The sequence below is a fragment of the Falsiroseomonas sp. HW251 genome, assembly GCF_050563545.1.
Taxonomy (GTDB): Bacteria; Pseudomonadota; Alphaproteobacteria; order Acetobacterales; family Acetobacteraceae; genus Falsiroseomonas.
Map to the genome: position 1 here is coordinate 1 of NZ_JBNXUM010000032.1, position 54,436 is coordinate 54,436.

The 54,436-nt window shown below is 72.0% G+C and carries 54 protein-coding genes (1 of these 54 cut by a window edge); 15 read left to right on the top strand and 39 right to left on the bottom strand.

Going from position 1 to position 54,436, the window contains the following annotated elements; all coding sequences use genetic code 11:
• Positions 1-234 precede the first annotated feature (234 nt).
• On the top strand, positions 235-1,134 hold the full coding sequence (locus tag ACLF3M_RS28250; protein WP_430660350.1) for a hypothetical protein: 900 nt from the start codon (positions 235-237) through the stop codon (positions 1,132-1,134).
• Positions 1,135-1,241: 107 nt separating this feature from the next.
• Positions 1,242-2,174, top strand: coding sequence for a ribose-phosphate pyrophosphokinase (locus ACLF3M_RS28255; protein ID WP_430660351.1), 933 nt, complete (start codon positions 1,242-1,244; stop codon positions 2,172-2,174).
• Positions 2,175-2,357: 183 nt separating this feature from the next.
• On the opposite strand, the gene ACLF3M_RS28260 is transcribed toward ACLF3M_RS28255, so the two are convergent.
• The gene (locus tag ACLF3M_RS28260) at positions 2,358-2,741 is read right to left on the bottom strand and encodes a Zn-ribbon domain-containing OB-fold protein (protein WP_430660352.1); all 384 of its coding nucleotides are present in this window, start codon (positions 2,739-2,741) and stop codon (positions 2,358-2,360) included.
• 4 nt (positions 2,742-2,745) lie between these two features.
• Positions 2,746-3,918, bottom strand: coding sequence for a thiolase domain-containing protein (locus tag ACLF3M_RS28265; RefSeq protein WP_430660353.1), 1,173 nt, complete (start codon positions 3,916-3,918; stop codon positions 2,746-2,748).
• Between the two features lie 95 nt (positions 3,919-4,013).
• Here ACLF3M_RS28265 and fahA point away from each other — a divergent pair, with 95 nt between their 5' ends.
• Positions 4,014-5,315 (top strand): fumarylacetoacetase, encoded by a 1,302-nt coding sequence (gene fahA / locus ACLF3M_RS28270; RefSeq protein ID WP_430660354.1) that lies wholly within the window; start codon positions 4,014-4,016, stop codon positions 5,313-5,315.
• Positions 5,316-5,330: 15 nt separating this feature from the next.
• On the opposite strand, the gene ACLF3M_RS28275 is transcribed toward fahA, so the two are convergent.
• The 6 genes from ACLF3M_RS28275 to def form a co-directional block, all read right to left on the bottom strand.
• On the bottom strand, positions 5,331-6,791 hold the full coding sequence (locus tag ACLF3M_RS28275; protein ID WP_430660355.1) for a DEAD/DEAH box helicase: 1,461 nt from the start codon (positions 6,789-6,791) through the stop codon (positions 5,331-5,333).
• A 252-nt stretch (positions 6,792-7,043) separates the two neighbouring features.
• Positions 7,044-7,319: an acylphosphatase gene (locus tag ACLF3M_RS28280; RefSeq protein ID WP_430660356.1), complete on the bottom strand. Its 276-nt coding sequence runs from the start codon at positions 7,317-7,319 to the stop codon at positions 7,044-7,046.
• On the bottom strand, positions 7,319-8,023 hold the full coding sequence (locus tag ACLF3M_RS28285; RefSeq protein ID WP_430660357.1) for an ATP12 family chaperone protein: 705 nt from the start codon (positions 8,021-8,023) through the stop codon (positions 7,319-7,321). The genes ACLF3M_RS28280 and ACLF3M_RS28285 overlap by 1 nt, the downstream gene beginning before the upstream one ends.
• 51 nt (positions 8,024-8,074) lie before the next feature.
• Entirely contained in the window at positions 8,075-8,605 is a 531-nt protein-coding gene (locus tag ACLF3M_RS28290; RefSeq protein WP_430660358.1) for a hypothetical protein, read from the bottom strand.
• A gap of 149 nt (positions 8,606-8,754) precedes the next feature.
• A complete protein-coding gene (locus ACLF3M_RS28295) occupies positions 8,755-9,336 on the bottom strand; it encodes a COQ9 family protein (protein WP_430660359.1) in 582 nt (193 codons plus the stop codon).
• Positions 9,333-9,866 carry a peptide deformylase gene (def, locus tag ACLF3M_RS28300; RefSeq protein WP_430660360.1) on the bottom strand — a complete coding sequence of 178 codons (534 nt, stop codon included), beginning with the start codon at positions 9,864-9,866 and terminating at the stop codon, positions 9,333-9,335. The genes ACLF3M_RS28295 and def overlap by 4 nt, the downstream gene beginning before the upstream one ends.
• A 189-nt stretch (positions 9,867-10,055) precedes the next feature.
• Here def and rpsU point away from each other — a divergent pair, with 189 nt between their 5' ends.
• On the top strand, positions 10,056-10,259 hold the full coding sequence (gene rpsU, locus ACLF3M_RS28305; RefSeq protein ID WP_007006360.1) for a 30S ribosomal protein S21: 204 nt from the start codon (positions 10,056-10,058) through the stop codon (positions 10,257-10,259).
• 273 nt (positions 10,260-10,532) lie between these two features.
• Here rpsU and ACLF3M_RS28310 read toward each other — a convergent pair whose 3' ends face one another.
• Positions 10,533-10,937 (bottom strand): winged helix-turn-helix transcriptional regulator, encoded by a 405-nt coding sequence (locus ACLF3M_RS28310; protein ID WP_430660361.1) that lies wholly within the window; start codon positions 10,935-10,937, stop codon positions 10,533-10,535.
• Positions 10,938-11,011: 74 nt separating this feature from the next.
• Between ACLF3M_RS28310 and ACLF3M_RS28315 the strand changes: the two genes are divergently transcribed.
• Both ACLF3M_RS28315 and ACLF3M_RS28320 read left to right on the top strand, forming a co-directional pair.
• Entirely contained in the window at positions 11,012-11,911 is a 900-nt protein-coding gene (locus ACLF3M_RS28315) for an NmrA family NAD(P)-binding protein (protein ID WP_430660362.1), read from the top strand.
• 78 nt (positions 11,912-11,989) lie between these two features.
• Positions 11,990-12,523 (top strand): TspO/MBR family protein, encoded by a 534-nt coding sequence (locus ACLF3M_RS28320; protein ID WP_430660363.1) that lies wholly within the window; start codon positions 11,990-11,992, stop codon positions 12,521-12,523.
• A 253-nt stretch (positions 12,524-12,776) separates the two neighbouring features.
• On the opposite strand, the gene ACLF3M_RS28325 is transcribed toward ACLF3M_RS28320, so the two are convergent.
• Genes ACLF3M_RS28325 through ACLF3M_RS28335 form a run of 3 tightly spaced genes read right to left on the bottom strand, consistent with a single transcriptional unit; the run spans position 12,777 to position 15,730 of the window.
• The gene (locus ACLF3M_RS28325) at positions 12,777-14,183 is read right to left on the bottom strand and encodes an NAD(P)(+) transhydrogenase (Re/Si-specific) subunit beta (RefSeq protein WP_430660364.1); all 1,407 of its coding nucleotides are present in this window, start codon (positions 14,181-14,183) and stop codon (positions 12,777-12,779) included.
• Between the two features lie 4 nt (positions 14,184-14,187).
• A complete protein-coding gene (locus tag ACLF3M_RS28330) occupies positions 14,188-14,586 on the bottom strand; it encodes an NAD(P) transhydrogenase subunit alpha (protein ID WP_430660365.1) in 399 nt (132 codons plus the stop codon).
• A 13-nt stretch (positions 14,587-14,599) separates the two neighbouring features.
• Positions 14,600-15,730, bottom strand: a complete 1,131-nt coding sequence (locus ACLF3M_RS28335; RefSeq protein ID WP_430660366.1) for a Re/Si-specific NAD(P)(+) transhydrogenase subunit alpha — start codon at positions 15,728-15,730, stop codon at positions 14,600-14,602.
• 147 nt (positions 15,731-15,877) lie between these two features.
• On the opposite strand from ACLF3M_RS28335, the gene ACLF3M_RS28340 reads away from it, so the two are divergent.
• On the top strand, positions 15,878-16,648 hold the full coding sequence (locus ACLF3M_RS28340; protein WP_430660367.1) for a DUF3891 family protein: 771 nt from the start codon (positions 15,878-15,880) through the stop codon (positions 16,646-16,648).
• Between the two features lie 26 nt (positions 16,649-16,674).
• Positions 16,675-18,183 (top strand): hypothetical protein, encoded by a 1,509-nt coding sequence (locus ACLF3M_RS28345; RefSeq protein ID WP_430660368.1) that lies wholly within the window; start codon positions 16,675-16,677, stop codon positions 18,181-18,183.
• A 41-nt stretch (positions 18,184-18,224) separates the two neighbouring features.
• Here ACLF3M_RS28345 and ACLF3M_RS28350 read toward each other — a convergent pair whose 3' ends face one another.
• Positions 18,225-19,595, bottom strand: a complete 1,371-nt coding sequence (locus ACLF3M_RS28350) for an ABC1 kinase family protein (RefSeq protein ID WP_430660369.1) — start codon at positions 19,593-19,595, stop codon at positions 18,225-18,227.
• A 127-nt stretch (positions 19,596-19,722) separates the two neighbouring features.
• The gene (locus ACLF3M_RS28355) at positions 19,723-21,552 is read right to left on the bottom strand and encodes a M3 family oligoendopeptidase (protein WP_430660370.1); all 1,830 of its coding nucleotides are present in this window, start codon (positions 21,550-21,552) and stop codon (positions 19,723-19,725) included.
• A gap of 143 nt (positions 21,553-21,695) precedes the next feature.
• Here ACLF3M_RS28355 and ACLF3M_RS28360 point away from each other — a divergent pair, with 143 nt between their 5' ends.
• Positions 21,696-23,366 (top strand): AMP-dependent synthetase/ligase, encoded by a 1,671-nt coding sequence (locus tag ACLF3M_RS28360; RefSeq protein WP_430660371.1) that lies wholly within the window; start codon positions 21,696-21,698, stop codon positions 23,364-23,366.
• Between the two features lie 3 nt (positions 23,367-23,369).
• Entirely contained in the window at positions 23,370-24,536 is a 1,167-nt protein-coding gene (locus ACLF3M_RS28365) for a glycosyltransferase family 87 protein (RefSeq protein ID WP_430660372.1), read from the top strand.
• Here ACLF3M_RS28365 and ACLF3M_RS28370 read toward each other — a convergent pair.
• The 4 genes from ACLF3M_RS28370 to ACLF3M_RS28385 all read right to left on the bottom strand — a co-directional run bounded on the left by ACLF3M_RS28370 (position 24,521) and on the right by ACLF3M_RS28385 (position 26,287).
• Positions 24,521-25,153, bottom strand: a complete 633-nt coding sequence (locus ACLF3M_RS28370; RefSeq protein WP_430660373.1) for a flavin reductase family protein — start codon at positions 25,151-25,153, stop codon at positions 24,521-24,523. The two genes, ACLF3M_RS28365 and ACLF3M_RS28370, sit on opposite strands and share 16 nt — an antisense overlap.
• An 8-nt stretch (positions 25,154-25,161) precedes the next feature.
• On the bottom strand, positions 25,162-25,626 hold the full coding sequence (locus ACLF3M_RS28375; protein WP_430660374.1) for a DUF427 domain-containing protein: 465 nt from the start codon (positions 25,624-25,626) through the stop codon (positions 25,162-25,164).
• Positions 25,626-25,850 carry a DUF2312 domain-containing protein gene (locus ACLF3M_RS28380; RefSeq protein WP_430660431.1) on the bottom strand — a complete coding sequence of 75 codons (225 nt, stop codon included), beginning with the start codon at positions 25,848-25,850 and terminating at the stop codon, positions 25,626-25,628. The genes ACLF3M_RS28375 and ACLF3M_RS28380 overlap by 1 nt, the downstream gene beginning before the upstream one ends.
• 125 nt (positions 25,851-25,975) lie before the next feature.
• Positions 25,976-26,287, bottom strand: a complete 312-nt coding sequence (locus ACLF3M_RS28385) for a DUF1244 domain-containing protein (RefSeq protein WP_430660375.1) — start codon at positions 26,285-26,287, stop codon at positions 25,976-25,978.
• A 153-nt stretch (positions 26,288-26,440) separates the two neighbouring features.
• Between ACLF3M_RS28385 and ACLF3M_RS28390 the strand changes: the two genes are divergently transcribed.
• Positions 26,441-26,818 (top strand): nuclear transport factor 2 family protein, encoded by a 378-nt coding sequence (locus tag ACLF3M_RS28390; RefSeq protein WP_430660376.1) that lies wholly within the window; start codon positions 26,441-26,443, stop codon positions 26,816-26,818.
• A gap of 15 nt (positions 26,819-26,833) precedes the next feature.
• Here the strand turns inward: ACLF3M_RS28390 and ACLF3M_RS28395 are convergent, their stop codons facing one another.
• Entirely contained in the window at positions 26,834-27,811 is a 978-nt protein-coding gene (locus ACLF3M_RS28395; RefSeq protein ID WP_430660377.1) for a tripartite tricarboxylate transporter substrate-binding protein, read from the bottom strand.
• A 67-nt stretch (positions 27,812-27,878) separates the two neighbouring features.
• A complete protein-coding gene (locus ACLF3M_RS28400; protein WP_430660378.1) occupies positions 27,879-28,949 on the bottom strand; it encodes a tartrate dehydrogenase in 1,071 nt (356 codons plus the stop codon).
• A 48-nt stretch (positions 28,950-28,997) separates the two neighbouring features.
• Here ACLF3M_RS28400 and ACLF3M_RS28405 point away from each other — a divergent pair, with 48 nt between their 5' ends.
• Together ACLF3M_RS28405 and ACLF3M_RS28410 are read left to right on the top strand one after the other, a co-directional pair.
• The gene (locus tag ACLF3M_RS28405) at positions 28,998-29,690 is read left to right on the top strand and encodes a GntR family transcriptional regulator (protein WP_430660379.1); all 693 of its coding nucleotides are present in this window, start codon (positions 28,998-29,000) and stop codon (positions 29,688-29,690) included.
• Between the two features lie 117 nt (positions 29,691-29,807).
• On the top strand, positions 29,808-31,088 hold the full coding sequence (locus ACLF3M_RS28410; protein ID WP_430660380.1) for a glycerate kinase type-2 family protein: 1,281 nt from the start codon (positions 29,808-29,810) through the stop codon (positions 31,086-31,088).
• Here ACLF3M_RS28410 and ACLF3M_RS28415 read toward each other — a convergent pair.
• Together ACLF3M_RS28415 and ACLF3M_RS28420 are read right to left on the bottom strand one after the other, a co-directional pair.
• Entirely contained in the window at positions 31,057-32,964 is a 1,908-nt protein-coding gene (locus ACLF3M_RS28415) for a glycosyltransferase (RefSeq protein WP_430660381.1), read from the bottom strand. The genes ACLF3M_RS28410 and ACLF3M_RS28415 overlap by 32 nt on opposite strands.
• A 153-nt stretch (positions 32,965-33,117) precedes the next feature.
• Positions 33,118-34,251: an OmpA family protein gene (locus tag ACLF3M_RS28420; protein WP_430660382.1), complete on the bottom strand. Its 1,134-nt coding sequence runs from the start codon at positions 34,249-34,251 to the stop codon at positions 33,118-33,120.
• A gap of 452 nt (positions 34,252-34,703) precedes the next feature.
• On the opposite strand from ACLF3M_RS28420, the gene pyk reads away from it, so the two are divergent.
• On the top strand, positions 34,704-36,125 hold the full coding sequence (pyk, locus tag ACLF3M_RS28425; RefSeq protein WP_430660432.1) for a pyruvate kinase: 1,422 nt from the start codon (positions 34,704-34,706) through the stop codon (positions 36,123-36,125).
• 60 nt (positions 36,126-36,185) lie between these two features.
• Positions 36,186-36,614: a hypothetical protein gene (locus ACLF3M_RS28430; RefSeq protein WP_430660383.1), complete on the top strand. Its 429-nt coding sequence runs from the start codon at positions 36,186-36,188 to the stop codon at positions 36,612-36,614.
• Here the strand turns inward: ACLF3M_RS28430 and ada are convergent.
• The 17 genes from ada to ACLF3M_RS28515 all read right to left on the bottom strand — a co-directional run.
• Positions 36,601-37,680 (bottom strand): bifunctional DNA-binding transcriptional regulator/O6-methylguanine-DNA methyltransferase Ada, encoded by a 1,080-nt coding sequence (gene ada, locus ACLF3M_RS28435; protein WP_430660384.1) that lies wholly within the window; start codon positions 37,678-37,680, stop codon positions 36,601-36,603. The two genes, ACLF3M_RS28430 and ada, sit on opposite strands and share 14 nt — an antisense overlap.
• Before the next feature lie 129 nt (positions 37,681-37,809).
• Positions 37,810-38,403, bottom strand: a complete 594-nt coding sequence (locus tag ACLF3M_RS28440; RefSeq protein WP_430660385.1) for a hypothetical protein — start codon at positions 38,401-38,403, stop codon at positions 37,810-37,812.
• 46 nt (positions 38,404-38,449) lie between these two features.
• The gene (gene glcF, locus ACLF3M_RS28445; RefSeq protein ID WP_430660386.1) at positions 38,450-39,778 is read right to left on the bottom strand and encodes a glycolate oxidase subunit GlcF; all 1,329 of its coding nucleotides are present in this window, start codon (positions 39,776-39,778) and stop codon (positions 38,450-38,452) included.
• A 212-nt stretch (positions 39,779-39,990) separates the two neighbouring features.
• On the bottom strand, positions 39,991-41,556 hold the full coding sequence (locus tag ACLF3M_RS28450; RefSeq protein ID WP_430660387.1) for an FAD-binding oxidoreductase: 1,566 nt from the start codon (positions 41,554-41,556) through the stop codon (positions 39,991-39,993).
• A gap of 180 nt (positions 41,557-41,736) precedes the next feature.
• The gene (locus ACLF3M_RS28455) at positions 41,737-42,261 is read right to left on the bottom strand and encodes a c-type cytochrome (protein WP_430660388.1); all 525 of its coding nucleotides are present in this window, start codon (positions 42,259-42,261) and stop codon (positions 41,737-41,739) included.
• A gap of 85 nt (positions 42,262-42,346) precedes the next feature.
• On the bottom strand, positions 42,347-43,537 hold the full coding sequence (gene glcE, locus ACLF3M_RS28460; RefSeq protein WP_430660389.1) for a glycolate oxidase subunit GlcE: 1,191 nt from the start codon (positions 43,535-43,537) through the stop codon (positions 42,347-42,349).
• The gene (locus tag ACLF3M_RS28465) at positions 43,534-44,964 is read right to left on the bottom strand and encodes an FAD-linked oxidase C-terminal domain-containing protein (protein WP_430660390.1); all 1,431 of its coding nucleotides are present in this window, start codon (positions 44,962-44,964) and stop codon (positions 43,534-43,536) included. Before ACLF3M_RS28465 ends, glcE begins: the two co-directional genes overlap by 4 nt.
• Before the next feature lie 98 nt (positions 44,965-45,062).
• Positions 45,063-46,055, bottom strand: coding sequence for a catalase family peroxidase (locus tag ACLF3M_RS28470; protein ID WP_430660391.1), 993 nt, complete (start codon positions 46,053-46,055; stop codon positions 45,063-45,065).
• Between the two features lie 191 nt (positions 46,056-46,246).
• Positions 46,247-46,372, bottom strand: coding sequence for a type B 50S ribosomal protein L36 (gene ykgO / locus ACLF3M_RS28475; RefSeq protein ID WP_109872693.1), 126 nt, complete (start codon positions 46,370-46,372; stop codon positions 46,247-46,249).
• Positions 46,373-46,444: 72 nt separating this feature from the next.
• Positions 46,445-47,527 carry a branched-chain amino acid aminotransferase gene (locus tag ACLF3M_RS28480; RefSeq protein ID WP_430660392.1) on the bottom strand — a complete coding sequence of 361 codons (1,083 nt, stop codon included), beginning with the start codon at positions 47,525-47,527 and terminating at the stop codon, positions 46,445-46,447.
• Positions 47,528-47,670: 143 nt separating this feature from the next.
• Entirely contained in the window at positions 47,671-48,900 is a 1,230-nt protein-coding gene (acdA, locus tag ACLF3M_RS28485; RefSeq protein ID WP_430660393.1) for a 3-sulfinopropanoyl-CoA desulfinase, read from the bottom strand.
• Positions 48,897-49,568: a DUF533 domain-containing protein gene (locus ACLF3M_RS28490; protein ID WP_430660394.1), complete on the bottom strand. Its 672-nt coding sequence runs from the start codon at positions 49,566-49,568 to the stop codon at positions 48,897-48,899. Before ACLF3M_RS28490 ends, acdA begins: the two co-directional genes overlap by 4 nt.
• A 52-nt stretch (positions 49,569-49,620) precedes the next feature.
• A complete protein-coding gene (locus tag ACLF3M_RS28495; RefSeq protein WP_430660395.1) occupies positions 49,621-52,140 on the bottom strand; it encodes an AsmA family protein in 2,520 nt (839 codons plus the stop codon).
• Between the two features lie 24 nt (positions 52,141-52,164).
• Positions 52,165-53,145: an RluA family pseudouridine synthase gene (locus tag ACLF3M_RS28500; protein WP_430660396.1), complete on the bottom strand. Its 981-nt coding sequence runs from the start codon at positions 53,143-53,145 to the stop codon at positions 52,165-52,167.
• A gap of 49 nt (positions 53,146-53,194) precedes the next feature.
• Positions 53,195-53,563, bottom strand: a complete 369-nt coding sequence (locus tag ACLF3M_RS28505) for a helix-turn-helix domain-containing protein (RefSeq protein WP_430660397.1) — start codon at positions 53,561-53,563, stop codon at positions 53,195-53,197.
• A 192-nt stretch (positions 53,564-53,755) separates the two neighbouring features.
• Positions 53,756-54,124 carry a fluoride efflux transporter FluC gene (locus ACLF3M_RS28510; RefSeq protein ID WP_430660398.1) on the bottom strand — a complete coding sequence of 123 codons (369 nt, stop codon included), beginning with the start codon at positions 54,122-54,124 and terminating at the stop codon, positions 53,756-53,758.
• Positions 54,121-54,436 carry the end of a replication-associated recombination protein A gene (locus ACLF3M_RS28515; protein ID WP_430660399.1) on the bottom strand. 1,028 nt of this gene lie beyond the right edge of the window, so only the last 316 of its 1,344 coding nucleotides appear in the window; the start codon falls outside the window, past its right edge; the stop codon is at positions 54,121-54,123. The genes ACLF3M_RS28510 and ACLF3M_RS28515 overlap by 4 nt, the downstream gene beginning before the upstream one ends.

The following is a 54,436-nucleotide window of genomic DNA, read 5'->3' on the forward strand; positions in this document are numbered from 1 at the left end:
CCCCCCCCCCCCCCCCCCCCCCCCCCCCCCCCCCCCCCCCCCCCCCCCCCCCCCCCCCCGCGCCCGGTGACGAACGCGTTCCCGACGCTGCACGCCCCCCTCACCCACCCCTCTCCCCCCTTGGGGGGGAGCGGGCTTGCCCCCCGGGCCACGCGACGCACCGCGCTCCTCGGCCTGCTCGGCCTTGCTGCCTGCGGAGACCTCCCGCAGCCCTTCCGAGGCCAGCCCGGCGGCATGGCGGCGCGGCTCGCCAGACCGCCCGCCTACCGCCTGGCGGTTCCGGCGCCCACCCAGGCGCTGCTGACCGAGAACGACGCCGAGAACTACGCGAAGTCGCTCGCCGACGCGCTCGTCGCGCAGGAGGTGCCGGCGGTCAGCGGCGAGCGCTTCCCGCTGGACTGGACCGTCGAGGTCGTTGCGCAGCGCGAGGGCCGCAACGTCACGCCGCGCTACGTCGTGCGCGACGCCGACGGCACGGCGCTCGGTGACTACACGGGGCGCCCGGTCCCCGCGCGGGACTGGGTGGATGGCGGGGCCGAGATCCATCGCACCGCCGCCACCCTGGCGGCGCCCGCCATCGCCGGCCTGGTCGCGCGCGCCGATGCGCGGCGGCGCACCGGCGACGAGAACGCGGTCGGCGCCAACCCGCCGGCCGTGCGCCTGACCGCCGTCCGCGGCGCCCCCGGCGACGGCAACCAGAGCCTGACCGCCCGCATGGCCGAGCAGCTCGCCCGCATCGGCTTCAGGGTGCAGGAAACCGCCGAGAGCTCGCAATTCGCGGTGCAGGGCAATGTCGCGGTGGTGGACATCGGCGGCGGCCAGCAGCGCGTCGAGATCATCTGGACGGTCTCGCGCCGCGACGGCTACGACCTCGGCCGCGTGCTGCAACTCAACGTGGTGCCCGTTGGGACGCTGAGCGGGCTCTGGGGCGACATCGCGCTGGTGGTGGCGCAGGAGGCCTCGGGCGGCGTGCGCGACGTCATCGCCAATGCCGGCGGGTTCGGCGAGCAGCAGGCCCGCCCGGCCCAGCCGCCCGCCGCGGCGGAGGCCGCGCCCGAGTCGCCGCCCGCGGCGCAACCCGCTTCCGCCCCTGCCTCGGGTCGCGCGCGCCAGCCACTCCGCCCGCCGGCCTGAGCGGGGATCCCGGCCGCGTCGCTCTCATGGCCACGCGATGGACACTCTCCCGTCACGTTGCTATCGGTCCGCCCGAGTTTTCCTCCCTCTCCCCCTGGGGGCGCCGCATGAAGATCATCGCCTGCAACAGCAACCGCCCGCTTGCCGAGGCGGTGGCCGCGGCGCTCGGCATCCCGCTGACCCAGGCGAGCGTGCGGCGCTTCGCCGACATGGAGGTCTTCGTCGAGATCCACGAGAACGTCCGCGGCGAGGACGTCTTCGTCGTGCAGTCCACGAGCTACCCCGCCAACGACAACCTAATGGAGCTGCTGATCATGCTGGACGCGCTGAAGCGCGGCAGCGCGCGGCGCATCACGGCGGTGATCCCCTATTTCGGCTACGCCAGGCAGGACCGCAAATCGGGCCCGCGCACGCCGATCAGCGCGAAGCTGGTGGCGAACCTGATCACGGCGGCGGGTGCGAACCGCGTCCTCACGATGGATCTGCATGCCGCGCAGATCCAGGGCTTCTTCGACATCCCCGTGGACAACCTTTTCGCCGCACCGCTCTTCGCGCGCGACATCACGGAACGCTTCGCCGGCCGCGACCTGATGGTGGTCAGCCCCGACGTCGGCGGCGTGGTCCGCGCCCGCGCGATCGCCGCGCGCATCCATTCCGACCTCGCCATCATCGACAAGCGCCGCCCGCGCGCGGGCGTCAGCGAGGTGATGAACGTCATCGGCGAGGTGGAGGGCCGGCACTGCATCCTGGTGGACGACATCGTCGACAGCGGCGGGACACTCTGCAACGCGGCGGAGGCGCTGCTGAAGCACGGCGCGAAATCCGCCAGCGTCTACGTCACGCATGGCGTCTTCTCCGGCGGCGCGGTGGCGCGTGTCGGCGCGGCGCCGATCGAGACCATGGTGGTGACCGATTCGATCCTGGCGACGGAAGCGGTGCGCGTCAGCCGCAACATCAAGCAGCTGACCATCGCGCCGCTGATCGCCGAGGCGATGAAGCGCATCAGCGAGGAGAGCAGCGTCTCGTCCTTGTTCAACTGAAGGGCGCTACAGGATTTTAGGCTTTTAACACGATTTTAGTCCTCAAACCGGGTCGCGCTTCGGACAAAGGCGCCATTCCGGGCCATCTGCGGATTCACGGACTCAAAGACCATTGCCCTGGCCCGTGAGGGCCAAGGACATCATTCCTAAGATAAGCCGGCGACACCGCCGCGTCCAGCGGAATCACGCAGGCCGGAACATCGGCACCGGCGGCCCGCCATCCGTCGGCGTCCAGGCCACCGTCACGGTCATCCCGATGCGCACCGCCTCCGGCGCCACGTCCACCAGGTTGGTGAAGACCCGCGGCCCTTCCGCCACCTCGACCATCGCCGGGATGTAGGGCTGCTTCGTGCGCATCACGGTGTAGCTGTAGACCACGCCCTGCCCGCTTGCCTCGACCAGTTCGACGTTGGGCGAGAGCGTGAAGGGCGAGACGCCGCGCGGCGGGAAGAAGTGCCGGCCGGTGTCGCGGCACAATCCGATCAGGAATCGCCCCTCGCGCGCCGCATCCCAGAAGGGCTGCGTCGTGGGGTCGGGGATCGGGGCCCGGATCGTGCGGTCCGACATGACGTCAGCTCCTTTCCAGGATCAGCGTCGCGCTGCCGTGCCGGTGGCCGAGCAGGCCCCCCGTGCCATGCGCAACCGCAAGGTCGCAGCCCTTCACCTGCACCGCGGGATGCGCTTCGCCGCGCAGCTGGCGCACCGCCTCGATCACCTTGGTCATGCCGCCGCGATTGGCGGGATGGTTGGAACAGAGGCCGCCGCCATCGGTGTTGAAGGGAAGCTTCCCGACGCCGCTGATGAGGTTGCCATCCGCCACGAACTTCCCGCCCTCGCCCTTGGCGCAGAATCCGAGGTCCTCGATCTGGATCAGCACGGTGATGGTGAAGCTGTCGTAGATGCTGGCGTATTTGATGTCGGCCGGCGTGACGCCGGCTTCCGCGAAGGCGCGGGCGCCGGAGAAGCGGGCACCGGAGAAGGTCAGGTCGTTGTAGCCACCGGCATGGTTCTTCAGCGCCTCGCCGGTGCCGCGCACGGTGACGACGGGGCGCTTCAGGCTGCGCGCGATCTCGGGCCGCGTGACGACCAGCGCGCCGCCGCCGTCGCTGATGACGCAGCAATCCAGGCGATGCAGCGGGTCGGCGACCAGCGGGCTCTCCACGACGTCCTGCACGGTCACGACCTTGGGCAGCATCGCATGCGGGTTGTGCTGCGCGTGGTGCGACGCCGCGACCTTGATCCAGGCGAGCTGCTCCGACGTCGTCCCGAATTCATGCATGTGGCGCATCGCGCACATGGCATAGGCACCCGCGACGGTGCGGCCCATCGGGATCTCGAACTGGTCGTCGGGGATGTTGGGGTCCTGCGGCCGCGAGCCCGTGCCCGTGGCCTGGCCTTCGCTGCGCGGCCGGCCGGCCAGCGTGATCAGCGCGACGTTGCAGCGGCCGGTCGCGATCGCGGCGGCGGCATGCGCGACATGGGCGACGTAGCTGCTGCCGCCGATGTCGGTGCTGTCCACGTGCCGCAGCCTGTTGAGCCCGAGATATTCCACGATCGCGAGTGGCCCCATCCCCGGCGCGTCGCCCGCGCAGAAATAGCCGTCCACGTCGTCCACCGTCAGACCCGCATCCTGCAGGGCGCCGAAGGCGACCTCGGCATGAAGTTGCGCGACCGACTTGTCCGGCGCCTTGCGGGTGGGGTGCTCATAGGCGCCGGCGATGCAGGCTTTTCCGCGCAGGCTCATGGCGTTCCTTCCTGTTGCCCTGACACTGGCGCGGGCGGGATGGTTGGGCAAGCGGCGGCCAACCGGGCTAGCATTCCCGCGCAGGAGGAAGGCCGATGCTCGACCACACCCATGACCCCAAGGCGCGCAGCTTCGTCGCCAGCGCGAACGGTCACCCGGATTTCCCGATCCAGAACCTCGCGCTCGGCCTGTTCGAGCGGAACGAGGACGAAGGCCCCGGCATGGGTATCGCCATCGGCGACATGATCCTCGATCTCGAGGCCCTGCTGGATCAGCGCCTGCTGGAGGACGAGGTGGCGGAAGCCGTGGACGCCGCGCGCTTCCTCGAAGGCTGGGCCGATTTCCTGTCGGAAGGGCCGGAGATCCGCAACGCGCTGCGCCGCGAGGTCTTCGCGCTGTTGCAGGACGGATCCTCGCACCGCGCCGAGGTCGGGGCGGCGCTCGTTCCCGCGAATGACTGCACACTCTACGTGCCGATGCGCATCGGCGACTACACCGATTTCTACGCCGGCATCCAGCACGCGACCAATGTCGGCAAGCTGATGCGGCCGGACAATCCGCTGCTGCCGAACTACAAGTATGTGCCGATCGGCTACCACGGCCGCGCGAGCTCGGTCGTCTCGTCCGGCACGCCGGTGCGGCGCCCGAAGGGCCAGCGCAAGCCGGCGACCGACCCGGCGCCGAGCTTCGGCCCGTCGCGCAACCTCGACTACGAGCTCGAGCTCGGCATCTGGATCGGCGGCGGCAACGACCTCGGCGAGCCGATCCCGATCGCCGAGGCCGATCAGCACATCGCGGGCTACTGCCTGCTGAACGACTGGTCCGCGCGCGACATCCAGGGCTGGGAATACCAGCCGCTCGGCCCGTTCCTCGCGAAGAGCTTCTGCACCACGATCAGCCCGTGGATCGTCACGCCGCAGGCGCTCGCGCCCTTCCGCGCGGCGCAGGCCGCGCGACCGGAGGGCGATCCGAAGCCGATGGAGTATCTCTGGGACCGGCACGACCAGGCTCATGGCGCGCTCGATCTCGCGCTCGAGGTGTTCCTGGTCACGCCCGGCCTGCGGGAAAAGGGCCTGCCGCCGCACCGGCTCTCGGCGGGCCATGCCGGGGCGCTCTACTGGACGCCGGCGCAGCTCGTCGCCCATCACGCCTGCGGCGGCTGCAACCTGCGCGCGGGCGACCTGCTGGGGACCGGCACGATCTCGACCGAAGCGGCGCCGGGATCGCTGCTGGAGATCACCAAGGGAGGTAGGGAGGCAATCGCGCTGGCGAGCGGCGAGACGCGGCGCTTCCTGGAGGATGGCGACGAGATCGTCATGACCGCCCGAGCGTCACGGCCCGGCCGCGCGAGCATCGGCTTCGGGGAATGCCGGGGGACGATCACGCCGTCGGCGTGACCGTCCGCCGAGGCATCAGCGGCGCCGGAGGAAGGCGGGTGCGGTGCCGCCGTCGCGGAAGTCGGCGTCGCGCCACGCGCGGTCCTTCCGCTCCGGACCCGCATGGCGCTCGGCCTGCGCGGGCTGGGACGGGCGGCGGATCGGCGCGTCTCCGCCGCGCGGCGCGGACGAGGCAACGCCACGCGGCTGCTGCGGCTTGTGCGGCGACGCCGCGCCTTGCGGGCGGTTGCCGTCGCGCCGCGGCGCATGAGGCTGCGGACGGCCCTGCTGCTGCGGGCGGCGCTGCGGCTGGCCGCGAGCCGGCTTGATCGCCTCCGGCCTTCCCGTCGTGCGGTGCATCGGCGTGCCGACATCGAGCCGCCGGTCCTCGCGCGGGATCTCCTGGCGGATCAGCTTCTCGACCTGCCAGAGCTTCTCCCGCTCATCCGGCGCGCAGAGCGCGATGGCGATGCCGCTGGCGCCGGCGCGCGCGGTGCGGCCGATGCGGTGCACATAGGCCTCGGGCGTGTCGGGCATGTCGTGCTGGATGACATGCGTGACGTTGTCCACGTCGATGCCGCGGGCGGCGATGTCGGTGGCGACGAGCACCGGCGCGCGGCCGTTGCGGAACTCCGCCAGCGCGCGCTCGCGCTGGGACTGGCCCTTGTTGCCGTGGATCGCATTGGCCTGGATGCCGTCGGCGGCGAGGTTCTTCACGACCTTGTCCGCGCCGTGCTTGGTGCGGGCGAAGACGAGCGCGCGGCCGACACCTTCGGCGCGCAGCAGTTCCGCCAGCACACCGCGCTTGCGGCCCTGCTCGACGAAGATGAGCTTCTGCTCGACCTTCTCGGCGGTGGTGGCGACCGGCGTCACCTCCACGCGCAGCGGGTCCTTCAGGATCTCGGCGGAGAGCTTGGCGACCTCTGCCGGCATGGTGGCCGAGAAGAACATCGTGTGACGCTCCTTCGGCAGAACCGGCAGGATGCGGCGGATCGCGGGCCAGAAGCCCTTGTCCAGCATCTGGTCGGCCTCATCGAGGACCAGCGCTTCGACCCGGTCGAGCCGCGCCGTGCCCTGGTCGAGGTGGTCCTGCAGCCGGCCGGGCGTGGCGACGAGGATGTCGATGCCGCGCGAGAGGGCCTGGCGCTGCGGCCCGTAGCCGACGCCGCCGAAGATCACGCTCACGGACAGGCCGAGGTGGCGGCCATAGGCCTTCAGGCTATCGGCGATCTGGCTGGCGAGCTCACGCGTCGGCGAGAGGATCAGCGCGCGGCAGCCGCCGCGGGGCGGGCGGCCGCCGGCATTCGCCAGGCGGTGGAGCAGGGGCAGGCCGAAGGCGGCGGTCTTGCCGGTGCCGGTCTGGGCGATGCCGAGAATGTCGCGCGCGGCGAGCGCGGCGGGGACGGACTGGGCCTGAATGGGGGTGGGGGTTGTGTAGCCCTCCTCGGTCAGGGCCTGGAGGATGCGGCCGTCGAGGCCGAGGGTGTCGAAGGACAAGAAACAGAATCCGCTCATGCCGCCGCGCGACGGGGTTCCCGGCGCGGTCGGTGGGTGCGGAGCGGCCCGCGTAAGGGGGCAGCACCTGGAGGTGTCGGAAGTGGCGCTTCAGCGCCGTTCTGGCGTCCGGTCCGGATCCCATCTGGACCCGCTCACGCGCCCGGGCGCGGCGGGAAGCCTCCCGCTGACCGTTTTCAAATAGGGCAGGATGGTTGACGGAACAAGAAAAATCGGCGGGCGGGCGGGATAAGGTCAGCGCGTCGACAGCCGGCGGAAGCCCGGCTCGGCGGGTTCCTCGGCCAGCGCTTCCTCGATCCGGTCCACCCGCGCCAGCACCGGACCGCGGCGGGCGGCGATGAGCAGGGCCTGGACCGCGCCCTCCTCCCCCGCCACCAGCGCCTGCACGCTGCCGTCGGCGCGGTTGCGGACCCAGCCATGCAGGCCGAGCCGCGTCGCCTCCTCCAGCATCCAGTCGCGGTAGCCCACGCCCTGCACCCGCCCCTCGATCCGGAGCAGGCGGGCGGCCATCAGGAGCGCGCCAGGGTGATCAGCCGGGCCGCCAGCGCGATGTCCGCGGCAATGCGGGCACGGCGGGCCTCGGCTTCCGGATCGAGGCCCCAGAATTCCTCCTGGAAGCGCTCGTCCACCGTGGCCAGGGCATGCGCTTCCCCGGGCCCCAGCCTCCCGGCCGCCAGCGCCAGGCCCAGCACCAGGGAGCCCAGCGCCGGGACGGCGACGCCGAGCGCCGCAAGTTCCACCGCCGGCAGCGCCTCCAGCGCGCGCGTCAGCGCCGAGAGCGCCTGTGGCGGCTGGGCCACTGGCATGACGCCCTGGGTCGTGCGCAGCGGCGCATCGAGCGTCAGCGCCGCCCAGTCCAGGATGGGGTCCCATTCCGCGGCCTGGCGCTCTGCCAGGCGGCGGTCCTCGGCGCGGTAGCAGAGCAGGTCGGTCTCGGCATAGCGCGCCAGCGCCGCGACCGTGGCCGCCGGGTCGGGCGCGATGCGTTCCCGCGCGGTGCCGACGAGGCGGGTCAGCGGGATGTCGTCGGGACGGAATTCCTGCCCCTTGCTCCCGCCCGCTGCCTGCCATTCCGCGGCGATCGCCTGGGCCAGCGCGCGGCTTTCCATCTGCACCGGCGCCCCGCCCGGCAGTCGGACCGGGCGGCCGTCGAGGGTAACGGAGAAGCGGCCCTCGGTCTCGGCGACGTCCGCCTTGTCCCAGAACCGCTTCATGCCGCTGTCGCGCTCTAGCCTCGTTCGGCCCGGCCGGTCATTCCACCGCGGTCAGCGACGCGCGGAGGAGCGCGTCGCGGCGGCGGTGCGGGTGGCCGGGGCGGCGCCCGAGCACTCATTGGCCGCAATCGGGTTCACGAGGTTCCGCTCGACCGCGAAATTCGCGAGGCCCGTCACGTCGGTCTGCGCCAGGGCCATCGTGAAGAGCGGCGTGACCAGCGGGCAGTAATGCGAGCCGGCGCGGATACCGTCCTGCGACTGCGCGTTGGCGAGCTGGGTGATGTACTGGTCGAGCTCGCGCTGGCCGGCGCCCGCGCCCATGGTCCGGCGGTAATGGCCCTGGATGCTGTTGTAGGAGCTGGCGAGCTGCGGCTGGAACTTGCGGACGAAGGCGTTGTAGTCGTCCTGCTTGCCGCAGGCGAGTGCCGCGACCATCAGCTGGCTCTGCAGCGCGCGGACGTGGAAGCCCTGCTGCTCGGCGGGCTGCAGGCAGGCCTGGGCAAAGGCCGGGCCGGCGGTCATGGCGGCAACGGCGCCGAGCATCACGCGGAAGCCGGTCTTGCGGCGGGTGGCCTGGGCCATCGTCGGAAACTCCCCTGTCTGTCGCCACCACGGCCGGCAACCCTCGCCGGCCCTGCGAATCGAGGCCCCCCGGCCCGTGGCGTCGCTGCGTCACTACCGCCTGGACCGGGCGCGGCGCCAGCGCAAGCCACATCAAATATTGCGACGCGTCAGGCCGCCTTCCTCCGCGGGCCCTGCAGCCTCGCGAGGTCCGCTAGCCGCCGGTCCAGGAAGGCCAGCGTGGCGGGGAAGCCGGGCTCGTCGTCCTGCATCCAGAAGGCCAGCGTCGCGCCGTAGATCCCGGCCAGGATCCCGCGCCGCGTGTACCACGACAGATCCGCCGAGGTGTCGCCGGCGGCCGCCCACATGGCATCGGCCGTCCGCGCCACGGTTCGCAGCGCGGAAGGCAGGTTCCAGGGCAGGGACTGCAGGGCGAGCGCCCGGCGCACCGCTTCCTTCCACGGCCCGTTCATCGCCAGGCGGATCGCGATCACCCTCCGGATGCGTTCGGGCAGGCGAAGGTCCAGCAGGTCCTCGCCGCGCGCCGCCTCCTCCATCTCGCGGTCGGCCAGGTCGCACCAGGCCTCCACCGCCTCGACCGGACCGCGCGGGAACAGCCACTCCTGCTCGAGAGGATCGAGGCCGAGGTCGCGCAGCCCCGCCGCCAGCGCCGCCTTCGTCCAGCCCAGCGCCGCCACATGCGGCCGCGCCGCGCGGATCGCCTGGTCGCGTTCCTCGCTGCGTTCGATCATGCCGCCGTCCCCTGGGCCTTCTCCTCGTTGCGCGCGGCCACCGCGGCCCTGGCGATCTCGTCGGTGAAGCCGAGCAGCGACAGGTCCGTCATGCGCATGAGATACATGACCCCGTCCAGATGGTCGTTCTCGTGCTGCAGGACGCGGGCCGAAAGCCCCGCCGCCTCGCCCTCGACAGGCCGTCCCTCGATGTCCTGGCCGCGGAAGCGGATGCGGGAGAATCGCGGCACGCAGCCCCTGAGGCCGGGGATCGACAGGCACCCTTCCCACCCGTTCTCGGTGGCGTCGCCCACGGGCTCGAGCTCGGGGTTGATCAGCGCGATCGCGTTTCCCGCCCCGCCGCGCCAGACGAAGAGCCGCAGCGGGACATGGACCTGGGGCGCGGCGAGGCCGATTCCCTGGGCGTCCTCCATGGTCTCCGCCATGTCGGCGACCAGGCGGCGGATTTCCGGCGCGGTCGGGTCCTCCACCCGCTCGGCCTTCTGCAACAGGACGGGGTGGCCCATGCGGGCGATCTTCAGGAGGGCCATGGCGGGGGTCCGGGACGCGTCCGGCCCTAACGTAATGCCTCCGGGCCCGTTCGCGAGGCCTTCCCCGCGACCGTGAAGGCATGCTAGACGCTCCGCCTCTGTATCGGGGGGGCACCGGGCGAGCCCGGAGCCGCACCCCGCTTTTTGCGTACCTCTAACCCGAACCCCAACCCAAGGAGGTTGAGCCGCGTGCAGGTCGTCGTCCGCGACAACAACATCGACCAGGCCCTGAAGGCGCTGAAGAAGAAGCTCCAGCGCGAGGGCGTGTTCCGTGAAATGAAGCTCCGCCGTCACTACGAGAAGCCGTCCGAGCGCCGCGCCCGCGAGGCCGCGGAGGCCGTGCGCCGGGCCCGCAAGGTGGAGCGCAAGCGCCTGGAGCGCGAGGGGTTCTGAACCCCGGGTCGCTGGCGGGGTAACCGGCCGGCGATAGACTTACCGGAACGATGAACGCGGACAGGGTGCGGGCCACGGGCCGGCGCCCTTTTCGCGTTTTGCAGGCGTGCGCGGCCCCCCTCCCGGCCTCGCCCGCAACAGCGGGGGAGGAGAAGAGCGGGCGGAGCGATCAGACCTGCGCTCTTCCTCCGCGCGCCGCCGGGCAGGGCCGCGAATCCGACGGCCGGCCCGATGGCCGTCTCCGCGCCGCCTGGATCGGCTTCGCGGGCTTGCTCAGCGCGGAGCCGCGGCGGCTGGACCAGGGCCGGCCTGCTGCGCGCCCCAATGCGCCATCGCCTCCAGCACCGGACGCAGGCTGCGGCCGCGCTCGGTCAAGCGGTATTCGACGCGCGGCGGCACCTCGGGGAAGACCTGGCGGTGCAGGATGCCGTCGCGTTCCAGCTCGCGCAGCGTGGCCGTGAGCATGCGCTGGGTGACGCCGGGCATCAGCCGGCGGAGCTCGTTGAAGCGCCGCATGCCGCCATGGAGGTGATAGAGCGCCAGCGGCTTCCAGCGCCCGCCAATGACATCGAGCGTCACCTGCACCGGGCAATCCTCGGGGCTCGGGCAGTCCTGCGGCAGCGGCGCGCGGCGACGGAAGGGACGCGCGGTGGTGTCGGCGAGGATACCGGGTTCCATGAAACTGCCTTCTGTCGGCGGCGGTGACGCCCGACTAGATGGGCGGCCGGACCAGCGATGAAAGGATCCGGCCCATGGACTCCACCACACCCGTCGCCGCCGTCACCGGCGTCTCCGGCGCGCAGGGCGCCGCCATCGCGCGGGCCTTCCTTGCCGCCGGCTGGCGCGTGCGCGCGCTGACCCGCGATGCAGCGCGCGGCGTGGCGCTGGCCGCGCCCGGCATCGCGCCCGTCGCGGTGCCGGAGGGCGATACGGCGGCGCTGGATGCCGCGCTCGCCGGCGCCGCGGCGCTCGTCGTCACGGCGCCCATCGATTATCGCCGCACCGTGCGGGAGGCCTGGTTCGCCTCGCTGCTGCTCGCGGCGGGTCGCGCCGGCGTCGGCCGCGTGGTGCTCAACCTGGCCTCGCGCCCGCTGCCCGGGCTGCGCAAGCCGGTGTCGGAGTCGCTGCGCGCGCTGGAAGCGATGGCTCTGGCCGGGCCGGTGCCCGCGGCGGTGCTGCGGCCGACCGTCTACATGGACAATCTGCTGCAGCCCTGGGCGATCGGCGGCGCGCGCGAGCAGGGCGTCTTCGCCTATCCGATGGCGCCGGACATCCGGATCGGCTGGATCTCGCACCGCAGCCTGGGTGAGGCGGCGGTGCAGGCGGCGACGCGCGCCGAGGCGGCCGGCCGCGGCTTCGACATCGCCGGTCCCGAGGCGCTGACCGGCCCGGAGGTCGCCGCGCTGCTCGGCAAGGCGCTCGGCAAGCCCGTGGGCTACGCGCCGCTCGATCTCGCGCTGCTCGCGGAGGGGCTGAACGCGAGCTTCGGCGCGCCGGCCGGCGACGACATCGCGGCGCTCTACCGCCACCTGGATCAGGCGCCGGACGCGCTGGCGCACGGCGCCGACAACGCGGCGCTCGGGATCGAGGCGGAGACCTTCGTCGAATGGTTCGCGCGGCACGACCTCCGCTCGGCGGCGGGGGCGGCCTGAGGCGGCGCGGTCACGCCAGGCGGCGCGCAACCGAGGCCGATCCTCGGTGTTCCGGCACGGCAATCGACGGAGAGAACGATGGGGCGTCGCGCGGATCCCCTGCTGGGGGCGGTGCTGCTGGGCGGGGCGCTCGTGGCCTCCGCCGCACTCTCGGCACGCTGGTCGCCGGCGCCGATCCATCCCCGCACCTATGGCTACTACAGGCGGCTGGAGAAGCCGTCCTTCACGCCGCCGGACGCTGCCTTCGCGGTCTGGGGCCCGCTCTGGGCGGCGCTCGCGGCCGCGGGCTGGCGGCTCTGGCGCGCGAAGCCGAGCGCCGCGCGCAGCCGGGCGCTGGCGCATTGGTTCGGCGCGCAGGCGCTGAACACGCTCTGGCTCTGGCTGGGGTTCCAGCGGCGCAACCGCGCGGCGATGGCTGTCGAGGCCGGCGCGACGGTGGTGAATGCCGCGGCGCTGGCCGATGCCGCGCGGCGGGTGGATGGGCCGGCGGCGGTGCTCGCCCTGCCCTACCTCGCCTGGATCGGCTTCGCCGGCCTGCTGAGCGAGGAAATCTGGCGGCTGAACGAGGACCGCGGCGAGGACGGACGTCGCGAAACAGCGGACGCACCCTGACGGACGCGACCACCAACTCGCGGAACGTGACGGGATCGAGCGCTCAACTCAGCGCGTAGGCGCTGGCGACGGTCAGGGCCAGGATCCAGGCGAAGGCGAGATACAGGACAGGGCGCATGGCGATCTCCACGCCCGGGGTAGTGCCAGGGTTTCGTGACGGGGGTATGTCGCGGCGGGTTTCACGTGTTTCGGTTCGCCGCGACGGGCGTCTCGCCCGGCGAGCCCCGCCTGTCCTCGCGCGGAGAGGCGGGCGCTACCGCTGCAGCGCCTGGACGATCTCCTGCGTCACCTTCTTCGCGTCGCCGAACAGCATCATCGTGTTCGGGCGGAAGAACAGCTCGTTCTCCACGCCGGCATAGCCGGACGCCATGCCGCGCTTCACGAAGAACACCGTCTTGGCCTTCTCCACGTCGAGGATCGGCATGCCGTAGATGGCCGAGGACTTGTCGGTCTTCGCAGCGGGGTTGGTCACGTCGTTCGCGCCGATCACGTAGGCGACGTCCGCTTCCGCGAATTCGGGGTTGATCTCCTCGAGCTCGTGGACCTCGTCGTAGGGGACGTTCGCCTCGGCCAGCAGGACGTTCATGTGGCCGGGCATGCGCCCCGCCACGGGGTGGATGGCGTAGGAGACCTCCGCCCCTTCCTTCTTCAGCAGGTCGGCCATCTCGCGCACCACCTGCTGGGCCTGGGCGACGGCCATGCCGTAGCCAGGCACGACGATGATCTTCTGCGCATTCTTCATGATGTAGGCCGCGTCCTCCGGGCTGCCGGCCTTCACCGGCGCGCGGTCGCCGGCGCCGGCGGCCGCCGCGGCCGTGCCGCCCTCGCTGCCGAAGCCGCCGAGAAGGACGTTGATGATCGAGCGGTTCATGCCCTTGCACATGATGTAGGACAGGATCGCGCCCGAGGCGCCGACGAGCGCGCCGGTCACGATCAGCAGCAGGTTGCCGATGGTGAAGCCGATGCCCGCCGCCGCCCAGCCGGAATAGCTGTTCAGCATGGACACCACGACCGGCATGTCCGCGCCGCCGATCGGGATGATCAGCAGGAAGCCCAGTGCGAAGGACAGGATCGCGATGAGCCAGAACAGGATCGGGCTGCCCGTCGCGACGAAGGAGATGATCAGGATCAGCAGCAGCGCGCCCAGCGCCGCGTTCAGCATGTGCTGGCCGTTGAAGATGATCGGCGCGCCGGACATGCGCCCCGCGAGCTTCAGGAAGGCGATGACCGAGCCCGAGAAGGTGATGGCGCCGATCGCCAGGCCGAGCGACATTTCCACGAGAGACTGCGTGTGGATATGGCCAGGCGTGCCGATGCCGAAGCTCTCCGGCGCGTAGAAGGCGGCGGCGGCGACGAAGACGGCGGCCATGCCGACCAGGCTGTGGAAGGCCGCGACGAGCTGCGGCAGCGCCGTCATCTGGATGCGCTGCGCGACGACCGTGCCGATGGTGCCGCCGATCGCCAGGCCCACGACCACCAGCGCGATGCCGCCGACATGCATGCCGGGCTTGAGCAGCGTCGCGGCAATGGCGATCGCCATGCCGATCATGCCGAACAGGTTGCCCTGCCGGCTGGTCTCGGGGTGGCTCAGGCCGCGCAGGGCGAGGATGAAGAGAACCGACGCGACGAGGTAGGCGAGCGTCGAGAGCGTGGTCGCCATCGGCTCAGCTCCCCTTCTTCTTGAACATGGCGAGCATTCGGCGCGTCACCATGAAGCCGCCGAAGATGTTCACCGCGGCCAGCGTGACCGCGAGGAAGCCGAAGAACTTCGCGGCGTAGCTGTCCGAAAGCCCTGTCGCCAGGATCGCGCCGACCACGATGACGGAGGAGATGGCGTTGGTCAGGCCCATCAGCGGCGAATGCAGCGCAGGCGTGACGCCCCACACCACGTAGTATCCGACGAAGCAGGCCATCAGGAAGATGGTGAGGAGGTAGAGGAAGGGCTCGGCCGCGGCGGCGACGGGTGCCGCCTGCTCCGCCAATTGGCGCGCCTGCTCGGCGAGCATCGCCGCGCGGTCGGCAAGCGACGCGGCCTCGTTGGCGATCTGCTGTGGGGTCGACATGTCGGCGTGCTCCTCAGGCGGCAGCCAGCGAGGGGTGGACCACGGCGCCCGCGCGGGTCAGCGCGACGCCCTTCACGATCTCGTCGTCTTCCTTCAGGGCGGGCTTCTTGCCCTCCTTGTCCCAGAAGGTGGTCAGGAAGGTCAGCAGGTTGCGCGCGTAAAGGGCCGAGGACGCGCCGGCGATGCGGCCGGGCCAATTGGAATGGCCGAGGATCCTCACGCCGTTCTCTGTCGTCACGGCCTCGCCCGGCTTCGTCAGCGCCACGTTGCCGCCGGCATCGGATGCGATGTCCACGATCACGCTGCCGGGCTTCATGGACTTCACCATGGCTTCCGTCACCAGGGTCGGCGCCTTGCGGCCCTGCACGAGGGCCGTGGTCACCACGATGTCCTGCTTGGCGATATGGGCGGCGACCACCTCGGCCTGCCTGGCGTAGAACTCGGCCGAGAGCTGCTTCGCGTAGCCGCCGGCGGTCTGGGCGGCCTTGCTCTCCTCATCCTCGTAGCCGACGAAGCTGGCGCCGAGGGACTTGATCTCCTCCTTCGCCGCGGGCCGGACGTCGGTGGCGCTGACCCGGCCGCCGAGACGCCGCGCGGTCGCGATGGCCTGCAGGCCGGCGACGCCCGCGCCCATGATGAAGACGTTGGCGGCGGGGATGGTGCCGGCCGCGGTCATCAGCATGGGGAAGCCGCGGTCGAAGGCGTCGGCCGCCTCGATCACCGCGCGGTAGCCCGCCAGGTTCGCCTGCGAGGACAGCACGTCCATGGACTGCGCGCGGGTGATCCGGGGCAGCATTTCCATCGCGCAGGCGTCGATCCCGGCCGCGGCGTAGGCCTTCGCGGCCTCCGCGTCGGCCTGCAGCGTGCCGATCAGCAGCGCGCCGCGAGGAATGAGGGCGAGTTCGGCGGCCTCGGGCGCGCGGACCGCCAGCACGATCCCGGCCCCGGCCAGCGCCGCGGCGGGGTCGGCGGCGATCTCGGCGCCGGCTTCGCCGTAGAGCGCGTCGGGGATGCCCGACGCCATGCCGGCCCCGGCCTCGACGGCTACCGTGCAGCCCAGGGCGATGAGCTTCTTCACCGTCTCGGGCGTTGCCGCGACCCTCGTCTCGGCCGCGCGCCGCTCGCGCAGGACAGCTACCCGCATTGCTGAAGACCCCCCGGTTGAGGCTGAGGGGCGCGATATGACCGGCCCGGGGCGGTCTGGCAAGGCGTCGCGCCGACGGTGGCCGGAACGAGGGATGACGAAGGTGCCCCCGATCCGCCATCTTCGGATGACGGAGGGAGACCCGCCATGCTGTTCCGCGACCTGCCCGATGGCTCCTGGCTGGCGGTGAGCCAGCCCATGCACGCCCTGGTCTCGGGCCAGATGATCCGGGCCTGGGGGGCGAAGGGCTTCGCCCTGCCCGACCCCTTTGAGGAGATCGCGACCGCCTGCGCCCAGCACGACATAGCCTGGATGGGGTGGGAGGCCGCGCCGACGCTCGATGCGGCGACCGGGCGTCCGACGCAGTTCCGCCAGGTCGGCGCCGCGTCGCATGCGCCGATGTGGGCCGAGGGGGTGCGACGCGCGATCGCGAGTTGGGGCCCCTGGGTCGGGCTGCTGGTCAGCCGGCACGGCACGCGGATCTACGGCGCCTACCAGGACCGGCATCGCGTCAGCGCGGCGGATGCCGATGCGGCGGAGGCCTACCAGACGGAACAGGCTGCGCTGCGGGCGCAGCTGATGGCGGCGCTGGGAATTACCGAGGCGCAGATGGAGACAGCCGCGGCGCTGGTTGCGGTGACGGACGCGTTGAGCCTGGCGGCCTGCGGCGGCATCGCGACGCTGGGCTGGTCGGGCATGGCGCCGCTTGCGGGTGGCGGGGAGGTGCCGCTGAAGCTGGAGGAGGGCGACGGGATCATGACCGTCTCGCCCTGGCCGTTCGCGACGGCGGAGGTGCGCCTGTCATGGACCGCGCGCCGCTTCCGGCCCGAGGCGCGCTGGACGGATGTGGAGGCGATGCGGCGGGACTACGCGGCGGCGCCGGTGGAGCGGATCGCGGCGCAGCTGGTGGCGGGTTGAGCGGGACGTTGCTCCACCGCGGCCTCATGCCGAGCACGCGCTTCTGGCTCGCTGCCGGCGGATTGGTCGTTCTCGCGTTCCTGCTGCGATGGGGCCTCGCCGTTCTGTTGCCGACGACGGCACGCCCCGACGAAATCTTCCAGACCCTGGAGCCGGCCTTTCGATTCTGGTTTGGGGAGGGAATCACGACCTGGGAATGGCGCGAAGGCGTGCGCCCTGCGATCTTCCCGGGCTTCCTTGCCGGGCTGCTGGCTGTTTCGGAGTGGCTCGGCCTGGGGCCCGGCGCATACTTGGCGCTCATTGCAGCGACCCTTTCGCTGCTCTCCGTCGGCGCCGTCATCGTAGCGATGTGGTTCGGCTGGCAACGGGAACGCGCGGCCGGGGCGATCCTCTGCGGGTCCATCGTGGCCTTCTGGCCAGACTTGGTCTGGCTCGGGCCGAAGACGCTGACCGAGGTGCAGTCGGGGAACCTTCTGACGGTGGCCTTGGGCTTCGCCGCCGCTTGGGCGCGACCAGTCGAGCCCGGAGCGGCACCGCGTCCCTGGCGTTTCGCGCTTATCGGGCTATTGCTGGGCTTGGTCGTTACCGTTCGTTTTCAGGCAACGCCCGGCGCGGCTGTCGTCGCTGCGTGGGCGTGCCGGGCCGAGTGGCGGGAGCGCTGGCTGCCAGCGGTCGCCGGCGGGCTTTTGCCGGTCGTCGCGCTCGGCGCGACCGATGCGCTCCGCGGAGGCATCGTCTTCCAGTCCGTCCTGCTTCACTACCGCACATTCGTCGACGGCAGATTCGACGAGTTCGGCGTCCTTCCGCCGTACTGGTACGTGGCGAAGCTCCTTCTCGACTGGGGGGCGAGCTTCGTAATCGTGCTGCTGCTTTTCCTGCGCGGCGCAGCGCTGGCGCCGCTGCCGGCCTTGACCGCGACGGTCGTGCTGCTGTCGCACTCACTACTAGCTGCCAAGGAGGCCACGTACATTTATCCGGCTTTGCCGCCAATGCTGATCGTGGCCGGTCTCGGCACACTGCGTCTCGCGCGTTGGCTAGGCGAGAGTCTTCGGCCTGGCCGCCTCGGTACCACCGAATTGGTCAGGCATGCGACCGCGCTCTGGATCTTAGTCTGCGGTGCAACCGCCGCCAGCGCTGGCGCTCGGCCACACTGGACGCAGAATACGAATTTCCTGCTCGCCACTGCCGAGTTGCGCCGGCATAGCGACCTTTGCGGACTCGTGTTGTACGGCGATCGCACGCCATGGTTCCTGACCGGCGGCAATTCATGGATTGGGCGCGGCGTGCCGTTCTACTGGGCACGAAGCCAGCGGGCGCTGGGCGAGGTCGGAACCGCAGCCAACTTTGCATTGGCCGGTCCGGAAGCGCTTGCGGATCTGCCGGGCTTCCGACCTCTCGCCTGCTTCGCCGGACGCGAATCGGCGGGGGAAGTCTGTGTTGCCCGCACCGACGCGTCAGTCTGCACTGGGCCTGGCGTTCACGAGCTCGGCACAATTCCCGGCCTTGGCCGTCCAGGGATCGCGCCCCCCAAGTAGGGATCCACGCCATAATGCAGCGATGGACGGCAGTTTGCCGATCAAGGCGCGGTCGGCACCCCCGCCGCCTCCAGCGCCGCGTTCTGCCGCGCCGCGACGTCGGCCTCGGCGAAGTCGTGCACCAACTCCATGAACATGCGGTGCCAGTTGGCCTCGGCGCGCAGGCGATAGAACACAGAACCCAGCCCGATCGCGGCGCGATCCATCAGCGGGAATTCGCGCGGAATCTTCACCCCGCCCGTCCGCTTCAGCCCCTCATGCACCTGCATCGCGATGCGCCGGCCGTATTGCGGATCGTCGAGCGGCGTGATGGTGCGGACCTTGTCCTCGACCAGCGGCTCGTAGAGGAACTTCGCCCAGACGTTCAGGACCTCCATCGTTTCCTTGCTGAGGTTCTTGAAACCCCAGATCCGGTAGGCCTCGGCGGCCTTGTCGATGTCGTGGTCGCGCACCGCCTCGTACAGCATGACGACGCCGCTGACGAAGCTCGGCGGGAAGATGCGGATGACGCCGAAGTCGAAGAGGTTCACGCCGAAGCGCACATCCGGATCGTCGTCGGCGCGCACCTGGTAGTTGCCGAGATGCGGGTCGCCATGAATGACACCGTAGCGGTAGAACGGCACGTACCACGCGCGGAACAGCGCCTTGGCGTAGGCGACGCGCTCCTCCTGCGGCGGGTCTTCCTCGAGCCGGCGGAGGATCGGCCGCCCCTCGAGCCAGCTCATCGTCAGCAGGCGCTTCGTGGTGAGTTCCGAGATCGCTTCGGGCACGCGCACGCCGGGCGTGTCCTTCAGCATCGCGCCGTAGAGCCGCATGTGAGAGGCCTCGCGCGTGTAGTCCAGCTCCTCGCGCAGTCGGGTGGCGAGCTCGGTGTAGGCCTCCTCGTTGTCGAGGGTGTTGTCCATGCGGCGGTAGAGCTGCAACGCGATCTTGAGCTGGCGCAGGTCCGCTTCGACCACGCTCGGCATGTCGGGATACTGCAGCTTGCACGCGACATCGCGCCCGTCGGGCAGCGTCGCGCGATGCACCTGGCCGAGCGACGCGGCCGCGGCGGCTTCCTGGCCGAAGGTCGCGAAGCGCTGCTGCCAGGCCGGGCCGAGCTCGGACTGCATGCGCCGGCGCACGAAGGCCCAGCCCATGGGCGGCGCGTTCGACTGCAGCGTGGCGAGTTCCTGCGCGTATTCATCGGGCAGGGCTTCGGGGACGGTGGCGAGGAACTGCGCCACCTTCATCAGCGGGCCCTTCAGCCCGCCGAGCACCTGCTTGAGGCTCTCGGCATGCGCGTTCTTGTCGGCCTTGATGCCGAGGAAGCGCTCGCCCGCCACGCGCGCGGCGATGCCGCCGACCGCACCCGACGTGCGGACCATCCGCCGCATCTCGCCGAACAGCGTGGAGTCCTTGTTGCCGCTCATGCGCGTGCCGAGACATGCTGTCGCATGTCGCCCTCAGGCGCCGGCGCTTCGCTTGGCTCGCCGCACCGGCACCGGGCCGCGTTCGCGGCCTCGGCCAGCTTCGCTGGCCGCATATCTTGGATGCTCATCACGCGGCCCTGTCGAGTTCGTCGATGAAGCCCGCGATGACGTCCAATCCCTTGTGCCAGAAAGCCGGGTCGGACGCGTCGAGCCCGAAGGGCGCCAGCAGCTCCTTGTGCCGCTTCGTCCCGCCCGCCTTCAGCATCTCCAGGTATTTCTGCTGGAACCCCGGATGCCCTTCGCGGAACACGCCATACAGCGCGTTGACCAGGCAATCCCCGAAGGCATAGGCGTAGACGTAGAACGGCGTGTGCACGAAGTGCGGGATGTAGGCCCAGTAGACGCTGTAGTCCGGCGTGAAGTCGAAGGCCGGGCCGAGGCTTTCCGTCTGCACCTGCATCCAGAGCTCGCCGATCCGCTCATGCGCGATCTCGCCCTTCTTGCGCTCGTCGTGCAGCAGCGCCTCGAAGCGGTAGAAGGCGATCTGGCGGACCACGGTGTTCAGCATGTCCTCGACCTTGGACGCCAGCAGCCCGCGTCGGCGGCGCGGATCCGTCTCGGCGTCCAGCAGCGCGCGGAAGGTCAGCATCTCGCCGAAGACCGACGCGGTCTCGGCCAGCGTCAGCGGGGTGGATGACATCAGGTAGCCCTGCTCGCCCGCCAGGATCTGGTGAACGCCGTGGCCGAGCTCATGCGCCAGCGTCATCACGTCCCGCGTCTTGCCGTGGTAGTTCACCAGCAGATAGGGGTGCGCCGAGGGCACCGTCGGATGGGCAAAGGCGCCGCTGGCCTTGCCCGGCCGCAGCGCCGCATCCACCCAGGGGCGGTCGAAGAAGCGCCGCCCCAGCGAGGCCAGGTCCGGGCTGAAGGCGGCGTAGCTGTCCAGCACGCGCTTCGTCGCGTCGGGCCAGGGGATGACGCGGTCGTCCTGGTCAGGCAGCGGCGCGTTGCGGTCCCAGTGCTTCAGCTTCTCAAGCCCGAGCCACTTCGCCTTCATGCCGTAGTAGCGATGGGACAGGCGCGGGAAGCTTTCCGTCACCGCGGTGACCAGCGCGTCCACCACCTCGTCCTCGACCATGTTGGCGCGGTTGCGCGCGCTGGTCGGGCGGGGGTAGTGGCGCCAGCCGTCGATGATCTCCTTGTCCTTGGCGAGCACGTTGGTGATCAGGCTGAACAGCCGCACCTTCTCGCCGAAGGCTTCCGACACGCCGGCGGCGGCCGCCGCGCGGACGTCGCGGTCGCGGTCCGAGAGCTTGTTCAGCGCGGAGGAGACGGTCAGCTCCTCGCCGCTGACGGTCACGCGCATCCCCGCGACGGTCTCGTCGAACAGGCGGTTCCAGGCGGCGCGGCCCGTGACCTCCTTCTCGTGCAGCAGCTTCTCGAGCTCGTCGGAGAGCTGGTGCGGGCGGAAGACGCGGAGGTCGCGCAGCCAGGGCTGCCAGCGCCGCAGCGCGGCGGAGGCCGCCAGCTTCTGCTCCAGCGTCTTCTCCTCCAGCCGGTTGATCTCCAGCGTCAGGAACAGCAGGTGGGAGGAGATCGTCGTCACCCTCTCCTGCAGGGTCTGGTAGAAACGGCCATTGGCGGCGTCCTGCGCATCGGCCGAGAAGACGAGCTGGGCATAGGACATGGCCCGCCCGAGCCTCTCCTCGATCGTCTCGTAGGTCGCAATAGCGGCAGCCAGCGCGTCGCCCGGCATGGTGCCGACCTTACCGGCATGGGCGGCCTGGAAGGCCTTGGCCTCGCTCTCCGCGGCATCGAGGTCGGCGGCGAGCCGCGGGTCCTCGGGCGAGGCGTAGAGGTCCGAGAGGTCCCAGGCCGGCAGCGCCTCGGCCGCGGCCCCGCCGGGCCTGGCGGTGTCTCGCAGGGGCACGGGGCGGAAATCGGTGGAAATCGTCACGGGGTCTCTTGTGTCCGGAGGCGTGTCGCCCTGGATATAGACTGCCCGGGCTGCGCGAAAAGCCGTAAGCGCGCCGAGGGCCAGGGGAGCGCTGGGGGAACATGGAGCCGGGGAAGCGGGTCAGGTGGAACAGCCTGCCCCAGATGATGCTCGAACTCGCGGTGCACCGGGGCGACCGGCCGATGCTGCGCCACTGGCAGGCCAAGACCTGGCAGCGCGTCACCTGGATTGAATTCGCCCGCCGGGTCGCCGCGGTCGCCGCGGGGCTGCGGGCCGCCGGCATCGGGCCGGGCGAGCGCGTGCTGCTGGTGAGTGAGAACCGTCCCGAATTCGTGATCGCCGACACCGCGCTGATGGCCATCGGCGCGGTCACCGTCCCGACCTACACGACCAACCTGCCGTCGGACCACGCGCATATCCTGCGCGACTCCGGGGCGCGGATCGCCATCGTCTCCTCGGCCGCGCTGGGGAAGAAGGTGCTGGCCGGGGCGGCACTCGCCGAGGGCCTCGACCTGCTGGTCGCGATCGAGCCGCCGGAGGACGCGGCGCTGCGCGTCATCCCCTGGGCCGAGCTGGAGGCGACCCCGGCCGACCTCGACCTGCTGCGTGCGGAGGTCGAGCAGATCCCGCCGGGGCGGCTTGCCTGCCTGATCTACACCTCAGGCACCGGCGGCGCGCCCAAGGGCGTCATGATCCCCCACCGCGCCATGCTGGCGAACCGCGAGGGCGTGGCGCAGCTGGCCGACCGCCTGCATTTCGAGGGCGAGTGCTACCTGTCCTTCCTGCCGCTGTCGCACAGCTACGAGCACACAGTCGGCGGCTTCCTGCTGCCCTCGCTCGGCGTCGAGGTCGTCTATTCCCGCGGCGCCGACCGGATCGCCGCCGAGTTCCAGGAGATCAGGCCGGCCGTCGTCACCGCCGTCCCCCGCCTGTTCGAGGTGCTGCGCGCCCGCACGCTGGCGGGCGTCGAAAAGGAAGGCGGGGTGAAGGAGAAGCTCTTCCACAAGGCGGTGGAGCTCGGCCTGAAGCGGCTCGACGGCAGGCCGATCGGGCCGCTGGGCTGGATGATGGACAAGGCGCTGGACCGGCTGGTGCGCGACAAGGTGCGGCAACGCTTCGGCGGGCGGCTGCTCTGCATGGTCTCGGGCGGTGCCAGGCTCGACCCGGACCTCTCGGGCTTCTTCATCGCGCTCGGCCTGCCGGTGATCCAGGGCTATGGCCAGACCGAAGCCGGGCCGGTGATCAGCGTCAATCTCCCATGGAACAACCGCCGCGACACGGTCGGGCCGCCCCTGCCCGGCGTCGAGGTGAAGCTGGCCGAGGATGGCGAGCTCTGCGTCAGGGGCGGCCTGGTGATGGACGGCTACTGGAACCAGCCCGAGGCGACCGCGCGGGCAATCCAGGATGGCTGGCTGCACACCGGCGACATCGCGGAGATGGAGGACGGCCGCATCCGCATCACCGACCGCAAGCGCGACTTCATCAAGACGCTGGGCGGCGACATGGTGAGCCCGGCGAAGCTGGAAGCGCTGCTCGCCGCCGAGCCCGAGATCCACCAGGCCGTCGTCGCCGGCGAGGGCCAGCCTGGCATCGTCGCGCTGATAGTCCCGACCGACGGGATGGAGGCGAAGGTCGCCGACGCGGTGGCGCGCGTGAACGCGAAGCTCGCGACGATCGAGCGGATCAGGCGGACCGCGACGGTCGAGCCCTTCTCGGTGGAGAACGGGCAGCTCACGCCGACGCAGAAGGTCAAGCGCCGCGTGGTGCTGGAGGCGCATGCCGAGGTGGTGGCCGGGCTGCACGGCAAGGGCTGAGCCGTGCTGCGCGACGCCACCTGGATGAACGCCGGGCGCGCCCGCGCCTGGTGCTCTATGCTGCTCGCGGGCCAGGTCGCAATGGCGGGATACCTGCTGTCCGGCGACTTCCCGCTGGACCCCGCCGGGCGGCCGGTGGGCACGGATTTCGCCAGCTTCTGGACCGCCGCCCGTTTCGCCTTCGAAGGTCATGCCGCCGAAGCCTGGAGCCAGGCGGCGCATCACGCCGCGCAGCGCACGGCCTTCGGACCAGACACCGAATGGTATGCCTTCTTCTACCCGCCCCCCTTCCTGCTGCTGCTGCTTCCGCTGGGGCTGCTGCCCTATGCGCTGGCGCTGCCGGCCTGGCTCGGCCTGAGCTTCGCGGGGTGGTGGCGGGTGACGCGCGCGCTGCTGCCGGAAGGCTGGGCGGTGCTGCCCATCCTGGCCTTCCCCGCGGTATGGGTGACGGTGACGCATGGCCAGAACGCCTTCCTGACGGCGGCGCTGTTCACCGCCGCGGCGCTGCTGCTCGAACGCCGCGCCGTGCCGGCCGGGCTCTGCATCGCGGGTCTCGCGATCAAGCCGCATCTCGCGATCGTCGTGCCGCTGGCCTGGGTGGCGGCGGGGCGCTGGCGCGCGATCGCCGCGGCGGCGGCCGGCGCCGTAGGCTTCGCCGCGGTGTCGGCGCTGGCGCTGGGATGGGACGCCTGGGAGGCGTTCCTGGCGCTCTCGCGGATGGCGCGCGCGACGCTGGAGGACGGGCTCGTCGGACACGAGAAGATGGCGAGCGTCTTCGCCGCGGTACGGCTTCTCGGCGGCGGCGCGGCGCTGGCCTGGGGCGTCCAGGGCGTGGTCGCGCTGGGCGTGCTTGCGGTGCTGCTGCCGCGGCTGCGCCGGCGGCCCGGCGGCATCGCGGAGATGGCCACGACCGCGGCGGCGACGCCCTTGGTCAGCCCATTCCTGCTGGACTACGACCTGCTGCTGCTGGGCCTGCCGCTGGCCTTCGTGCTGCGCGCGGCGCTGCGCGAGGGCTGGCTGCCCTGGGAGCGGATCGTCCTGCTCGCGGGCTTCGTGTTGCCCTTCGTGGCGCGGCCGCTCGCCACCTGGCCAGGGGTGCCGGTCGCGCCCCTGGTCTGCGCGGCGCTGCTATGGGTGGCGGTCAGGCGCCTCGATCAGAGATCGCGCTGACCCGCGACGTACTGCCCGCCATCGGTCGGGCGCAGCGCCTCGAAGATCGTCGTGACCTCGGCATAGTCGCGATAGCCGCAGCGCGCGATGGTGCGCACGCCGAGCATGTCGAAGCGCCCATCCTTCAGCGCCCAGTCCGCGATGTGCACGCCGACGACCTGCCCGATGATTAGCCAGCCGCCGAACTCGTGCCCGTCGAGGTCCTTGAGCGGCATGGACTGCACGACCTTGCATTCCAGGTTGGCGGGGCTGGCCGCTACGCGCGGGGCCTTCACGAGGTGGCAGGGCGCGGCCTCGAGCCCGGCATGGACGAACTCGTCCTCGCCGTCCGGCAGCGTGGCCGAGGACGCGTTCATCGCATCGAAGAGCGGCCGGGTCGCGAGGTTGAAGACGAACTCGCCCGTCGCCGTCGCATTGGCCGCCGAGTGCTTCAGCCCGTCGGATCCGAAGGCGAGCAGCGCGGGCCGCGTCTGGATCATGTTGCAGAAGCTGTAGGGCGCGAGGTTGCGCCGCCCCTTCGCGTCAAGCGTCGAGATCCAGCCGATCGGCCGTGGCGCGACGATCGCCTTCAGTGGCTCATGCGGCAGGCCGTGGCCGTGCCTGGGCTCATAGAACATCGGGGCTCCTACCAGTGCCTGGTGCCGGGGGCACCCTTGAAGGGCCCCTCGACGTCGCTGGTGATCCAGCCGCCGTAGAAATCGCCGGGCTGCGGGACGACCTGCTCGTCGTCCACGAAGCAGGCATCCACGCGCCCGGGATAGAGCGCGACATGGCCGGCGATCGCGGCGAATTCCGGCGTCGGGTCGGGATAGGACCAGGCGCCGCGGGGCACGACCTTCCCGCCGGCGACAAGGTCGAAGTAGCGCGCCTTGCCCTTCCATTCGCAATGGCTGCTGCCCGCCGCCCCCGCCAGGCTACCCAGGGCGAAGGCCTCGGCCGGAATGTACCAGGAGGGCGGGTGCCAGGTCTCCAACACGCGCCAGCAGTCGCGGCTGTCCACGATGGTCTGCCCGCCGAGGACGACGCGCACGCGCCGGTCGCTGCGTTCCAGCCGCGGCGGCCGCGGGTATTCGCTCGCGCGCTCCGCCATCACATGCCGAGGGCGCGGCGGTACAGGTCGAGCAGCGTCTCCTGCTCCTCCACCTCGGCGGGTTCCTTCTTCCGCAGGCTGATGATCTGGCGGATCACCTTGACGTCGAAGCCGGCCGACTTCGCTTCGGCGAAGATGTCCTTGATGTCGCCGGCGAGCGCCTTGCGCTCCTCCTCGAGGCGCTCGATGCGCTCAACGATGGAACGCAGGCGATCGGCGGCGATGCCGCCGACATCCGTGTCGTCGTCCTTCTGCCGCTTGCGGCTGGCCTTGGCTTCGGTCTCGGTGTCGCTCACCCGCTGGTCCCCCACGCGAAGGGGGCGGGTCGTGCCACGCTTTGGCGGGTTACTCAATGCCCCGGGCTGGCGGCGGTGAACTTCGCCTTCTGCTCGGCGGTGGCTTCCTTCTGGTGCTTCGCCTGCCATTCCTTGTAGGGCATGCCGTAGACGATCTCGCGCGCGTCGGGGTCTGCGAGCGGAATGCCCTTCTCCTCCGCAGCCTCGCGGTACCAGCGGCTGAGGCAGTTCCGGCAGAAGCCCGCCAGGTTCATCAGGTCGATATTCTGCACGTCGCTGCGCTCGCGGAGGTGCTCGACCAGGCGGCGGAAGGCGGCGGCCTCGAGCTCGGTCTGTGTCGCCTTGTCGAGATCGGGGATGGGCATGGGGGTCTCCTTCTCGACTGCAATCTGGTGCAGCCCCGCCCCGCCGCCAACCTCCCGCCGCGCGCGGAAATGCGAGCCGCTGCCCGACCCCCGGGGGTGTAGGATCGGACCGCGCGGCCGCTCCTGACGGCCGCCGCGCGGGAGGATCGGGCCATGACGCAGACCGCTGCCGGCACGAGGCCGGCCAGCTTCGACCTCGGTGCCATGAAGCGCGCCATCGAGACCAGCGACGCCGAGGCGCTCATCACGCTCTATGCCGAGGACGCCGAGATGGAGATCGTGGACCGCGACCGGCCGCCGAAGGCGCCGATGCGCCTCAAGGGCCGCCAGGCGATCGAGGCGCATCTGCGCGACGTCTGCGGCCGCGCCATGACCCACACCGTCACCGACGAGGTCGCGGGCGACGGCCGCGCCGCCTTCGTGGAGCGCTGCGCCTATCCCGATGGCTGCAACGTCGTCGCGGCGATGACGCTTCAGCTCCGGGACGGGCGGATCGTGAAGCAGCTGACGGTGCAGGCGTGGGACGGCTGAGCCCGGCCCGCACGGTCAATCCGCGTATTCGCCGTTCGCCTGGATGATCGGGCGCCAGCGATTGACCTCCTCCACCAGGAAGCGGCGGTGGAAGGGGATGAAGGAACGTTCGTCGGTCGCCGGCTGGGTCACGACCTCGGCGAAGCGGGCGCGGAGCCTTTCGTCGCGCAGCGCGGCCTTGATCGCGGCGTTCAGCCGGTTCTGGATCTCCTGCGGCAGCGCGGCGGGGCCGTAGATGCCGTGCCAGGTCGACATGGAGAAGGCGGGGAAGCCGGCCTCCGCCGTCGTGGGCAGGTCCAGGCCCGGCACGCGTTCCGGCAGCGTCACCGCATAGCCCTTGATCCGGTTGTCCCGCAGGAAGGGCGCGGTGTTGGTCGCCTGGTCCACGAACAGGTCGATGCGGCCGGCCATGACCTCGGTGATCGCGGGCGCGCTGCCGCGGAAGACGACGGTGGTCATCTTCGTCTCGGCGGTGGCCTGCAGCAGCATGCCGCCCAGCTGGTTCGCGCCGCCGAGCCCGGCATGCGCGATGTTCAGCTTCTCGCCTTCCCGCTTGATCACGGCGATAACGCCGCGCAGGTCGGTGGCGGGAAAGTCGGGCTTGGCCACGATCGTCATCGCAGCGTCGGAGACGAGGCCGAGCGGCGCGAAGCTTTCCGTCACGCTGAAGGGCAGCCGGCGATAGAGCGTCGCCGTGGTCGCGAGCCCGATATGGTGCGCGAGCAGCGTCGTCCCGTCCGGCCGCGCCTGCGCGACGCGCCCGGCCGCGAGCGTGCCGCCGGCCCCCGTCACGTTCTCCACCACCACGGACTGGCCGAGGTCGCGCGCCATGCCCTCCGCGACCATGCGCGAGATAAGGTCGGTCGGCCCGCCGGCCGCGAAGGGCACGGTCACCGTGATGGGACGCGAAGGCACGCCCTGGGCCGTGGCGCGGTCGCCGATGAACGGCAAGGCTAGCGCGCTGGCCAGCAGCGTGCGGCGGGTGGTGCTCATGTCTCGTTTCCTCCGGCTTTGCTGTCGCATCGGCGCATGCGGGCGCCGATGCGGTCAATGCACGTTGTCAGTTCGCTCCGCGGATCGCCGCGCAGACGGCGTCGGTGACCTCGGCCGTCGTGGCCTTGCCGCCGACATCGGCGGTCAGGACGCCGTCCGCGCAGACGCGCTCCACCGCGGTCATCAGGCGCTTCGCCGCGGCGTCCTCGCCGAGGTGCTCCAGCATCATCGCCGCGGTCCAGAAGGTGGCGACGGGGTTGGCGACGCCCTTGCCCGTGATGTCGAAGGCGGAGCCGTGGATCGGCTCGAACATCGAGGGATGCCGGCGCGAGGGATCGAGGTTCGCTGTCGGCGCGACGCCGAGCGACCCCGCGACCGCGCCCGCCAGGTCGGACAGGATGTCGGCGTGCAGGTTGGTCGCGACGACGGTGTCGATGCTGCGGGGTCGCCGCACCATGCGTGCGGCCATCGCGTCCACCAGTTCCTTCTCCCAGGTCACGGTCGGGAAATCGCGCGCCACCTCGGCGGCGATCTCGTCCCACAGCACCATGCCGTGCTTCTGCGCGTTCGACTTCGTCACCACCGTCAGCAGCCGGCGCGGGCGGGACGCCGCGATCTTGAAAGCGGTGCGCATGATCCGGGTGACGCCGGCGCGCGTGAAGATCGCGGTCTCGGTCGCGACCTCCTCCGGGTGGCCACGATGCGCGCGGCCGCCATGGCCGGCATACTCGCCCTCGCTGTTCTCGCGCACGATGACCCAGTCGATGTCGCCAGGCGCGACCTCCCGCAGCGGGCTGGTCAGGCCGGGCAGCACGCGGGTCGGGCGGATGTTGGCGTATTGGTCGAAGCCCTGGCAGATCTTCAGCCGCAGCCCCCAGAGCGTGATGTCGTCCGGCAGCCCGGGGTCGCCGACGGCGCCGAAGAAGATGGCGTCGAAGCCCTTCAGCGTCTCCAGCCCGTCCTCCGGCATCATCCGCCCCGTGGCGCGGTAGTAGTCGCTGCCCCAGGGGAAGTCCTTGACGTCCAGGACGAAGTCGCCGCCGCGCTCGGACAGGGCCTGCAGCACCTCGAGCCCGGCGGGGATGACTTCCTTGCCGATGCCGTCGGCGGGGATGGCGGCGATGCGGTGGCGGCGCATGGGTCAGGGTCCTCGGTCGCTGTGGTGGAAGGTGGTATGCGTGGCGGCATGGAAACAGAGCCGCGTCTTAGAGTGCGCCCCGCCGAGCCCGCCCGGGCGCGGCCAAGCCTGGCGGAATCCGCCTACGCCGCGCTGAAGGCGAGCATCCTGGAAGGCACCCTGCCGCCGGGTCACGAGGCCGTGGAGCAGGCGATTGCCGACCAGCTCGGCATGAGCCGCACACCGGTGCACGAGGCCGTGCTTCGCCTGCAGCACGAGGGCTTCCTGCGCGTGCTGTCGCGCCGTGGCGTGCGCGTGCTGCCGATTGATCCCGAGGACCTCCGGCAGACCTACGAGGTGCTCATCGCGCTGGAAGGCACCGCCGCCGCGCTGCTCGCCACGCGCGGCGTCGGTGCCGTGGCGACGCTCGATGCCATGCGCGCCGCGACGGCGGAGATGGAGGTCGCGCTGTCGCACGACGACCGCGCCGCCTGGGCAGCGGGCGACGACCGCTTCCACCGCGCGCTGCTTGCCGGCAGCGGGAACCCCAAGCTCGCGCGGCTGGCCGAGACCGCCGCCGACCAGGCCCAGCGCGCCCGCAGCACCACCGCGGCACGCCGCCCGGCGCCCCAGGACTCCGCCCGGGAGCACCAGGCGATCCTGGCCGCGCTCGCCGCGGGCGACGCCGAGGGCGCACGGGCTGCCGTCGCGGCACACCGCACCAGGGCCAGCCGGGAGATCCTGCGCGCGCTCGGCGCGTGATGGGCCCAAGGGGGTTCCTCCGTCCGCGCAGATTCTTCCATACCACGATGCATTTTACAATCCCTGTCGCCCCTTCCGGGTTCGCGGCATGATGGGAGCGAGGAAGGGAAGCCGCCGATGACCTGGGACGACGCCAAGGCCCGTGCCGCGCTGCGGGCGCTGTTCGACGCCGCGGTTGCCAGCGCGGATCCCCGCGTAGTGCTGGCGCGGCACCTGCCGGAAAGGCCGAGGGGCCGCGTCGTGGTGGTCGGCGCCGGCAAGTCGGCCGCGGTGATGGCGGCCGCGGTCGAAGCGGCCTGGCCGGACGTCCCGCTCTCCGGGGTCGTGGTCACGCGCTACGGGCACGGCCATCCCACGTCCCGGATCGAGGTGCTGGAGGCTTCCCACCCGGTTCCCGATGCCGCGGGCGCCCATGCCGCGCGGCGGATCCTGGACGCCGTGGCGGGGCTGACGGCGGATGACCTCGTGCTCTTCCTGGTGTCGGGCGGCGGGTCGGCACTGACGACGCTTCCCGCCGACGGGCTGTCGCTTGCGGAGCTGATGGCGGTGAACAAGGCGCTGCTGGCCTCCGGCGCGAACATCCATGAGATGAACTGCATCCGGCGGCACCTCTCGGCCTTCTCCGGCGGGCGGCTGGCATTGGCGGCGGCGCCGGCGCGGGTGGTGACGCTCGCGATCTCCGACGTGCCGGGAGACGATCCGGCGTCCATCGCATCGGGCCCGACGGTGCCGGATCCCACCAGCTTCGCGGATGCGCGGGCTCTCGTTTCCCTTTACGGCATGGCTCTGCCGGAAGCCGCGACGGCGCATCTCGCGCGCGCGGAGAGCGAGACGCCGAAGTCCGGCGATCCGCGCCTGGCCGGCGCGGAGTACCGCTTCATCGCGACGCCGCGGATGGCGCTGGAAGCCGCGGCGAAGGCAGCGAAGGGAATGGGCCTCGCACCGCTGATCCTGGGCGATGCGCTGGAGGGCGAGGCGCGGGAACTCGGCAAGGTGCTGGCCGGGATCGCGCTGTCGGCGCGCGCGCATGGCTCGCCGGTGGGCGCGCCCTGCGTGCTGCTCTCCGGCGGCGAGACCACGGTGACGATCGGGCGCGAGGGCGGCGGCCGCGGCGGGCGCAACGCGGAATGCCTGCTGGGCTGCGCGGTGACGCTGGCTGGCGCGCCGGGCATCTGGGCGCTGATGGGCGACACCGACGGCATCGACGGGTCCGAGGACAATGCCGGTGCGATCGCGACGCCGGAGACGCTGGCCCGCGCGCGGGCGGCGGGGCTCGATCCCCGCGCGGAGCTCGCGGCGCATGACAGCTGGGGCCTGTTCCACGCGCTCGGCGACCTGCTGGTCACCGGGCCGACGCTGACCAACGTCAACGATTTCCGGGCGGTGCTGGTGGGGTAGCAGCGGCCGCACTCCCGCCGTCGCCGGGCCGGTCCGGCGTGGCGGAGGTCGCCTCCATGCCGAGGTAGCGCCGCCAGAACGGCACCGAGGTGTAGTCCGCCCGACCCGCCCGCCAGGCCAGGCTCGCCGCGTCCCCCTCGCGCCACAGGCGCCACACCATGCGCAGCGCGTCGCGTGCCTGTCGCCTGAAGGTCGCGCGGTCGCGCCTGAACAGCGGCAGGGCGGGATCGGCGCCGGTGTCCACCGCAACGTGGTCGGCCTCCGCCAGGCGGAACCACACCATGTCGCCGCCCTCGATCCGGCGCGGCGGCGCATCGCGGTCCGGCAGGGTCGCATTGCGCAGCAGCGCGCGCAGCATCCGCCAGGCGTAGCCGGCACGCGTCGCGGGGTCGCGCGGCAATGCCAGGTCCGGTGCCACGAGGCCGCGCGCCAGCGTCGCGGCGGGATAGTCCTTGCGCAGCGCAGCGACCTCCGCGTGCAGCCGGTCCGGCGGGACCTGCAGCAGCGCCGGGCCGCGCAGCCAGTCCTCGGCCGCGCGCAGCGCGAGCCCGGCACCGTGATATCGGAATGTCAGGAGGTGGCCGACAAGCTCGCGCGCCACCCGCGCCGCGATCGCGCGGGCGGGGCGGGGGAAGTGCAGCGCCCCGTAGATCAGCGCGTTGCGCAACTCGTAATAGCCCTGCCATCCATGCAGCTTGGCGTAGAAGGGCTCGTGCCAGACGCCGATGCCGGGCACCGACAGCGTCGGCACGCCCATCCCATGCAGCCTGAGCCCGAATTCCACGTCGTCGCCGCGGATGAAGCAGGGCACGGGCAGCCCGGCCTCCCGCACCAGATCCAGCGGCAGCGCGAACCACCACCAGCCGGAATAATGCATCGGCTCCGGCGCGATGAGCCGATCCAGGCCGTCGCGCGGCTCCATCGGCACGCGGTAGTGCAGCGGGCGCAGCCAGAGCGTGCGGGGATCCACGCGCGCCCCGGCCTCGTGCAGGTCGGCCGGGCGATAGAGGTCGAGCATCTGCCCGCCGAGCGCGACGCGCGGCCCGGCGAGGGACAGGAAGGCGACGGTCCGCCGCAGCGCCTCGGGCTCAACCGCGATGTCGTCGTCCATCAGCAGCAGATGCGTCGCGCCAGGCGTGTCGAGCGCGGCGAGCATGCCGCGGGTGAAGCCGCCGCAGCCGCCGAAGTTGCCCTGCTCGATGACCTGCAGCCGCGCGCGGAACACGTCGGGCAGCGCGGCGATGTCGGGATGCGCGGCGAGCCCCGCCGCGCCCTGGTTCACCACGACGAAGCGCACGTCGCGATAAGCCTGCGGCTCGGCGGCAATGGAGCCGAGCGCGGCGCCAAGCTGCGCCTCGCGGCCGAAGGTGCAGATCACCGCGACCAGCGAGACCGCCTGCAGCACCGCATCCGGCGCGCGCCAGGACAGCGCCGTGACCTCGCAATCGTCGGCCGCGAGGAGTTCCGCGAAGACCCGCCCGCCCGCGATCTCGGCCGGCGGCGGCGGCACGGCGACGGAGGCAGGCAGCGCAACCTCGGCCTCGTGCAACGCCGTCTCGCGGCCGGTGGCATCGCGGCGGACCACCCGCAGCACTGCCCTGCCCTGCCCTTCGAGGTCGAGAACCAGCGCGCCAATCCCCGCGGGACCGCGCCAGGCCGGTTCGAAGTAGGCACCGAAATAAGTATCGAAGGAGACTGCCGCGCCGGATGACAGCACCAGGCGCCCATCCACGACCCGTGCGCCCTGCGGCGAAAGACCGCCCTCGGCCCGCAGATAGAGCGGCCGGACGGAGACGTCGCGGTCAAGCGGCAGGCGCTGCAGCACGACACCGGGGCGCAGCGCGGCGGCGGCTTCGCGGAAGGGCGCGTCGTTCACGGCGGGAGATCAGGCATGGTCGCAACCCCGGCTTGTGGCGCCCGGGGCAGCGCATGAAGGCGGGTGGAGGTTCCGCGAACCTCCACCCCGGCAGGAACAAGCTCGAGCTGCCGATCGGATGTTTCCATCCGATCGGCACGGGCTCGAGGCGGATCAGCGCAGGACGATTTCCACGCGCCGGTTCTGCGGCTCGCGGACGCCGTCGGCGGTCGGCACCAGGGGCCGGGTCTCGCCGAAGCCCTGGATGACCATCGCGCTGCGCGGGATGCCACGCCGCTCGAGCTCCTGCGCAACCACCTGGGCGCGGCGCTCCGACAGGCGCTGGTTGTACTGCGGCGTGCCGGAACGGTCGGCATGGCCCGAGACCTCGATCCGGGTCACGCTGCCCGCGCGCTGCGCGTTCGTCGCGGCCTCGTCGATGATCTGGCGCGCGCGGTCCGTCAGGTCCGCCCGGTTCCAGTCGAAGAAGACGAGATAGGTGCGCGCCGGCGCCGGGGCCGCGGCAGGCGCCACGACCGGCGGCGGCGGCGGCGCCGCGTTGAAGGCGTAGCGCAGGCCGATCAGGATCGAGTTGTTGTAGTTCTCGCTCTTGGTCGTGCCGCGGCTGACGCTGAAGGTGCCGCCGCCCGAGCTGGTGTCGATGTCGGATTCCAGCGTGCCGAGGAAGCGGTACTCCGCCGTGAAGGCGAGGCCCGGCGCCCATTGCGTCAGCGGCACGGCGACGCCGGCGATCGCCTGGTAGGCGAAGCGGCCGTCGGTGCCGCTGGTGTTGACCGTGCCGCCGAGCACGTTGGCGCGGATGCCGTCGTATTCGCGCCAGATATAGCCGGCGCCGATGCCGACATAGGGCACGATGGAGAAGCCGCCGAAGGTGCCGCCCTGGCCAAGGTCGAAGTCATAGAAGGCGTTCGCCATCACGCCATAGCTGTTCGCCCGGCCGCTGCCGTTGCTGGTCTGGCCGTTGAAGCCGCTGATCTTGCTGACGTCGTTCTGGCGGTAGTTGCCCTCGATCTCGACGCGCACGCCGTTGCCGAAGCCGTAGCCCAGGCTGACCACGCCAACCCAGCCGACATCGTACTCCACGTTCCCGCTGGTGCTGCTGCCGGCAAGGCCGAGCGCGGTGGACAGCGAGCCGCTGGAGCTGATCGGCGTGTCGTTCAGCCAGTTCACGCCGGCGCCGGCCGCGATGTAGACGCCGCGCACCAGGTTCGGGTTGTAGTTCTGCGCGCTCGCGACGCCGGGAAGGGCGAGGATGGTGGTGGCGAGCAGGGCGGTCCGTAGTCGCATGCCGGGTCTCCGGGTATGGGTTTGTGCGCATCCAACGCGGTTCCCACGTTTTGGCGGCAAGCGCGCGGCCAATTCGCATCACCCGTGGCAGATCGGCCACACACGATGGCTGGCCCTTGTGGGACGGGCCCTGAGGCCGCCGAAACTTAACAAAACTAAGATAAAGGATTTTCATACACTATTAGACTTAGAGACGCTAAGGTTTGCGCATGCGTGACCCTGCCCTCGAAGCCCTTCTCGCCCAGCGCGGCGCCGTGACCCGCATCGCGACCGCGCTCGGCATCTCCACCGCTGCCGTCAGCCAGTGGAAGCGCGTCCCCGACGACCGCATTGCCGAGGTCGCGCGGGCGCTGAACCTGGCGCCCGAGGCGGTCCGGCCGGATCTCGGGACCCTGGCCGCGGCCCTGCCGCCCGACCGGCGGGAGCTCTCGACCTTGCGGACGACACAGCGGATGCCGCTGCGCCGGCGGCGGCGCACCAAGGTCATCGCCACCCTCGGCCCGGCCTCCTCCTCCGCCGAGGTGATCGAGCGGCTGTTCCGCGCCGGCGCCGACGTCTTCCGGCTGAACTTCAGCCACGGCAGCCATGCCGACCACGCCGAACGGATCGCGATCATCCGCGCGCTCGAGCGGAAGACGGAGCGGCCCATCGGCATCCTGGCCGACGTCCAGGGCCCGAAGCTGCGCGTCGGCAAGTTCCAGGCAGGCCGGGTGCAGTTGCAGACCGGCCAGCCCTTCCGCCTCGACCTCTCGCCGACGCCAGGCGACGTCCGCCGCGTGCAGCTGCCCCACCCCGAGATCATCCAGGCCGCGGGCATCGGCACGACGCTGCTGCTGGACGACGGCAAGCTCAGGCTGCGCGTGACGCGCCAGCGCGACGATCACCTCGAGACCGAGGTCGTGGTCGGCGGCCCGCTCTCGGACCGCAAGGGCGTCAACGTCCCCGACGTGATCCTGCCGATCCCGGCCCTGACGGAGAAGGACCGGGAGGACCTGGCCTTCCTGCTGGAGCAGGGTGTCGAATACATCGGCCTCAGCTTCGTCCAGCGCCCCGAGGACGTCGCGGAGTGCAAGCGCATCGCCGCCGGTCGCGCCTGGGTGATGGTGAAGATGGAGAAGCCGCAGGCCATCGAGAACCTCGACGAGATCCTGGCGCTGGCGGATTGCGTGATGGTGGCGCGCGGCGACCTCGGCGTGGAATGCCCGCCGGAGGAGGTGCCGCTGATCCAGAAGCGCATCGTCCGCAGCGCGCGCATGCTCGGCAAGCCCGTCGTGGTGGCGACCCAGATGCTGGAGAGCATGATCGGCGCCCCGGCGCCGACGCGCGCCGAGGCGTCCGACGTCGCGACGGCGGTGTTCGACGGGGCCGACGCGGTGATGCTCTCGGCCGAGACGGCAGCCGGCCAGTACCCGTTCGAGGCCGTCAACATGATGGACCGCATCATCGCCCGCGTGGAGCAGGACCCGGGCTGGCGGACCCTGACCGATGCGGCGCGCCCGGCACCGGAACGGAGCTCGGCCGGCGCGATCGCCGCCGCCGCCGCGCAGGTCGCCCACACCATCGATGCCGAGGCGATCGCGACCTTCACCTCCACGGGCTCCACCACGCTGCGCGTCGCCCGCGAACGGCCGGACTGCCCGATCATCGGCCTCACCTCGTCCGAGGAGACGGCGCGGCGCATGGCGGTGATCTGGGGCGTGCACCCCCTGCCCTCGTCCGAGCCGCATTCCATGACCGACATGGTCGCCAAGGCGATCCGCGCCGCCGCGCAGGAAGGCTTCGCGAAACAGGGCGACGAGGTCGTGGTGACGGCGGGCGTGCCCTTCGGGACACCCGGCACCACCAATGCGCTGCGTGTGGCCATCGTCAAGTAGCCGGCCGATTGACGCGGGGAGGGCTTCCGCCTTCCCTGCCGCGATCCTGGAGTCCCGCCGATGCGCCGCCTGATTCTCGCCCTGGGTTTCCTGGTCCTCGCCGCGCCGGCCTGGGCCCAGCGGGACGGGCTGTACGACGTGAGCGGGACCAATCTGGACGGCTCGGCCTATACCGGCGTCGCGCAGATCCGGAGCACCGGGCTGGTGTCCTTCAATATCCTCTGGCGGATCGGCGACCTGCTGGTCGAGGGCGTAGGGATGGCCTCGGGCCGGACGGTGGCGGTGACCTACGGCATGGCGCAGCGGCCGGGGATGGGCATCTACCAGCTCAATCCCGACGGCTCGATGGACGGCGAATGGACCATCGCCGGCGCGCCCGCCGTGGGCAGGGAGAGGCTGGTGCTGAGGCCGGAGCAGCCGGCGGCCCCCGCACCGGACGCGCCCAGCGCGCCGCCCGCCGCCCAGCCCGCCCCGGCTACCCCGCGCTGAGCTTTCGCGCCTTCGCCTCGCCCGCCAGCAGCGCCGCCTTGCGCGGCACGCCCCAGCGATAGCCCGTGAGGTCGCCGTCCTTACCCACCACCCGGTGGCAGGGCACGGCGAGCGAGACCGGGTTGCGCGCGCAGGCCCGCGCGACGGCACGCACCGCCGCGGGGTTGCCGATCGCGGCCGCCAGCCCGGCATAGGTCCGCGTCTCGCCGAGCGGGATCGTCTGCAGCGCCTCCCAGACCTGGCGCTGGAAGGCGGTGCCGCGGAGGTCGAGCGGCAGGCGTAGCGCGGCCGCGGGCTCGGCCACGAAGGCCACGACGTCGCGCACCGTTGCCGCCAGCGCATCCTCGGCCGGCACCACGCGCGCGTTCGGGAAGCGGGCGCGGAGATCGCCTTCCAGCGCGTCGCGGGTCTCGGCGAAGCCGATGAAGCAGACGCCCTTTTCCGTGGCACCGACCAGGATCGGGCCCAGCGCGCTGTCGGCATGGGCGATGCGGATGGTCTCGCCCACGCCGCCGCGCCGGGCGGCGCCGGGCGTCATGCCGAGGTGGCGCGCGGTATCCTCGTAGACCCGGGATTCGCTGCCGAAGCCCGCGCCGGCCACCGCCTCCGCGACTCGGTCGCCGGCCGCGAGCGACGCCTGTAGCCGCCGCGCCCGCACGCCCTCGGCGTAGCTGCGCGGCGTCACGCCGGTGATGTCGCGGAAGAGGCGCAGGAAATGGTGCCGCGCATAGCCCGCGCGGTCGGCGAGCGCCGCGAGGCTCGGCATCGTCTCGGCCGCCTCGATCATCGCGCAGGCCGCGCGGACGGCCTCGGCATGGAGAGCGGCGCGTTCGCCCTTGGGGTCGCAGCGCTTGCAGGCGCGGAAGCCCGCTGCCTCGGCGGCGGCGGCATCGGCGTAGAAGCGCACGTTGCGCCGCAGCGGCGCGCGGGAGGGGCAGCCTGGCTTGCAGAACACGCCCTGGGTCGTGACTGCATAGAGGAAGGGGCCGGTCGCCGGGCTCGGGTCGCGGTCCAGCACGGCCTGCCAGAGTGGCGCGTCGGCATCGGGCATCGGGGCTTCGGGCATGGGGCTCACCATCGGTTCGTGTCGTGCCGCATCTGGCGCCAGGCGCCCCTGCCTCGCCATCCGCGCGTTGCGCCGGCTCGCGCCCCGCCCGCCCACGCCGCCGGCGGGCACGGGCCGGGCGATCGCCGTCTACAGCGCGTCACCCTCGGCCTTGCGCACGAGGTCACGCCGCCTCTCCTGGCCGCCGGGCAGGCGCGGATGGATGGCGAGCGCCGCGTCCAGGCTGCGCAGCGCGCCCGCGGCATCGCCGGCCTCGTCCTGCATCTCCGACAGCGCGAGCAGCGCGCCGAAATGCCGCGGTTCCAGCCGCAGCGCCTCCTGGATGTCGCGCGCCGCGGCTGCGCGGTCGCCGAGACGGCCGAGCGCGCGCGCCCGCATGATCCAGAGATCGGCGGCGCCGGGCTCCAGCACCAGCGCGGCGTCGAAATCCTCAAGCGCCTCGCCGGCCTCGTTGCCCTGCATGTTGCGCATCCCGCGCCGCAGCAGCAGGGCGGCAGCCGGCGAGACCTGCTGCGCCCAGACCGCCCTGATCCGCGCCTCCACCATCTGGCCGCCGGACGTGTCGGGGGCCTGCTTCAGCGCCTCGAACAGCCGGTCGAGTTCGGCGCGGCGGGCGGCGGAGGGATCGGGGCGGCCGCTGCCCGGCGTGGCCGCGGTCGGCGGCGTCCCTTGCGCGAGGGCGAGGGCGGGCAGCAGGACCAGCAATGCGGCAAGGCGGACCATGAGCGGAGAGTCGGGGATGCCGGTGCCGTCTTGCAAGGGGTCGCCGTCAGGCGGCCTTCGCGCGGCGCGCCTCGGCAACGGCGGGCGGTTCCGGGCCGCCGGCCATCCAGTCCAGCAACTCGACGGTGTGCACCGTCGGCAGCCCGGCGCCCGACAGCTGCGTCAGGCAGCCGATGTTCCCCGCGGCGATCAGGTCGGGCCGCGTGCGGCCGATGTTCTCCAGCTTCCGATCCCGCAGCCGCGCACTGATGCCGGGCTGCATGAGGTTGTAGGTGCCGGCCGAGCCGCAGCAGAGATGGCTCTCGGCCGGTTCCTTCACCACGAAGCCCGCCCGCTTCAGCAGGTCCTTCGGCGCCGCGGTGACCTGCTGGCCGTGCTGCAGGCTGCACGCCGCGTGGTAGGCGACGGTCAGCCCGGGCGCGGGCCGCGTCGGCGCATAGCCCAGCTTTACCAGCGCCTCGCTGACATCCAACGCGTGGGACGCCACGGCCGCGGCCTTGGCCGGCCAGTCGCCGGGCTCGGCGCGGAAGATGAAGCCGTAGTCCTTCACGGTGGTGCCGCAGCCCGAGGTGTTGATGACGATGGCGTCCAGGCCCTCGCCCTCGATCTCCTCGTGCCAGGCCGCGACGTTGGCGCGCGCCAGGCGCATCGCGGGGTCGTGGTGGCCCATGTGATGGTCGAGCGCGCCGCAGCAGCCCTGCTCGGCCTTCACCACGACCTCGATTCCCATGCGGGTCAGCAGCCGGATCGTCGCCTCGTTGATGGAGGGCGCGAGGACCTGCTGAGCGCAGCCCGTCAGCAGCGCGACGCGGCCGCGCCGCTCGCCCTCGGCGCGGTGCACGCCCGGCTTCTGCATCGGGCTTTCCGGCGGGACCGAGCCGGGCGCCAGTTTCAGCATCGCGCGCAGGCGCTCCGCCGTCATGGACCGCCCCGGCACCAGCCCGGCCAGCGCCTTGCCGATGCCGGCCCCCTTCAGCGCCAGGCGGAAGCGCGCGGGATAGGGCAGCAGGGCGGACAACAGCTTCCGCATGGCGCGCTCCGGCGCCGGGCGGTCGTAGGTCTCCTCGATGTGGCGGCGCGCATGGTCCACCAGGTGCATGTAGTTCACGCCCGACGGGCAGGTCGTCATGCAGGCGAGGCAGGACAGGCAGCGGTCCACATGCTTCACCACCTCCGGCGTCGCCGGGCGGCCATTCTCCAGCATGTCCTTGATGAGGTAGATGCGCCCCCGCGGGCTGTCCAACTCGTCGCCCAGCAGCACGAAGGTCGGGCAGGTCGCGGTGCAGAAGCCGCAATGCACGCAGGTCCGCAGGATGCGGTTGCTCTCGGCGGTATCGGGATCCCGGAGCTGGTCCTCGGTGAAGCTGGTTTGCATGACGCGAGAATAGGGGGGCCGGGCTTGGCGTGCCAGCGGCGGTCCCCTTCCGACACGAAGCACGGCCCCTCATCGTTGCGGGACGCGCCGGACAGCCGTCGGCATTCATCGGAAATCGTGGCGCAAGCGCGCCACTGGATAAGGCCAAGGGCTCGGAGGCCGGCTCGCCCGTGGCCGAGCGGGGCGCCCCGCTCGGCCAGGTCGTCGCCGGCTCAGCTGTTCCCGCTTGCGCTGTTGTACGAGCCGAAGTCGGCGCCGCCCTGTGAGGTGGTCGCGGGTGTGCAGGCCGCGACGCCCAGGGCGAACAAGCCGGCGACGATGAGTGCCATGGCGCGGCCCATGGGCCGGATGTTCTGGTTCGCCCGGAACAGGTTGGTTGGATCGTACTTCGCCTTGAGCTGCGCCAGCCTGCCGTAGTTCGGGCCATAGGCCGCCTGCACGCGTCCGGCCTCGTCCTCGCCGAGGAAGTTGACGTAGACGCTGCCGGTCGCGAAGGGCGCGGTCGCCGTGGAGAAGCCGCGCGCCCAGGCGATGCAGGCCTCGTCCTCCGCCGCGGTCTCCCAGCGCGTATGGACGTTCATCGTGAAGGCCGCGCCGCGATGCGCATAGGCCGTGGCCTCGACCGGCACGCGGTTCGCGGCGCCACCGAGATGGGCAATGAAGATCTCGCTCTGCGGCGAGGGCAGCCGCGCGGCGTGGTCGAGCACCGTCGAGATCATGCCGTCGGAAAGGGCGGCGAAGTCGTGCGACTTCCAGTAGTTCCGGGCACCGTCGGTCAGCAGCGGGTCGAAGGCGGCCTGCCAGGCGGCGAAGGGGTGGGGGCCGACGACGTTGGCGATCGGCTTGCCGAGCGCCTCGATCGGTGCCGTGGCGCGCCGGCCTTCCGCCATGTCGCCGGCGTAGCAGAGCGCGAAGACCAGCACCTCCCTTCCGTGCCACTCCGGGGGCAGGAAGGGCAGCGGCGGAGCCTTGCGCAGCACGACCCAGCAGGTGAGCTCCTCCGGCGCCTTGGCGACGATCTCGCGGTACTGGCGCAGCAGCACCGCCGCGTCCTCGAGCGGGTGCACAATGAGGCCGGACAGCACCTCCGGCCCCACGGGATGCAGGCGGAACTCGAAGGAGGTGACGACGCCGAAGTTGCCGCCGCCGCCGCGGATCGCCCAGAAAAGCTCGGGGTTGCGGTCCGCGCTGGCGTGGACGAGCTTGCCGTCGGCGGTGACGACGTCGGCGGAGAGGAGATTGTCCACCGTCGTGCCGTGCTTGCGCGTCAGCCACCCGAAGCCGCCACCGAGCGTCAGCCCCGCAACGCCCGTCGTCGAGTTGATGCCGAGCGGCGTCGCCAGGCCGAAGGCCTGCGCCTCGCGGTCGAAGTCGGAGAGCAGCGCGCCGGGCTCGACCCGCGCGGTGCGGCCGACCGGGTCCACGCGGACGGAGCGCATGGCGGAAAGGTCGAGCATGACGCCGCCCTCGCACACCGCGCTGCCCGCGATGTTGTGGCCGCCGCCGCGCACCGCGAGCAGCAGGCCACCCTGGTCGCGGGCGAAGCGGACGCCCTCGATCACATCCGCAGCGCCGGCGCAGCGGATGATCATCGCCGGGCGGCGGTCGATCATGGCGTTCCAGATGCGGCGCGACGTGTCGTAGCCGGGATCGCCGGGCAGCATCAGCGCGCCGCGCAGGCGGTTGCGCAGTGCGGCGAGCGCGTCGGCGGAAACGGTCGCGGTCCCGTTCGGGGTCGCGACCTGAAGACTGGCCTGCTGGAAATTCGTGTCGGGCATTGGATGCTCCTGTCTGTGACAAGCGGCCTTGCGGTCAGCGCTTGCCGGCCGCCGATGATGGGCGGCCCAGGCCGTGACAGGCTTTCGGAGCGGCTTCAGATGCCCTGGATATTTCCTGCAGAATGAGGCGGAAGGATCACGGCCCCGTGCGCATCATGGCACGGCGCCGGGGGGGGCCGCTCAGCGTGGCGCCGGCGCGCCCGCCGGCGGGTTGCCATAGGCCGCATAGGCCTCAGGGGTCATGTCGCCCATGCGGCGGACGAGAGCGACGATGTCCCAGATCTCGGCGTCGGACAGGTGCGCGCCGAAGGCGGGCATGGCGCTCATCTTGATGCCGTGGCGGACGATCCAGAAGATCTGCGCGTCGGACCACAGCTTCGGCACGTCGGGCATGTAGGGCGGCTCCGGATACAGGCCGCCGGACCAGTCCGCGGGATCCCGCCCGGGCGCGCCATGGCAATAGACGCAGGCCTCGCTGTAATGACGATAGCCGCGCCTTGCCTGCTCCTCCGTCAGCGCGCCTGCCGGCACCACGGCCTGCGCCTGGCGCTGCACCGAACGGCGCATCGCCGCATCGAGGACCGAGATCGTCGGCGGCCAATGCGGCGTGGTGGCCGCGACGTCGAAGGCGCCGGTGAACACGACGATGAAGCCGCCCACCGCCAGCACGACGAGGGTCGCGGTCACGCCAAGGATGAATCGCATCAGGGCCATCTCCCCACGCGCAGCAAGCGCGAATGCATGTCCTGGACAAGCTGCGGCACGGGCGCATCGTGCCCCCGCCGTGACATCAGAGGCCGGCGCGCATCCGCCCGGGATTGAGCACGCCCGCGGGATCGAGCGCCGCCTTCACCTGGCGCCCGATTGCCGCGAGCGGCGGCGCTTCCTCCGGCAGCACGGCAACGGCCGCTCGCAGCGGCTCCGGCGCGCGGAACAGGGTGAAGGTGCCGCGCGCGGCGGCCGCGGCCGCGACGACGGCCTGGTGCGCAACCTCGGTCGCCGGACCCGCGATCCAGACCAACCCGCCGCCCCAGTCCAGCAGCGCGCGTCCGCCGAGGCCGCGCGCCGCTGCCGCGACAGCCGCGCCGGCAGAGGGACGGACGGAGACGCGCCACACCGCTTCCTCCTCCGCCGCGCCGAGCGGCTGCGCGTCGCGGATCGCGGCCCAGAGCGCGCGGGATTCCTCGCGCTCCAGCGCGCGCACCTCGCCGAAGGAGGACAGGATCTCGGCCAGCCGGCTGCCGCGATAGGCGACGGAGGCGGCGAAATCCTCGAGCCGGAGAAAGGCGACGTTGGTCGCGGGCCCGTCGGGGCCGCAGAAGGCGGGGATCATCGCCGCACCCGTGACGCCGAAGGGGCTCGCGAGCCCCGCGGACAGCGCGCGGATGCCCGTGGCGATGTCGGGCACGCGCACGCCGATCGTGGCTTGCGTCTCGGCCGCCGGCAGCACCTTCAGCGTGACCTCGGTGATGACGCCGAGCGTGCCGTGGCTGCCGGTCAGCAGCTTGCAGAGATCGAGGCCGGTGACGTTCTTCAGCACGCGACCGCCGCTGCGCACCACCTCGCCCGCGCCGTTGACGAAGCGGATGCCGAGCACGTGGTCGCGGATCGCGCCGGCGGTGATGCGGCGAGGGCCCGAGAGGTTCGCCGCGACGATGCCGCCGATGGTCGCCGGTGCCTCGGCCGCGAACAGCGCACGCGTGTCCGGCGGCTCCGGAGCCAGCATCTGGCCCTTCTCGGCCAGCGCGGCCTCGATCTCGGGCAGCGGCGTGCCGGCGCGGGCGGAGAGCACGAGTTCCGTCGGGCGATGGAGCGTGATGCCCGTGAGGTTGCGCGTGGACAGCGTCCGTGCGGCCTGCACGGGGCGCAGCAGCGCGCGCTTGGAGCCGTTGCCTTCGATCGCCAGCGGCTCGCGGTTCGCGGTCGCGAGCGCGACCTCGCGCGCGATGTCGGCCTCTCGATGCGGCGCGATCAGGTTCACGAAGCGGCTTCTTGCAGCGGGAAGACCTTGTGCGGGTTGAGCAGCCAGTCCGGGTCGAAAGCCGACTTGATGCGGCGCTGCTGGTCGAGCTCATGCTTCTCGAACTGGACATGCATCAGGTCGCGCTTCTCGACGCCGACGCCGTGCTCGCCGGTCAGGCAGCCGCCGACCTCGACGCAGAGGGTAAGGATATCGGCCCCAAACTTCTCGGCCTTGCGGAAGCTCTCGGCGTCGTTGGCGTCGAACATGATCAGCGGATGGAGGTTGCCGTCGCCGGCATGGAAGACGTTGGCGACCTTGAGGTCATATTGCTGGCTCATCTCGCGGATGCGCTTCAGGACATGCGGCAGCTCGCCGGTCGGGATGGTGCCGTCCATGCAGAGATAGTCGGGGCTGATGCGCCCGACCGCGCCGAAGGCGCCCTTGCGGCCCTTCCAGATCGCCGCGGATTCCTCGGCCGAGGTCGCGACCTTGAGGCTGATCGGGTCGAAGCGGTTGCAGATTTCCTTGATCTTCCCGAGGAGCTCGTCCTGCTCGCGCTCGCTGCCCTCGACCTCGATGATCAGCATCGCCTCGGCGTCCAGCGGATAGCCGGCATGGGCGAAGGCCTCGCAGGCATGGATGCAGGGCTTGTCCATGAATTCGAGCGCGACGGGAATGATGCCGCTGCCGATGATCGCGTCCACCGCGGCGCCGGCGATCTCCGTGCTGTTGAAGGCGGCCAGCATGGCGCGCGCGCCTTCCGGCCCGCGCAGGATGCGCACGGTGACCTCGGTGACGATGCCGAGCTGGCCCTCGCTGCCCGTCAGCAGGCCGAGCCAGTCATAGCCGGCGGCATCGAGATGCCCGCCGCCGACCTCGACGACCTCGCCCTGCGGCGTGACGAAGGTCAGCCCGAGCAGGTTGTTCGCGGTGACGCCGTATTTCAGGCAATGCGCGCCGCCGGAGTTCATGTTGACGTTGCCGCCGATCATGCAGGCGAGTTGCGACGACGGGTCGGGCGCGTAGAAGAAGCCCTCATGCTCCACCGCCTTGGTGATGCCGAGGTTGGTCACGCCGGCCTCGACCACGGCCAGGCGGTCCTCGAAGTCGATCTCCCTGATGCGGTTCATGCGCATCAGGCCGATCACCACCGCGTCCTCCAGCGGCAGCGCGCCGCCCGACAGCGACGTGCCGGCGCCGCGCGGCACGACGCGAATGCCGTTCTCGTGGCAGTAGCGCATGACCTTCGCCACCTGCTCGGTGCTGGTCGGCAGCACGACGGCGAGCGGCGGCTGGCGATAGGCGGTCAGCCCGTCGGTCTCATAGGGGCGGAGTTCGCCCGGCGTGCTGATCGTGCCCTCCCCGGGAACGATGGCGCGGAGGGCAGCGACAATGGCGTCGCGGCGGGCGAGAACCCCGGCCTTCGGCTTTGGCAGGTCGATCATGGCGTGCTCCCATCCCGCGCCGCGAAGATGGTCGCCTGCGGGACGGGCGGCAAGGCGCCAGGCGGGCCGTCACGCTGGCGCGGCGGCCCGCCCCGGCCTCACTGGGTGCGGCGCGAGAGCGAGACGGCGTAGGCGCCGGCCCGAGCCTGCAGGATCGGATCATCGCTCATCTCGACGCCTGGCGGCTGCTCCAGCGTCAGGAAGCTGATCCGGTCGCAAGGCCCGCCCGGGCCGGGGGCGACTTCGGCCACGGTGAGGCGGCCGACCACTGCGCGCGGCCGGTCCTCGGGCCAGGCGACGGTCGGATTGTTCAGGTCGTCGCCGGCGGCAGGGAACTGCAGGACCATGTCGAACTCGACCGGGCCCGCGGCGACACGGCGCCGCAGCTCATCGGCCAGGAAATCGCCCGGCAGCGCCCGCATCTGCTCCTCGGTCAGCCGCAGCGTGCCGGCGCGCGGCTCGAAGACCCAGCGGGCGGGCCGGACGGTGCCGTCCTGGCCTCTGAAGCGGAAGGTGTTGACGCCCCAGTAGGGGGTCGTCGCCCAGCTCGCGGGCGGGTTGTTCGATGCCAGCCACCGGCCCTGGAAGGTCACGGCGGGGTTGGCGGCGACGAAGGCGGCGACACGCTCGGCGTTGGGCTGGCCGGTTGCCGGGTCGGGACGGCGGGCCATCAGGTTCTGGACGAAGACCTCGGGCGTCGGCGCGCCGAAGATCGGCACCGAGATGTTGGCCTGCTCCCACACGTCGCCCGCCGGCGTCTCGAACCGGATCGCCAAGCCGCGCGTGGTGCGCGAGGTATCGGATCCCTGCGGGTTGCCGACCCCGACGCCGAATCGGATCAGCGCGGGCACGCGCTGGCCCGAGAAGGTGGGTGCGATGGAAAGCCGCGTGCCCTCCGCGGTCGCCACGAATTGGCCGGCGGCGCAGGTGCCCTTGGCATGGCTCGGCCGGTGGGTGCGAATGGGACCGAGCACCGCCTCGAAGGCGTTCACCAGGTCCTCCGCCGAAGGTTCCGCTCGGGCAGGCGGCGCGGCGAAGCCGAGCAACGTTGCGCCGAGCGCCAGGGCGGAGGCGAATGGACGGATATGCATGCAGTTCTCTCCCAACCGTGCCAGCGTGATGTCGCTACGCACGTCGTTTCGCCGCGGCGTGCCGTTCGGTAACGGCGCGGCGCGGCGGTCAGGAGATTAGGCGCCGCCGCCGAATGCAAAGACCGCGCCCGGCATGGCCGGGCGCGGCTCGCAACGCTCGGGATCGGCCGGGCGAGCCCGGCCGGGCCGCCTCAGCCCTGGCGGGCCTTTAGGCGGGGGTTCTTCTTGTTCAGCACGTAGACCCGCCCCCGGCGACGCACCAGGAAGCAGTTCTTGTCGCGGGTCTTCGCGGTCTTGAGCGAGTTGCGGATCTTCATGGGAGTGAGCCTTTCGAGCGGCGCGAGATAGAGGGCGGGGGTGGCGGAGTCAACCGGCCACCCCCAGGCGCCTCACTCGACGGGGTTCACCACGCTGGTCCAGCCATGCGGGTCGTTGGTCTTCCCGTACTGGATGCCGACGATGGCGTCGTAGAGCTTCTTCGTGACCTCGCCAGTCTCGCCGCCGTTGATGAGGATGTCCCGCCCCTTGTAGCCCAGCGTGCCTACCGGGGAGACGACGGCGGCGGTGCCGGTGCCCCACATCTCCTTCAGCGTGCCGTTGCTGCCCGCGGCCACGACCTCCTCGATCGCGATCGGCCGCTCCGTCACGGTCAGCCCCCAGTCGCGCAACAGCTGCAGCGCGGAGGCGCGGGTGACGCCGTCCAGGATCGTGCCGTGCAGCGGGGGCGTGATCACCTCATCGCCGATACGGACCATGATGTTCATGGTGCCGACCTCGTCCAGGAAGCGATGCTCGACGGCGTCAAGATAGAGCACCTGGGTGTAGCCCGCCGCCGCGGCGTCCTGCTGGCCCGACAGGCTGGCGGCGTAGTTGGCCGCCGTCTTCGCCTCGCCGGTGCCGCCCTTGACGGCGCGCACATGCCGGTCGGAGGCCAGGATCCGCACCGGCTTGACCCCTTCCCTGTAGTAGCTGCCGACGGGCGAGAGGATCAGGAAATAGAGGTAGCTGTGCGCGGGATGCACGCCGAGCATCACGTCGGTCGCGATCACCGTCGGGCGGATATAGAGCGACGTCCCGGGCTTGCGCGGCACCCAGTCATGGTCGAGCCCGACCAGCGCGTCGAAGCTCTGGCGGACCAGGTCCACCGGTATCTCAGGCATGCACATGATCTGACCGGACCGATTCAGCCGCGCCGCGTGCCGGTCCGCGCGGAACAGGCGGATGCGCCCATCCTCGCCCCGGAAGGCCTTGAGACCGTCGAAGATCGCCTGGCCGTAATGCAGGACGGAGGTCGCGGGGTCGAGCGACAGCGGCCCATAGGGAACGATGCGCGGGGAGTGCCAGCCCTTCCCCTCGTCGTAGTTCATCAGGAACATGTGGTCGGTGAGGACCTTGCCGAAGGCCAGGCCGTCATCGGCGGGCTTCGGCTTCGGGGTCGTGGTCCGGGTGATCGGGAAGGAGCCGGTGGCCATGGACGCCGCCTCTGTGGGTTTTCGACTGGCGGGGCGGGGTATAGCGCAGCCCGTGTCTGCGGCAGAGCCCCTGCCCTAAGTTCCTGGCCTGGCGCTCCTTCCTCCACCGCCTCGACGGGCTGGCCACGGTAGCGGATTGGATATCAGGCGGCCTGCCGCCCCGCGGCCTGTTCCTCCGCGATCAGCTTCAGCCATCCGTCGCGGCTCTGGGGCAGCTTGCGGCTCAGGATCTGCTCGGCGACCAGGGTGCGCAGCACCTGGGCGGTGCCGCCGGCGATCGCGAACATCCGGGCGTCGCGGAGGTAGCGCTCGACCGGGTTGTCCTTGGAATACCCGGCCGCGCCCCATACCTGAAGCGCATCGTTGGTGACCCGGATCGCCATCTCCGAGGCGAAGACCTTGGCCTGGGCGGCTGCCAGACGGTCCGGGAAGCCCGCCGGGCCGGCGCTGCGCGCGGCGCGATGGATCAGGGCGCGGGCGGCCTCCACGCCGATCGACATGTCGGCCAGAATCCAGCCCAGCCCCTGGAACTCCGCGATCGCGCGGCCGAACTGCCGGCGCGACTGCGCGCGCGAGACCGCATGGTCCAGCGCGCCGGCAGCCAGGCCCATCGCCACCGTCGCGGCGCCCACGCGCTGCGCGTTGTAGGCGTCGATCAGCCGCCCGAAGCCGCGCGCGAAGCCGCCTGGCGCCCGCAGCACCATCGCATCCGGCACTTCCAGGCCGTGAAACTCCAGCTCCGTCTCCGGCATGCCGCAAAGGCCGAGCGAGGGGATGCGCCGCTTCACCACCAGCCCCGCCGGGTCGCCATCCCCGTTGCGCACCACGATGAAGCCGCCGATGCCCTTGAACTCGCCGTCCTCGATCGCGCGGGCGAAGATCAGGTGCAGGCGCGACACGCCGCCGCCGGTGATCCACGTCTTGGCGCCGTCGATCACCCAGGACGATCCCCGCCGCACCGCGGTGCTCTTCATCTCGGTCGCGGCCGAACCGGCCTCGGGCTCGGTGATGCAGATCGCGGGCTTGTCGCCGGCCAGCACGATGCCGGCCGCGAGCTTGCGCTGGACGTCCGTGCCATAGGCCATGATGGCGCCGAGCGCGCCCATGTTGGCCTCTACCGCGATGCGGCCGCAGACCGCGCAGGAGCGCGCGAATTCCTCGATCACCATGACGGCGTCGAGCACCGACCCGCCCGGCCCGCCCCATTCCTTCGGGATGGTCAGGCCCAGGAAGCCGGCCTCGGTCATCTTCCGCACCATCGGCCAGGGATACTCGCCGCTGCGGTCGGTCTCGGCCGCCTGCGCTGCGGCGTCCTGCGCAAGCTCGCGCGCGCGGTCGAGCAGCCGGGCCTGATCCTGGGTGAGCGGGATCACGTGAGGCGGGCCTCGATCGCCGCGGCGGCGGCCTTGTCCAGCCTCAGGGCAGCGGCGAAGCGGTCGAGCCAGGCGCGCTCCGCCGCGCTCACCGCGCCGGCGCCGGCGAAAGCGGCGGCGTAGAGCCGGGCCTTGAGCATGGGATCTTGGGCCTCCCTCGCCAGCGCCTCCGGCTCCAGCGGGCGGTCGAAATCGGCCAGGACGAAGTCGCGCTCCTGCGCGGAGAGCCCGGCGGCGTCGAGCTGCGCGGCGATGGCGCGGCGCTCCGCTTCATCCACGCCGCCATCGGCCTTCGCCGCGGCGATCATGGCGCGGACCATGAGAAGCGCCTCGGCCTCCTCGGCCGCGGGGCCCTCGGGGGGTGGCGCGGCAGGCGGCGGCGGGTTCGGGACACGCCAGGGCGAGGCGCCGGTCTCCGGCAGGCGTGAAGGCGGCGCAGGGGCGCGCGGCGCCGGACGCGGCGGCGGGGGGGAAGGCGCCGGCGCGGACTGGCTGCTGCGGCTCATCCATTCCGCCAGCGCGCCAGCGGCCAGGGCCCCGATCGCGCGGGCGGCGCGCGCCTCGGTGCTGCGGCCGGTCAGGATGGAAGCGGGCGAGGTCCTGCGCCGGCGCCGCGGCGGCTGCGCGGCACCGCCCAGCAGGGCGCCCAGCACTCGGTTCAGGTCCATGCCGTTCCTCCGACCCCTGCCACCTACCGCCTGCGGGCGTCCGGGGGAAGCATCAGCGGCGCAGCAGGCCGCGCAGGAGGTCGTTGATCTGCGGCTGGCGTTGCTGCTGCTGCTGCTGCTGCTGGGGTGTCGGGGGCGGCGCGGGGGCGGGGGGCTGGGCCGGCGCCGGGCCTGCCCGGCCGCCGCGCGCCGCCGCCAGTCCCGCGGAGCAGCCCGGCAGCGGCTCCGGCCGGTTGCCGCCCCGGCCCAGCGCGCCGAGCAACGCCCCGACATCCCCGCCAAGACGCTCGCCGAGCGCGCCCACGGCCTCGCCGAGATTCTGCGCCTGGATGCCGCGATAGGACGGCGCCGCGAGCGTCCCGCCGAGATCGGCCGCGACGCGGATCACCGCCCCGGCGGCGCGGACATCGTGCAGCAGCCGCAGCGCGATGGCCTCCGTCCCGAGGTTGACGGTACCGCTGCCCGCGACCTTGGCGGCCGGCGCATCCGCCAGCAGCGTGCCGATCCTGAGCACGCCGCCCTCCGCCTCGCCGCGGAAAGCGACGCAGTCCACCGGCAGGCGCCGGGGGATCGGCGGCAGGACGGGCACGCGTTCCCGCAGCGACTGGCCGACCGGGCCGGTCAGCGCGGGCTCGACCGTCGCCTCCTCCATGGCGAGGGCGAGATGCCCGGCCAGGCTGCCCGCGACGGCGCGCAGCCCGGTGCCCTGCCCGCCGAGGTCGAGGTCGAGTTCGGCCTGGCCGCTTACCATCACCGGCCGCCCCAGCGCCCGTTGCAGCGCCGCGAGGTCGAGCCCCGGCGAGCGCGCGATGAGGCGCAGCGCCGGCGTCGCCGCCGCGGCATCGGCCGACAACTCGCCTTCCAGCCGCCCGCCCGGACCCGACAGGCGGAAAGGGGCGATCCGCCCTTGCCCCGCCTGCAGCGAGACCTTGGCCGCGATGTCGCGCCAGCCCGCGCCCCCGGCCTGCATCGCCGCCACCGAGAGGTCGAGGTCCACATCACCGCTGCGCAGCGCGCCGACCGGGATGGGCAGGTCGGGGATCACACGGCCATCGCCGGACGCGGCGGGCGTGGACCCTGGCGGCGTTGCCGCACCCGCCGGGGGGGGCGCCGCGCTGGGCGCCGGGGCTGGTGATGCCGCGGCGGCACGGATCGCATCCAGGTCGAGCGTCGCGACGGCGAGCCGGCCCGACAGGCCCGGTCGCTCGCCGATCACGACGGTCAACTCGCCCGCGGCTTCCGCCACCGGCGAGGCCAGCGTCAGGCCGCGCAGCAGCACCCCGCCCTCGAAGCCCGGCGTGCGCTCGGCGATCCGGGCGGCGGCGGCAATGTCGCGGATCGCCGGCAGCTGCGCCCCCGCCAGCGCCGACAGCGCCGCCAGGTCCGGGACGCGCAGCGCCAGGGCAAGGTCCACGCCGGCCATGGCGGCGAGGTCGCGGATCGCGCCGTTCAGCGTGGCTTCCGCCCCCGCCGCGGCGACGCGCAGCTCGACCGGCAGCGGCCCCGGCGCACGGCCAAGCAGCATTGCGGGCGTGCCGAGCGTGCCGGCGAGCTCGATGCCGGTGCCGCCGAGGCTCGCCTGGCCGGCGAGCGTGAGCGGCGCGTCGAGCCGCGGCGCCGTCGCCTCGAAGCGCGCCAGCGCGAGGCCGGGACGCAGCGCCGCGAGGTCGGTCGCGCCGACGCGCAGCGCGACGGCCTCGGCAGTGCGGATCTCGCCACCCGTCCCGGCGAGCGTCGCGGCGGCCGAGACATCGTGCAGCGGCGGCAGCGGCGCGTCCGGCAGCAGCGGCGCGAGGCGCATCAGGTCGGGCAGCCGCGCTTCGGCCTGCACCGTCCAATCCGTGCCATCGAGCCTGCCCCTGGCGCGCGCCTCGCCGCCGCCAAGCCGCAGCACCGCATCGAAGGGAAAGGGACCGCGGCCGAAGGCGGACAGCGCGCCGAGCGTCGCCTGGACGCGGGCTTCCTCGTTCGCCAGCACGAGGCGCGCATCCAGCGTCGTCGGGCCGGCCAGCGGCGCGGATGCCTGCAGCGCGGGGATGCCGATCGTCTCGGTGCGCGCGCCGCGCCAGGTGACGCGGCCTTCGGTGACGGTCAGCGCGCCGAGCGACAGCTCCATCGGCCGGCGCGGCGCGGCGGGCCGGGACGGCGCGCCGGCAGGTTGCTGCTCCGGCGGCGCGAACACCCAGTTGCCGCGGCCCTGCGCGTCGGTCTCGAGCAGCAGGTCGGGCGCCTCCAACTCGACACGTGCAAGCTCGATCCGGCCGGAGAGCAGGGGGAGAAGCGCGGCCTGCACCTCGACGCGGCGGGCGGTCAGCATCTCGGGCCGGCTGCCGCCGGGCGCATTGGCCAGCGCGACGTCCTTCAGCACCAGCGTCGGCCGGAGCGACAGGCCGAGCGAGACGTCGCCGAGCGAGAGCCGCCGCCCTGTCGCGCCTTCCACCGCCGCGACCAGGCGCGGGCGGATCGTGTCGGGGTTCACCAGCACGCGCGTCGCGACGAAGGCGGCGAGCGGGAGCGCCACGACGATCGCGAGGAGGATCCAGGGCCAGCGGCGGCGGCGCGATGCGGTCATGTCCGTCCAGAACGCGGAAGGGGATTACTGGCTGCGGCGGGGCTTGGGCGTGCGGGGGGCCTCGAAGCCGAAGAAGGCGAAGGTTTCCTTCATGTGCGGCGGCAGCGGGGCCGCGACCTCCAGCGTGCCGCCCGCGGGATGCGGCAGCTTCAGCGCCCGCGCATGCAGGTGGAGCGCCCCCGGCAGGCCGTCCATGTGGGCGGCGGCGCCGCCGTACTTCCCGTCGGCGAGGATCGGGCAGCCCAGCGCCTCGGCGCAGTGGACGCGAAGCTGGTGGGTGCGGCCGGTGATGGGCTTGAGTTCCAGCCAGGCCGCACGGCGGCGCACGGCATCCAGCGTCGCGAAATCGGTCACGGCCCGCGCGGCTTCCCGGTCGCCGGGTTCGGCGGCGGCGGTGCGCTCGCCGCGCGGGCCGCCCTGCTTCACCAGGGGCAGGTCGATGCGGCCGGCGGGCGGCGTGGGCTGGCCGACCACGACGGCCCAGTAGATCTTCTCGACGTCACGCCCACGGAAGGCGGCGGCGAGCTTCGCGGCGGCAGGCGCCGTCCGCGCCAGCACCAGGACGCCGGAGGTGTCCTTGTCCAGCCGATGCACGAGGCGCGGCCGCTCCGCCGCGTCGAAGCGCAGCGCGTCCAGCATGCCGTCGAGGTGCTTGCCGATGTTCGGCCCGCCCTGCACGGGCAGCCCATGCGCCTTGTCCAGCACCAGCACGTCCCTGTCGCGATGGATCACCATCGCCTCCAGCAACTTCCGGTCGCGCTCGTCCACGGCCTTGGCCGCGCGAGGCGCGGGCGGCGGCGCATCGGGCAGCGGCGGGATGCGGATCTCCTGGCCGGCGAGGAGGCGGGTATTCGCCTCCACGCGCCTGCCGTCCACGCGCACCTGGCCTGTGCGCAGCATCTTCTGCAGCGCCCCCTGCGTCAGGGCGGGGTAATGGCGGCGGAACCAGCGGTCGAGGCGCGTGTCGCCTTCCTCGGCGCCGACCTTGCGGGTCTGAACGGACATGGGCGGGAGGTTAGCATGCCTCCCGCCCCGGTCTCACCCTATGCGGGTCTCACCCCGTCCGGGCGACCAGCGCCCTGGCCGCGGCGCAGAGCGCGTCCAGCCCGGTATCCGGCAGGTCGTCCGTCGTGCGCACGAGGTCGAGCAGCATGCGCGGCCGGGTCGGCAGGACGGGGCGGTAGACCCGTTCTTCCTCCAGTTCCTCGAAGAACCAGCCGGGCTCGACACCGAGCAGCGCGGCGATGGCCGGCAGGCGGGTCGCCGGGATGGCGTTCAGCCCCGCCTCATACTTGCGGGCCTGGACGGTGGAGATGCCGAGGGCGGAGGCCATCTCGGCGAGCGAAAGGCCGCTCTGGACGCGGCGCTCCCGGACACGGCGGCCGACATGGCGGTCGGCGCGGGCGTGCAGCCGAACCGTCACGGCGGATCGCCGCCGATGGGGGTCGGACGGGGGGTGAGGCGATGTGTCATGCAGGTACGGTCCCTCTGCAATGTAGGGACCTCCGGAGGCCGGGGAGTTTCTAGGATTAGGCGGCGCGCCGCGTCCACCCGCCGCGGCCCTTCGTTCCGGTTCAAAGAGAAGCCGGGCGCGCTTCGCTCCGTGGTTGAATTGTTACCGCCGCATCAGGGCGTAGCTGGCGGCGAAGGCCGCCACGCCGAGCGCGACCGAGCCGACGACATAGGCCACGGCCACCGCGGGCGAGCGCTCAAACAGCGCGCCGGTCTCGAGGCTGAAGGCCGAAAAGGTGGTGAAGCCGCCGAGGAATCCCGGGATCACCAGCAGGCGCAGCGGCCCTTCCAGCTCGAGGCTGGCCGCGACGCCGATCGCCGCGCTGCCCAGGACGTTCACCGCTATCGTGCCCCAGGGAAAGCCCGCGCCGAGCATCCCGATCGAGGCGAGGGAGACGAGGTAGCGGCAGACCGATCCGGCGGCGCCGCCCAGCGCGACGAGCGCGACGCCGGTCAGGGTGACCGGGATCATCGCTTGCGCGCCTTCTTCGTGCGGATCGCGTCCCATTGCCGCATCCGCTCCGCCACCGCGGCCTCCGCGCCCCGGTCGGTAGGCCGGTAGAAGCGTCGGCGCTCCATCCCCTCCGGCCAGTAGTTCGCGCCGGAGAAGCCTTCCTCGGCGTCGTGGTCGTATTCGTAGCCCGCGCCGTAGCCGAGCTCGCTCATCAGCTTCGTCGGCGCGTTCAGGATGTTCTGCGGCGGCATCAGGCTGCCGGTCTCCTTCGCGGCGCGCATCGCCTCGCCGAAGGCGGCATAGACCGCATTGGATTTCGGCGCGGTGGCG

What these genes read in the sequence shown, in the direction of transcription:
- ACLF3M_RS28250 (WP_430660350.1), top strand. Translation starts at nt 235, where the DNA reads ATGGCGGCGCGGCTCGCCAGACCGCCCGCCTACCGCCTGGCGGTTCCG.
- ACLF3M_RS28255 (WP_430660351.1), top strand. Translation starts at nt 1,242, where the DNA reads ATGAAGATCATCGCCTGCAACAGCAACCGCCCGCTTGCCGAGGCGGTG.
- ACLF3M_RS28260 (WP_430660352.1), bottom strand. Translation starts at nt 2,741, where the DNA reads ATGTCGGACCGCACGATCCGGGCCCCGATCCCCGACCCCACGACGCAG.
- ACLF3M_RS28265 (WP_430660353.1), bottom strand. Translation starts at nt 3,918, where the DNA reads ATGAGCCTGCGCGGAAAAGCCTGCATCGCCGGCGCCTATGAGCACCCC.
- fahA (WP_430660354.1), top strand. Translation starts at nt 4,014, where the DNA reads ATGCTCGACCACACCCATGACCCCAAGGCGCGCAGCTTCGTCGCCAGC.
- ACLF3M_RS28280 (WP_430660356.1), bottom strand. Translation starts at nt 7,319, where the DNA reads ATGGCCGCCCGCCTGCTCCGGATCGAGGGGCGGGTGCAGGGCGTGGGC.
- ACLF3M_RS28285 (WP_430660357.1), bottom strand. Translation starts at nt 8,023, where the DNA reads ATGAAGCGGTTCTGGGACAAGGCGGACGTCGCCGAGACCGAGGGCCGC.
- ACLF3M_RS28290 (WP_430660358.1), bottom strand. Translation starts at nt 8,605, where the DNA reads ATGGCCCAGGCCACCCGCCGCAAGACCGGCTTCCGCGTGATGCTCGGC.
- ACLF3M_RS28295 (WP_430660359.1), bottom strand. Translation starts at nt 9,336, where the DNA reads ATGATCGAACGCAGCGAGGAACGCGACCAGGCGATCCGCGCGGCGCGG.
- def (WP_430660360.1), bottom strand. Translation starts at nt 9,866, where the DNA reads ATGGCCCTCCTGAAGATCGCCCGCATGGGCCACCCCGTCCTGTTGCAG.
- ACLF3M_RS28310 (WP_430660361.1), bottom strand. Translation starts at nt 10,937, where the DNA reads ATGGAACCCGGTATCCTCGCCGACACCACCGCGCGTCCCTTCCGTCGC.
- ACLF3M_RS28315 (WP_430660362.1), top strand. Translation starts at nt 11,012, where the DNA reads ATGGACTCCACCACACCCGTCGCCGCCGTCACCGGCGTCTCCGGCGCG.
- ACLF3M_RS28320 (WP_430660363.1), top strand. Translation starts at nt 11,990, where the DNA reads ATGGGGCGTCGCGCGGATCCCCTGCTGGGGGCGGTGCTGCTGGGCGGG.
- ACLF3M_RS28325 (WP_430660364.1), bottom strand. Translation starts at nt 14,183, where the DNA reads ATGGCGACCACGCTCTCGACGCTCGCCTACCTCGTCGCGTCGGTTCTC.
- ACLF3M_RS28330 (WP_430660365.1), bottom strand. Translation starts at nt 14,586, where the DNA reads ATGTCGACCCCACAGCAGATCGCCAACGAGGCCGCGTCGCTTGCCGAC.
- ACLF3M_RS28335 (WP_430660366.1), bottom strand. Translation starts at nt 15,730, where the DNA reads ATGCGGGTAGCTGTCCTGCGCGAGCGGCGCGCGGCCGAGACGAGGGTC.
- ACLF3M_RS28340 (WP_430660367.1), top strand. Translation starts at nt 15,878, where the DNA reads ATGCTGTTCCGCGACCTGCCCGATGGCTCCTGGCTGGCGGTGAGCCAG.
- ACLF3M_RS28345 (WP_430660368.1), top strand. Translation starts at nt 16,675, where the DNA reads ATGCCGAGCACGCGCTTCTGGCTCGCTGCCGGCGGATTGGTCGTTCTC.
- ACLF3M_RS28350 (WP_430660369.1), bottom strand. Translation starts at nt 19,595, where the DNA reads ATGAGCGGCAACAAGGACTCCACGCTGTTCGGCGAGATGCGGCGGATG.
- ACLF3M_RS28360 (WP_430660371.1), top strand. Translation starts at nt 21,696, where the DNA reads ATGATGCTCGAACTCGCGGTGCACCGGGGCGACCGGCCGATGCTGCGC.
- ACLF3M_RS28370 (WP_430660373.1), bottom strand. Translation starts at nt 25,153, where the DNA reads ATGTTCTATGAGCCCAGGCACGGCCACGGCCTGCCGCATGAGCCACTG.
- ACLF3M_RS28375 (WP_430660374.1), bottom strand. Translation starts at nt 25,626, where the DNA reads ATGGCGGAGCGCGCGAGCGAATACCCGCGGCCGCCGCGGCTGGAACGC.
- ACLF3M_RS28385 (WP_430660375.1), bottom strand. Translation starts at nt 26,287, where the DNA reads ATGCCCATCCCCGATCTCGACAAGGCGACACAGACCGAGCTCGAGGCC.
- ACLF3M_RS28390 (WP_430660376.1), top strand. Translation starts at nt 26,441, where the DNA reads ATGACGCAGACCGCTGCCGGCACGAGGCCGGCCAGCTTCGACCTCGGT.
- ACLF3M_RS28395 (WP_430660377.1), bottom strand. Translation starts at nt 27,811, where the DNA reads ATGAGCACCACCCGCCGCACGCTGCTGGCCAGCGCGCTAGCCTTGCCG.
- ACLF3M_RS28400 (WP_430660378.1), bottom strand. Translation starts at nt 28,949, where the DNA reads ATGCGCCGCCACCGCATCGCCGCCATCCCCGCCGACGGCATCGGCAAG.
- ACLF3M_RS28405 (WP_430660379.1), top strand. Translation starts at nt 28,998, where the DNA reads ATGGAAACAGAGCCGCGTCTTAGAGTGCGCCCCGCCGAGCCCGCCCGG.
- ACLF3M_RS28410 (WP_430660380.1), top strand. Translation starts at nt 29,808, where the DNA reads ATGACCTGGGACGACGCCAAGGCCCGTGCCGCGCTGCGGGCGCTGTTC.
- ACLF3M_RS28420 (WP_430660382.1), bottom strand. Translation starts at nt 34,251, where the DNA reads ATGCGACTACGGACCGCCCTGCTCGCCACCACCATCCTCGCCCTTCCC.
- pyk (WP_430660432.1), top strand. Translation starts at nt 34,704, where the DNA reads ATGCCGCTGCGCCGGCGGCGGCGCACCAAGGTCATCGCCACCCTCGGC.
- ACLF3M_RS28430 (WP_430660383.1), top strand. Translation starts at nt 36,186, where the DNA reads ATGCGCCGCCTGATTCTCGCCCTGGGTTTCCTGGTCCTCGCCGCGCCG.
- ada (WP_430660384.1), bottom strand. Translation starts at nt 37,680, where the DNA reads ATGCCCGAAGCCCCGATGCCCGATGCCGACGCGCCACTCTGGCAGGCC.
- ACLF3M_RS28440 (WP_430660385.1), bottom strand. Translation starts at nt 38,403, where the DNA reads ATGGTCCGCCTTGCCGCATTGCTGGTCCTGCTGCCCGCCCTCGCCCTC.
- glcF (WP_430660386.1), bottom strand. Translation starts at nt 39,778, where the DNA reads ATGCAAACCAGCTTCACCGAGGACCAGCTCCGGGATCCCGATACCGCC.
- ACLF3M_RS28450 (WP_430660387.1), bottom strand. Translation starts at nt 41,556, where the DNA reads ATGCCCGACACGAATTTCCAGCAGGCCAGTCTTCAGGTCGCGACCCCG.
- ACLF3M_RS28455 (WP_430660388.1), bottom strand. Translation starts at nt 42,261, where the DNA reads ATGCGATTCATCCTTGGCGTGACCGCGACCCTCGTCGTGCTGGCGGTG.
- ACLF3M_RS28465 (WP_430660390.1), bottom strand. Translation starts at nt 44,964, where the DNA reads ATGATCGACCTGCCAAAGCCGAAGGCCGGGGTTCTCGCCCGCCGCGAC.
- ACLF3M_RS28470 (WP_430660391.1), bottom strand. Translation starts at nt 46,055, where the DNA reads ATGCATATCCGTCCATTCGCCTCCGCCCTGGCGCTCGGCGCAACGTTG.
- ykgO (WP_109872693.1), bottom strand. Translation starts at nt 46,372, where the DNA reads ATGAAGATCCGCAACTCGCTCAAGACCGCGAAGACCCGCGACAAGAAC.
- ACLF3M_RS28480 (WP_430660392.1), bottom strand. Translation starts at nt 47,527, where the DNA reads ATGGCCACCGGCTCCTTCCCGATCACCCGGACCACGACCCCGAAGCCG.
- ACLF3M_RS28490 (WP_430660394.1), bottom strand. Translation starts at nt 49,568, where the DNA reads ATGGACCTGAACCGAGTGCTGGGCGCCCTGCTGGGCGGTGCCGCGCAG.
- ACLF3M_RS28495 (WP_430660395.1), bottom strand. Translation starts at nt 52,140, where the DNA reads ATGACCGCATCGCGCCGCCGCCGCTGGCCCTGGATCCTCCTCGCGATC.
- ACLF3M_RS28500 (WP_430660396.1), bottom strand. Translation starts at nt 53,145, where the DNA reads ATGTCCGTTCAGACCCGCAAGGTCGGCGCCGAGGAAGGCGACACGCGC.
- ACLF3M_RS28510 (WP_430660398.1), bottom strand. Translation starts at nt 54,124, where the DNA reads ATGATCCCGGTCACCCTGACCGGCGTCGCGCTCGTCGCGCTGGGCGGC.